This window comes from Sphingobium sp. Ant17 (assembly GCF_000588875.1).
GTDB lineage: Bacteria > Pseudomonadota > Alphaproteobacteria > Sphingomonadales > Sphingomonadaceae > Sphingobium.
In genome coordinates, this window is the sequence record NZ_JEMV01000008.1 from 1 (window position 1) to 57671 (window position 57671).

The following is a 57671-nucleotide window of genomic DNA, read 5'->3' on the forward strand; positions in this document are numbered from 1 at the left end:
GTCGACAATGGACCTGTCTCGAATACCACCCGCTCCGCATGCGGGGCGTGTTTGCGGACTATCTGCGCCAGGATCTGGGGATCCGATGCGCACTTGCCGCGCCAGATCCGTTTTCCATCCTGACGAATGGAGATCGCGGTATCTTTTAGTGAAAACGTCAAAGCCTATATACTGTTTCATGGTTGCTCTCCGTGCGATGCTTGGGCCCGGTGCCAATCGTGAGCCCGTTTTTCCATCATATCGGGGGGCAACCACCCCTGTCAGCTATATCAAAATGCTGATGCCCGGGACGAATCGCGCCGCGATTATCCCATGTTTTGTGCCGGTCACCTATCTCATTATGCCACCTTGGCTTCGAACGCGAGCGGGCTGATGCCGCCCAGATATGAATGGCGACGACGGGTGTTGTAGAAGCCATTGATGTACTGGAAGATGGCGGCTTCTGCCTGACGCCGCGTCGGCCAGCTCTGCCGCCAGATGAGTTCGGCCTTCAGGGATTTGAAGAAGGTCTCGACGGACGCATTGTCGTAGCAATTTCCCTTGCCGCTCATCGATGGACGCAGGCCATAGGCCTGCAGCTTTTTCTGATAGTCGTAAGAACAATATTGGCTGCCACGATCCGAATGAAAAAAGCAGCCTTCCGGAGGCTGGCGCAGGCGCACCGCCATATCCAGCGCTCTGATCGCCAAGTCCTTCTTCATTCTGTCGCTGACTGCCCAGCCCACGACGCGACGGCTATGCAGGTCGAGAATGACGGCAAGGTAGAGCCAGCCTTCTGACGTCCAGATATAGGTGATGTCGCCGGCCCATTTACGGTTGGGCGCATCGGCGGCAAAATCGCCGTCCAGCCAGTTCGCTGCGACCCCCAGTCGATGGTGGCTATCCGTCGTAACCTTGTGCTTGCGCGTGCGGACTGGCTTGATCCCGTTGATCTTCATCAGCCGCCCGACCCGGCGCTCGCCAACATCGAGCCCCACCTCCTTCAACTCCATCGTCATGCGAGGACGGCCGTAGCTGCCAAGGCTCAGCCTGTACTGTTCTCGGATATGGGCCAGCACTTTCATATCTGTCCGCTCCCGCCTGCTAATCGGGCGCGAGCGCCAGGAACGATAGCCGCGTTCACTGACATCCATGACACGGCAGAGCAGTTCAACGGGCCAACGATGCCGCCAGCTATGCACAAAAGCGAACTTCACGGCCTTTGGCTCGCGAAGAACTGCGTGGCCTTCCTAAGAAACAGCCACGTCTGGCTCCGGCGGTAGTTCCTGGAGTGAGAAGCCGAAGGCCTTGGCGCGGCGCTGGAGATTGCCGATCACCCGGCTTCGGTACCGTTCTTCATATTGGGTGGCGCCGGGATCATGATACGCCATGCCGTAACGCAAACTGTTGTAGAACAGGACCGCGATCTTGCGAGCTGTGGCCGTGACCGCCTTCGCCTTTCCCGCGCGCGCCGCCAGCCTCCGGTAAAACGCGCCGAGTGCGGTGTCGCTGCGACCTATTGTGGTCGCGGCCAGACGCAGGAGCGCTGCTGCACGGCTCGATGAGCGCCGCGTTTTTCGACGAGAGCAGTTTGCCACCGGATATCTTGTTGCCCGGTGCCAGGCACAGCCAGGACGTAAAATGCTTGGAGCTGGGCCATGCTGCGAGATCGGTGCCGCACTCGCCAACGAGCTTGAGCGCCAGGGATGGGCCGATTCCATGGATTTGCGTCAGGTCCACGCCCAGCACACGATAAAGCGCGGACCGGACCTCGAAGTCAGGCGTGTTCACCTGCCGTCTTTTGGTCCTGACTTTGGGGAGGCCGCGGATATCGTGCCCCTTGTCGATTTCGAGCTCCTTGAGCGCGACCTCCAGCTTGCGATCGCATTCGAGGATTTTGGTCTGGTAAAAGTCGTACAGCGCCAGCGACTGGCAGAGTGCGAAAATGTGCTCATCCCGCCAGTTTCCCGACAAGGCGGCGCAGATCTTTTCCGCAGATGAATGGCAACGAACGTCGCGCATTACCGCCAGCGTACTGGGCGCACGTTCCCCGGCCACGATGGCCTGATGATCCGCATGCCTGTAACGCCGGTGATGTCGGAAACGACGTGATGGAGTTGCACGTTCATTTCCATAAGCGCCTTCTGCATGTGCTGGATATGGGACGCAGCATATTCGATCAGGCGCTCGCGCTGTCGGAGATAGGCACGCATGGTCGCCACGCCTGCCTCGGGACGAAGCTTCCTCGCAATAGCCCATAACTGTGAAGGCGTTGCAGCCAGGCCGCATCGCTGACATCCGTCTTTCGGCCCGGGACGTTCTTGGCGTAGCGCGCGTTGACGAGAATGACGTGAAAGCCATGCTCCTCCAGCACTTCAAAGGCCGGAATCCAGTAAACGCCAGTGGATTCCATTGCCACGCTGGTGACGCCGCTGGCCTTGAACCAACGGGCCATATCATGCAGATCGCCAGTGAATGTGCCAAATGCCCGCACGGGACTATCGTCCGCCTGCGGATTGATGGCCGCCATATGCATCGTCGAACCGATATCGATGGCGGCAGCGCCAGGGTTAACCATGGACAATGCGTCCGAACCCGGGGATTTTGTTCCTGTCATTCCACGTCCTCCTTCAAAGTGGAGGGTATGGGCTATGCCAACCGTCATCTTCCTAACCGGGATCGCCGCAGCACGACGTCACCACTCTCAAGTACGCAAACGCCCACGGGCCACGTTTTTTAACGGGGTATCATACCTCCAATAAGCGAACGGCCGCGACCCTCCTGGCCAGCACCATAGCACGACCCGTTTCTACCGCGCACAAGCGGGCCGGAGCCCGGGACAGTTTTTTAGCACTTCCCTCTCCTCCCGCAGCACACGGTTCTCAAGACGAAGGCGTTCATTCTCACGCGCCAGATCTGCCTGCGGCGCTGCCACCAGGTCAGATGGCCGATACTGTGACACCCATTTGCCCAGCGTCGACTTCCCTATCCCCAAATCCGATGCAACCCTGTCGCGGGGTAACCCGCTGGTCAGTGCAATCCGCACCGCCTCCTGCTTGAACTCTTCTGTGTGCTTGATCATCTCGTCGGTCTCCTGTTGCGAGCTCTAATCGCTCAGGTGACCGGCACAAAACCGTTACAAGTCCAAGCGCGGCGCGCGCAAGACGCAAGAGCGCATGCATTCGGCCATGAGCGCCTCGACCGACGCCGAGAAAGCCGCGACTTACTGGCTCTACCGCGCCACCGGTGTCGAGCGCTTCGCCAATATGAAGAACGATCCGCGCACCCGTGCCAACCGGATCAAGACGCTGTTGGCCGAGCTTCGGGACCTGCAACGGGGTATCAATACGGCGCATGCGGCGCTGGCGATCTGGGATCGCTTCACGACCGACGAACAAATTCGCCACGCGCTCGGTAACATGGATACACGCAAGACATGGTCGAATTACGACCTCTACTACAAGGTCGACAAAGGCGAGATCACGCCGGCGGACGCCCGCCAATCGTGCATCGAGGGGGCAACCCTCGCGGTCAATGGCCCGGTCCGTCGCCGATGGATCGAGCATGTTCTGAACCGGCTGGCGTTCGAGCGTTCCATGCTCGGCGACGTCCCGCACTATGACGGCGAGCTGACCCCGGTCATCATCCAGGCGTTCGCACGCGAGCAGGGCGCCGAAGTCCCGAAATGCACCGTGCCCCATGCAGGGGTTTTCCGGCTGGAAAGCCCGGTTCTGCTTCCCGCCCACATCGCCCCGGAAGCCTCGCTCGCCTTGAGCGAGGATGGCTGGCGCGATCTCATGCAGGCCAGCGGCTACACCGTGCCCGCCAGGACGGCGCGCCGTGTCTCGGCCAAACCCGACGCCGTGCCGCTGATCAATCCGTCAGAGGAACAGGCCGAGCAGCTGCAGACGATATGGAACCTGCATATGGTCGCGGCCTGCAAGGGCAAGCACAGCGCGGCCAAGCCCAACTCGATCTATTCGACGACCCAGACCACCTATTCGGCCAATTCGAAGGGGGATTACGCCCCTTTCAAGACGATCGAGATCGCCGCCGACGGCCGCCGTGTGCGGATGGAATGGCAAAGACAGGAACGCGTGCGCTCCGGCGAGCCGGTCGCCCGCATCCGTATTTCGACGATCGGCGCCGAGTTCTACAAGCCCGACGCGCTTCTTGTCATCACCGACAAGCCGAGCAAGCCGCTGCCGATGGACCTCGACGCCCTCGAAGCAGCCGCGCGCCAGGCGGCCGGCGAGGAGGAGGCGGCGGCATGAAACCGGGCGTTTACACGCGGCCCGCCAGGCCGATGCGGATCACGGTGAAGTCGCGGCCCGGTTTCGCAAATGTTGAGATCGCGCGAGCGCCCGAGATCATCGCCGTCGATAGTGCCACCGAATGCCATGTGACGCCGCCGGATGTCGCGGCGCGCATGGTGCGCTATCTTGGCGAAGTCGGCGACTATCTGACCCTCGAGCCGAGCGCAGGGACCGGTAATCTCTCGCGGGCCCTGATCGAAAGCGGGCACAGCCGCTACGAACTTGTCCAGGTCGAGCGCCATATCAAGCTTGCGGCACAGCTCCACCGGTTCGGGACCGTGATCAACCGCTGTTTCCTCGAATATGCCGTCGACGTGCGTGGGAAGGTCCAGTTTCCCCGTGTCATCATGAACCCGCCGTTCCGCGACGTGCGCAAGCATATCGCGGCGGCTCGCGACCTGTTGGGCCCCAACGGACATGGCGAGGCACCGACGCTGGTCGCACTCGTGCCGATCACCTTTCAGACCGACGACATGGAGACGCTCGAGCACCTGCCCGATGACACGTTCGCCACCGCGAAGGTGCGGACCAAGATCATCCGCATTCGCTCCGACCCGCATCCGACGGAATCGGGACGAAAGCGGTGGTCTTTTGAACCGTCGCCGATCGCACCCAGCGCAATCTCGACCGTGGATCTTGCTGGCCCAGGCTCCGACCAGATCGCCGCCTGATCTTTTCCCCAAGCGAAAGGACTTGCATCATGCAGGACTCCAATTGCGCCTTCGCGCTCGAAACCGCGGCCTGCCTCTGGGAAGCGGTGCTGTCCCTGCGAGACCATCCTGTCACCAATCCGGCCGACATCGAACGCGCGTTGCTCATCCGTGAATCCTGCAACGCTATCGGCACCGCCGCCCTGCGCATGACCGTCATCGGCTGGACCGATGCCGTTGACGCGGCTTGGGCCAGCGTCGCCGACGGGTATCTCGGATGCTTCGACTGGGATTTCGTTCCCGACTGGATCATCCGTCATGTCGACTGGTCTGACCCGTGCCATCCCTTGTTTCGACAGGAGCCTGGCCATTCCCGCGAGCAAGCGGACGAGACCGGAGGGGAGAAAGCCGGGGATGGTTGCGACGAGGATGTCGCTGCAAATCCGGAGGCCTTCATGACCTTTCCTACCACGATCAAGACCACAGTCGGTCAGTCCCTGATCACCAAAATTGGACGTTTCTTCAATGGAAGCGTGTCCGACTGTCTGGCCGAGGCAATCCAGAACAGCAGGCGCGCCGGCGCGACCCGTATCGATATTGCCAGGATCGAGAAGAACGACCGTCCGGTGCTCCGCATACGCGACGACGGGCGCGGCATTGCCGAACCGGCCAAGTTCCTCACGCTCGGCGATTCCGGGTGGAACGAGGACATTGCCCGCTCGGAGGATCCGGCCGGCATGGGCGTGTTCAGTCTGGCGGGCCGCCACGTCACCGTGCGTTCCCACGCGGCCGAACTGGGTGCGGCCTGGCAGGTGGACGCCGCGCACCGCGGAGACGGACAGTGTTCTACTCGGCGACAGGGTGGCCGGCGAGCCGATGATCCTGATGCCAACGGACCAGCCCCATATCGAACAATGCGTTGGCCGAGCCATCGCTTCGGGCCGGCCGCTCGGCGCGACGCCGGTCCACCCGGTCGGCGATTTTACGGGTTACGGCTGGTATGATGCCTTGCCGCGCGCGCTCGGCTATTCCTTCCGGATCGAACGAGGCGAGGGCGATGTCTTCGACTATGCCGCCGACACACAGCTACCACCGAACCTCGTCTCCGGACGCGTCGATGGAATCGCGCTCGAACTTGCCGTCCAGGAAACGACTGTTTCCGATGCCCCCGCCGAAGTCATCGCGCTGCCCGCCGACCTTCTGATCGTTCCCGGCGATTGCTGGACCGATCTCGAAGAGGTCGGCATCCTGCTCAGCACCGACTGCGCGATCACGCCCGGCGAACTTGCTTCCCTGCTGGAACGCGCCTGTTTCTATCCAGATGAAGACAGTGATGCCGACAGCTATCATACCCAGCAGGCGGCGTTCGATATGCAGGCACGCTTTACCGCCAATCTGCTACTGCTCGGCGAGGACGCCGCGATCATAGAGCGGGTTCGCGAGGCAATGCGCGAGCATGTTTCCTGGCTGATTCCGAAGGACCGCGCGATCGCTGTGCGCGCGGTGAATTACCAGGTGGACGCTGCCTTCGCGGACAAGGACATGGCGCCGGCGATCACCACCGCCTGAACCGCTTGCTCCACGCCAATCTGCTCACGATCGAGCAGGGCAAAATCGACTAATATCCGCTGCGAAAGCGACCGCTCGCGAACCGTCAGCGCTGCTCAGGCGGCGGTGCCCATGACTCCTGCCATCGCCGGTCTCGCGAGCGGCCCATTCGCACTTCACGACATCGCCATCAGGGAGACACAAGATGGCCAACACTTATCTGGAAACGGCGTTCAATGTGCCGGTCACGCCCGAAGAGGCCGCGTTGCTCGAAGAATGCTTCGCCACCACCGCGGAGATATCTGCCGGGTTCGCCAGCATTCCGCAGGAGGAGCTTGAGGCCGCGAAAACCTGCTATGCATCTCGCAGCGGCCTGTTCAGGGCGACCTTCCCACCGCAGGCCGACGAAGACGATCCTTTCGCGACATTCCTTGGTCTCTGGTCCGATCCCGATTTTCCCTGTTTCGACGCAGACCTCACTGTAAGCGCCGACCCCGGCGGCGAAGGACAGGTCGCTTACATTCATGGTCACGAGGTCGATATTTCGGCACTCGCATCCCTGATCCAGAGAGTCTGCAAGTCGGCGCTGCCTTTCGGCTTCGAATGGGCGCTGGTGACCGACCAGGACAGACCGGGTGGATTCGGTGGCGGCTATTTCGTCGTCACCGAGACCGAAATCCTCGGCGGCTCGACGCATTGGCTGATGCACGAGACCCTGCAAACCTTGCGGGCGGGAGCGTGACCATGGCGGACACGATCAGCGCCAGCGTGACGCTCTATGTCGAGGTTCTCGATCCGCAGGCCATATGGGATCACGCCCACAGGGCATATGCCTTGGCGCATCTCGACCACAAGATCCATGACGAGGCACAGCCGACGCGCCTTGCCGAAGAGCTTCTTGCCGAGTTCGTATCCCTCTGCGGCACTCGCAAAGAGCCCGACATCGGCGATTGTCTCCGCATGATCTTCGACCCCGGCGAAAGCCCGCCGGGAATCCTGATCGAGGACAGCTCGGCCGAGGTGGAGGGCCGTTCATGAAATCCGTCCTCAAACGGCCCTGCAACGAATGCCCGTGGCGCCGCAACCATCCGGCCGGATGGCTTGGCGGCTATCGCCCCGAAGACTTCACGGAGCAGATCCAGTTCGATGGTCCGCCGCTGCCTTGCCACAAGACCATTCCCGGAGACGGGAGCGATGCGCGTGCCATGTGCGCGGGCGCCCTCATCTTCATGCGAAACTGCGCCAAGGGCGCGCACCATCCCGATTATGGCGACGCACTCGAGACGATCGAGCCGGATGCGGAAACCGTGTTCCAATGGTCGCAGGAGTTCCTGGACCATCACAACAACCCGCAGAAGTGGATCGAGCGCATCCGCTGCCAAGTGAAAAACCGGCGGTGACGCCGTTTCGGCCACTGATCCACCGTGACCGATCGAAGACCGCCGTGGAGGGAAGGGGGCGGGGCGTGGTCGCGACGAAGAGTTCGCTGCCCACCCGGAGGTTCTCATGCCATTTTCCACCACGATCCCTCTTGCCGACCGCCGGTCCAGGGTTGGACCTGTCGACAGACGTTCAGGATCGCTCCCCGACATTCTGGACGAACTGCTCCGCATCGCCCAGCAAGCCGACGCCTATATGAGATCCACGTCGAGACGTTCGACTATGAGGGGCGTCCGATTCCCTCCGTCTATGACAATGGCTCGGGGATCGAGAGTCCGCGAGACTTGCTCGCACTGGATGCGATCGGGTGGCGCGGATCCCTGTCGCATCCCGGAAATGGTGACAGGATAGCACTTTCAAGCGTCGCAGGACGCCATGTGATCGTTCGGTCCGGTCCCGATGAAACCGAACGCGGATGGAGCGCGACGATACCTCCCGAAGCCTGGACCGACACCGCGCCGATCACGATCGAGCCCGACGCCGGTCTTCGCGGCACCAACGTCATGGTCGAGATTCCGGTCGAAGAGCGCGTGGGGCTTGAAGAAGCAGTAGCGGCGGCCGCACGGGACCTGCCGGTGCGGGTTTACTTTCACGCCAGATGGAAGAACCGCCCCTGATCCCGACAGATCAGGCGATCGCCACGCATGCGTCGCCCAATCGGTCAGGACCGAATTCGCGGATGACAGCACGCCCGCGCGCAACGCCAGCAAACAATCCTTTCCCCACCCGGTCTGACCAAGCCGGCGCCGCGCCGGGCCGGGCAACGCTTCCAGAGCGCACCCATGATCGATGACCAATTTGATGCTCTGGTCGACGACGCCACCCATGCGGTCAACAATCTCATCCCCGACCGATGGCTGAACATGTTGGGCGGGACCGACCGGTCGAACCTGCTTGTCCAGATCAATGACGCGCTGACGCCGATCCTGCGCGACGCGTTCGATAACCTTGTGCGCCCGAGCGATATTCCGACCCGCGCGTCTACCATCGCCGCGATGATCTGCGAACTGATCGAAACCCATATCGCCAAATGCGACGAAAGCGGCGATTGCGCCGAAGACCGGCCATCGCATGTGATCTCGCAGGTTCACGGCACCAGCGCGAACATCGACAGCATCGCCAGTTGCGACATAGAAATTGGGACGCAAATCTACCTTGTGCTGGACGATGGCGCCGCGTTCCGCATCACCGTCGAAGCGGTGTCCTCATGATCGACATGAACATGGCGCTTCGAGCGCTCAAGCGAATAGCGCTCGCTTCGAGCCACCGAGAACTGGACGCCGCCAGGATCGAGGCCGCCGATATCCTTGATCAGGCCGGTTGGACCAGATCGGCACGCATCGTCATCGACACCATCGGGCTTCCCATTGTCCGCGACGATGGGGATCGCCCACCGAAATAGGGCCTGCTCCAGCACCAGCCTCGCCCGCTCGGCGGACGCCAGCGCTACCGCACCGCAAATCCACATGGAGAATATCATGGCCCCTCTGTCTCCGCTCAGGGCGCGTTTGGCAGGCTTTCCGCACGCATATGCCTGCGCGATCCAGCGCTGGACCGCCACCGGCCGCAACCAGTTCGTCATCCGAACCCGCAATCCCATCCAGCCGTTCCGCGTAACGGAGGCGCTTCCGGCCAATGACGAAGATCTGGTCCTACGCGTCGCCTGAACTCGATCTCCGATGGGGCAGCTCAGCCCGGTTCGTCGCCTACCTCCGCTTTCTTACACCGTCACCAAATCCCGGATTCCTCCAATACCTGCCGGAGATCCGACATGCGTATCAGCCATCTTCAGGCGATCGCCGACATCCTGCTCGGCGATGCCAAAACCCTTGCCCGCGGCTATCATGAGATCATGACTGGCGCCGGCGCGGACTTCGACACCGCGGAGGCACGCAGACGTTGCGCAATCGCCGTCAATGCGGTCGGCCTGGCAATCGACACCGATCGCTACCAGTCAGCCCTGAACGCGCTCGCAGCGCGACCGCGCGTCGAACCAAAATGCGATCGCTGTGGCAGCAACGAACTGATCCGCGACGCTTCGGCCGAATGGGACTGCGCAGCCCAACAATGGGTGCTCGCGGGCGTCTATGATTCCACGATCTGCCAGACCTGCGAGGCCGAAAGCGATTCCCTCTGCGACTGGAAGCCCTGCGCTCCCGACGCCGTACAGCCGCTCGCCGCCGCGCCCGCGCCGATCCGTGACCCGGAGGCCCACCAGGCCCAACACGAAAGCAATTCCCATCAGTGAAGTCGGGAACGCGGACCGGTCCCGCGTCAACACGGTCCTGTGGGTAATGCCCGCCGTCGTCGAGGATCGCACCCGCAGAAGTTCTTGTCGTGCGGAGCTGACGGCGATGCCGGCAAGCTTCCCCCGATCACCGACCGTCACGAGGCAATCCAATGAATAGTGCCGATCAATATCCGATAAAGCCGGGCATGTGGATCAGAACGGAGGAGGACGAGAGACTCCTCTTTCGACGATACTCGTCGACCGGCCATTGGGGGTTCTTTTCCGAGAGCAACCACCACACCGCGCGCGAGCACAAGCTGCCGCTCGCTGGTCTCAAACCCTGGGACAAGGAACGCCGGACATGAAAACCCATGCCATGGCGAGCGGACTTCGGATCACGCTGACGAAGAACGAATTGCAGGCCTTGCTCAACCTCGCACGATATGGCGCAGACCAACTCGACACCGCCCGACATAATCATATCCTGCCCAGAAGGCAGGAAGCCGTGGCGGCCGACGTCATTCAGGGCCTCGAATGCGGCCTTGCATCGGTCCAATGGAAGCAGGCGGAGGCCAAGGCAAGGCGAGAGCAGCCCAAGAGGGACGCCGAACGCCGCGCAGCCCGCGAGCACCATGCCCAGATCGACGGCTATTCGGTTTGGGCCATGCTCGGTGACTGGACCGACATGTCCGATGATCCCGATCGGCGCCAGTGGGCGGATATGTTCCACCCCGACACCAAACCTCGCGAGCAGGGCGAAATCCGGCGCAATGTCTGGCGGATTTTCATCAGCAAGGGCAGCGCGGCATTGGACGACCTCGTAGTTTTGTCCGGCGATTGCACGACGACCGCCGATCGGGACGAGATCGAACAGCTCGCACGCCGGATCATCGCGAACCATCAGGAATGACAGCCTTCGTGACGTCCGGCCGCCTCGGCTGACAACGGCCTACAAGGACGGGGCTCCCTCAAAAACCAACCGCTCCACGCCCACGGTGCCGGGCCGCCGAACGGATTCCCGTGGCCTCGGCCGCATCCCACAAGGATCCCAGACCATGCCCGAACTCATGGAAATCGAGACTTATCGGCTCGAAGAACTGTCCGAGCGCGCGAAGACAAACGCCCGCAGCTGGTATCGGGAAACCGGCCTTGACTATGACTGGCATGACTTCACATACGATGACTTCGAACGGGTCTGCGACATTCTCGGTGTCAGCCTCAAGACCAATATCGTGCGCCTCCATGGCGGAGGGACACGCAGGGAGCCGCGCATTTACTTCACCGGTTTCTGGAGCCAGGGCGACGGTGCCTGCTACGAGGGCTTCTACTCCTATGCGAAGAGCGCCCACCGTCGGATACGGGACCACGCGCCCCTCGACACCGAGCTTCACCGCATCGCCGATGCGCTGCGGGCCGTGCAGAGCCGCAACTTCTATCAGCTCAGCGCCGATGTCTCTCACCGCGGGCGCTACTATCACGAACACAGCATGGCGATTTCGGTCGAGCGCGACGGGATCTCCCAGGACATGACCGCCGATGCCGAGGGGGCCATCGCCGAAGCGCTCCGCGACCTCGCCTGCTGGCTCTATCGCGGTCTTCGCGCGGAGTATGAATATCTCAGTTCCGACGAAGCGGTCGACCAAAGCATCAGTGCCAATGGCTACAGATTCACCGCGTCCGGCGAACGCTTCGTGCGCATCGCATAGCCAATGCAGGCGCATCGACCGCCCACGACAGGAGATCCGACAAATGACCGGAACCGTTCGACTGTCCGCCAATGATATCCGGCAGCTGCGAAACGTCGCCGAGCAGATCGCGCAGGGAGAAAGGGTCGCGTCCCGCTACACGATCGAGATCGCCGAACGCTTTCATCTCACGACCGGCCGAACGGCCCTCAATATCCTCGCGATCAGTGACGATCCCGATTGGGCGGACACCGACCTCAACACGACACATCCCTGGTCGCGGGTCCACGAGCGTCATGAGCTTGTGAATGGCCGGGCGCTGTTCGATCTCTACGTCTATGAACGGCCCCCTTTTGGGGAGACCGGCGACCTTGTCTGCTGCGTTCAGGCGGAACTCGATACACGAGGTCTCGCTGCGATCCATGCTGACAGCGCAAAGGATATCTAGCGCCGGCTGGACTGATCGGGGGCCATGAAGCGCGCCATATCCGATCTGTTGCGCTGGGGCCGGGAAAGAGGCAGGTCAGCCGGCTACGACCTACCCCTCCCGCACTTTCGAGCTACTGGCCGAGAATATCGGCAATCGGCCGCGTCATGTCGACACGCCGCTTCATGAGGTCGGTGAGCCAGCAAAGATGCGCGGCCGCGTCGGCCAGCGGCAGTCCGCAAACTTCCTCGAATAGCTCCCGCTGATAATCGAGGTCGCGCGCGAGGATGCTTCGCAGCCGCCGGCGCGCGGGGCTGTCGCCATCCTCGATTTCTTCATTCGCTTCACGCGCCGCATCGAGAAATGCCTCGGCCAGTTCCTGCGCTTCATAATAGCCGCCATCAAGACCCTCACTCATGGCAAGGCTCGCCAGCCGGCGGCGTACCAGCAGCAGTTCGGGATCCACCGCTGCATCGTCGAGCGGCAGGTTGAAATCATATGCGGCGAGATAGTCCCGGATCATGGTTAGCTCCTTGAGCTGGCGAAGGAACATAGAATGAACAAGATTGCAACCTCTGTCCCGGTTATGCCATGAGTCAGCGCATGCCTCCTTCGATTTTCTTCACCCTTATCGCTTGCCCTTTCGATGACATTGCCGTGCTTGCGGACATCGGAGGTTCTCGGTCATGACCGACAGCAAGCCCCCGCTGCGTTTGCGCGGGATTGTCCGAATGAGTGATCGCGGGCCACTGCTGGAAGTCGCGGATGGCCTGGTCTGGCGACTCGAAACGCGTGACGATTTGCATGCTCATCGGGACCAGAATGTCCAGATCGAAGCCTGGCAACGCGGACCGAGCCTGCTGGAACTGCTCTGGATTGGTCCTGCTAGCGACTAGCATTGCGTTTTTCGGTTTAGGCTGATTTCTACCGAGGATATCTCGGGCATGTAACTCTGCTCAGTGCATGACGATATGGGGGCGATTTGTATCTATTGCCGCAATGGACCGAAAGGGCCGACAAACGCGGCCTCGATCCGCTTGGAATGCAGAACAGCGGGGTTGTGCTTTACCAGTCGCTCCTCCCCGGCATCAGCAACGTCACCCTGCGGATGCGCTATTACGGCTATTATTGCTGGGTGAGCGAGACCTATGCTCGCCGCGGCGCCACCAGCGATTTCGAGGCCTGGCGCACCTGGGTGCGGCGCGCCGAAGCGCTCTATGCCCTGGTCTCCGCGCGGGCAGGGGAAACCGGCGTGGGCGGCGTCGACTGGGCCAACCGCCGGTTGGCCGCGGAAGAACGGGTCATCGACTTTGCCGCCGCGGCCTCCACCGACGCATCGCAGGAACGCTATCTGCGCCAGTCGCTCGGCGTCTTCGGCGGCGCCTACTACACCCAGATGGCCGAATTGGGCCTCTTCACCGAGAACCGCCACGGGATACAGGTCGCCACCCGCGATCTCGGCCGGCGCGCGGCCGGCCTGTTCGCCGACGCGATCGGACCCGATCTCGCAAAGCTCCTGCGCCTGAAGATCGCAGATGCCCGCGTCAGCATCCGCGACCTCAATCGTCTCGAACCGATCGCGCCCTCCCAGATCCAGTTGGAAAGCGAGGAGCGCAGCTTCTACGAAGCCCTTCTCTTCGCACGCGAGCCGTCGCCCGCACAGGGCGCGGCAAGCCGAGCCGCCACGCTCACCCTTATCTTGGAGACCGCGCGCGCCATCGAGGAACAGCCTGGACCGGAGGATGTCCGCTGGCACCTCTTCAATCCGCCACAGGCACCTTTGCTCGAACCTCTCGAGACGCAGCGCCTCAACTGGGAAGCCTATCATTGCCAGGATCTGATGCAGGTGGCATCGGCCGCCCTGCTTGCCTGGGCAATCACGATCATCAACGCGGACGGGCAGGGCCAAACCCTCTCCGATATCCGCGCCGAGGTGGTCGCCCATTTGACCGGGCATGACGAGGACGCGTTCGCAGGGAGCTGGCGCGACCTGCGCCTGAGCCTCGATCCGGGGACCTTTCCATATCAGGCCATGTGGGATGACCTGACGAGCGCCCGCGGCGCGCCGGCCGACAAGGCTGTTCCTGCCATCACCCTGATGGCTGCCTTGCACCAGCGGCTTCGGACACGTCCCGATCTCGCCGATGCGGCAGCGCGCGGCTTGCCTGGCCGCGATCCTGCACGATCGCTCCGCACGGAACTCGACTGGCTCGAAAGCAGGGAGACGGACGGTGTCGTCGACCGGATCGCCGACTATGTGATCGTCCGCGTCGTCCGCCGGCATAGCTGGGTCGCCATGCAGAAGCTCCGCCGGCAGCGCGACTACACCTTCCTGTTCGAACTGCGCGATGGACGCCTCTTCTTCCTCGCCGGATATCAGCCGGTCGCCACCACGCCCCGCCTTGCGCCCGCCATCCAGTTTCTCGAGGACATCCATCTCCTGGACGAGGATGGGCTGACCACGCTCGGGCTCGACGCGCTGGAGACCTCCCGATGAGGTTGCCGGATCGTCTCGGCCGCCGCCTCGGCCGTCCCTTTCACAGTGCGATCGCCACGAGCTTCGCAGTGGAGTTCGCTGCTGTCGAACAAATCCTCCTGCCTCAGCTGATGGCGAGCGGCGCATCGAACCTGCTCCTCATCACCGACGCACGCATGGCGTCACTCGCCCTTTCGGACGGATCGATCCTGCCGACAGCGCTCGGGCGCGACTATGCGCTCCACAGTCCGCCAGCCGCCGACGGGATTTTCCACCCCAAGATCATCCTTCAGATCGGCCGTCACGGCGCTCGCGCCTTCGTCAGCTCCGCCAACCTGACCGCGGCGGGCCTTGCCGGAAACGCCGAAGTCTCGATCGAGATCGAGTGCAAGGATGAGGACGGTCCCGAGCGCGAGATCGTCCGATCCATCTGGCGCTATCTTAACGCGCTCGTGCCATCCGAACCGTCGCCTGCGCGAGAAGCCCTGCGCTGGGCGGGCGAGCGCGCGGCGTGGCTCGACGGTCCGCCCGGTTTGGTCCTGCAGGAGCTGGACGACGGTTCGGCGATCGCGTTCCTCCACGCCCCAGATGAAGCGGGAATCGGCGATCACTTCGTCTCGTTCGTCGGAGGCGACAAGGTTCAGTCGCTGGTGGTGATCAGCCCCTATTGGGACGACGATCTTTCCGCCCTTGCCGATCTTTCCCGGCGTCTCGCGCCCAAGCGGATCATCCTCCCGATCGACAGCACGAGTCACGAGTTTCCGACCGACGCGCCGTTCGCCAGCAAACCCCGTATCGTCGAGCTTGGCTGGCCCACCCGGCGCTTCACCCACGCCAAGATCCTCATCGCTTCCACCGCGCGTCACGACCATATCCTGTTCGGAAGCGCGAACTGCACAACCCCGGCGCTGGGGCGGGCAGGGGCCATCGGCTCCAATGCAGAGGCCTGCATCTATCGGAGGCTACAGCGCGGGGCTGCACGCGAAGCCCTCGGGCTCGATCGCTGGCTCGACGGCGATGTCATCGCGCTTGCCGATTTGCCGCCACGCACCCCATCGACACCCATTCCCCTTAAGGCAATCGAAGCGCGCCAGCCCGGCAGCTTCGATCTCGACGATGATGTTCTCATCTGGCGCCCGGCGCGCGGCGGGATGCAGGAAGGCGAAGTCCAACTCCTCGACAATGGAGCAAACCTGCTCCTGTCCATCCCGGGCGCGTCCTTCCACCATTCCGGCGACACGCGCACGGTGCCAATCGATCCGGCGCTCCAACGGACGCTGTGCTTCGCACGCTTCGTCTCTGGCGACTTCAGCTCGACCATTGCCCACGTCACACACCGGAACGCATTGCGCGGACGTCGCAGGGAAGTGGCGACCGGGGCTGTCGCTCGCGCGCTCGCGCCGTTCACCGATGGAACCGATTTCGATCTCTGGATGCACCAGGCCTTCGAAACCCTCGCCCGGGCCGACTTCGAGCAAGCGACCAATGCGCCTCGGATTGCGGCCAAACGCAGTCCGACGCGCAAAGCCGATGGCGAGGTCGAACCCCCGGTCGCGCTCAGCTATGAGGAATTCGTGCAGGCGCGGCCTGTCGGCGGGCGGTCGGGCGCCGCTGGCGCGAACAGTCTCGCCGGGACCTACAGCGACAGCATCCGCGATTTCCTCAATCTGCTCTCCGGCCGAACTCCCGCTCCCACCGCTGGCGAAGACGATGATTCCGCCTATGACGAGCTTGCGGAAGAGGGCGGTGACGCTGATCTCGATGATGGCGCCGACGGTGGCGACCTTGAGCAGCCGCGCCAGCCGGACGAGGAGCCGAATGATCCCGCCCCGATCGACGGGCGGCTCTATGAGCGCCACGTTATCGGCTATGCCGAGGGTCTCGAATGGGACGAAGAACCGCTCGGCCCGAGTGATGTCCTGCGACTGCGCTTCTGGATCCTATTCCTCCTCTATAAGGCCCGCTGTCCCGATCTCCCTCACGGCCTCGACGGTTCGAGCGCCCCGCTATCCTGGCCGCGCTTCATCGTCCGTATCCTTGTCGCCTTCTTCTGCGGCCGCACGCCGGCGATCACCCGGCTCATGATCGCGCGTGACTATAGTGGCATGCCCGTCGACTTCATGGAGTGCTGGATCACCGTCCTCTGGAGCCTCGATGCGATCGAGAATTCCTTGGCCGACCGGCCCAAGGAACGCCAGTTCCGCAAATATATCCCCGAACTGCGCCGGCGCGTGGTCGCCCTGCTCGGGCTCTCACCCGACGAGCTGGCCGGGTCGGTCGCCGCCGAGGTTCGCGAAGGGCTCGACCGTTCGATCGGACAAAGGCTCACTCTTGTCCCATAAGCCACCCAAGGAGAGCGCCACGCTCCGCAGGGCCTTGCCGCAAGATGCCCGATGGGAGACCGCAATATGCAGCACGCAGCAGAAGGCAGGACGAGCCGGATGACCACCGAACGAAGCGCGCCTGTCGAACCCCGGCCGATTGAAGATGGAAGACGCTGGTCGATCTGGATCGACGTTGAAGGCTTCAGCACGCTCTGGGAGCGTGGGCACAAAGCCGTGTTGGGCCTGAGCGCGCTCATGGATGGCATCTACAGCCTCGGAACCCGGCTCTACCGCGATGACGGCGACCGCCTCTTCGCCCACCAGTTCGGGGACGGATTCATCATCGTCGCCGACTTCCATGAGCCCCAGCTCGATCGCTGCGCCGCCATCGCCGTTGCGCTCATGCGCCACATCTCTCGTGCCGGATGTCTCGCCCGCGCTGCCATAGCCGAAGGGGAATTCGCCGACATCTCGGGGCTGTGGCCCAAGGTGATCCGGGAGGCCATCGCGCGCGACGGGTCGGACGATTGCGTGTCGCTCGGAAGTGGCCTCATGACGCTGTTGCCCGTCATGGGAACCGCGCTGATCGCCGCCAACAAGCTCGATGCGAGGAATCCCATTAAAGGATCGATCCTCACCGTCGCGACCTTGGACAGCGCACGGATCTCCCCCAGCTTTCCGAGCCGCACCGTCGATGGCCACGCCGCCTTCACGATCCTCGATTGGGTGCATGCGGAGCATTCCCATATCGACCGCATATGGTCCTGCGCCGGCGTTGGCGGATCGCCCGCGGACGCCGAGCGCGCGATCCGCAACTATATCGATACCGAAGCGCCGCCAACGCTATGGATCCGGGGAACGCTCGACTCCACCAACCTCAGCTAACGGTGCCCCATGCCTGACGAACAGACCCGCCGCATCAAGGTCGAACTGCTCATGCCGGGCGACATCATCCTCACCGCGTCCCGCGGCAAGGTGAGCAAGGCCATCCGCCTCGCCACCAAGGGGCAGGTATCTCACGCCATGATCTGCGTCCAGCACGGCTCGATCGTCGACTCAACCGATGACGGCGTGCAGGCGCACAATATCCAGCGCGAGCTTTACGGGCCGGACGATCATGTCACCGTACTCCGCCTTCGCTTGCCCCCGAGCGACCTTCAGCTTGGCATCATCATCGATTTCGCGCGCTCCGAAATCGGCACACGCTACTCCAAGAGCGAAGCGGTGCGATCGGTCCTGAGCGGTCCCAAGCCAAGGACACGGCAACTCTTCTGCTCGCGCCTTGTCGTCCGGGCGTTCGCCGGCGCGGGCATCCACCTCGTGGCCGACGCCGACTATTGCACGCCCGAGCAGATCCGGCGCAGTCCGCTTCTCGCCGAGCTTCCGGTCATGACCGAGGTGGTGTCATCAGCCGAGCTGGCGGCGTGGGCCAAGCGCCCGAACCCGATCGCCGACATGCAGGAGGTCCAGAACCGCATATTGACCGCCGCGCGGCGGCTCGATCCATCGGTCGAGAACTTCAGCGACCTCGACCAGCTTGTGCAAGACCATCCGGAATGGGACGAGGAGATCGCCCGTGTCTATCGGGAGAGCGGCTATCTCGACCTTTGGCGAGCCGACTTCGCGATCAACCCGTGGCATTACGATCTCGACCATATGGAGGAGAGCGCCGGACCTCACCCCGATCAGGGCCTCCTCGAATATTGCATCAGCACCGTTCGGGAATTCCACACCGGTGGCCTGCGCTTCGCCGTCAATCTCCTTCACTACCAGCGTGCTCTGGAGGCGAACCGCCGGAAGACCACTGCGCAACTCGTAATGCTCTACCAACAGCTCGTGGTAAACGACCAGACACGGCGCGACGTTGCTCTCGCCTGGCTGAAGCGGCACCACCCCGAGGAAGCCGCTCGCCATTTGCAGCGCATTCCGCCGCACTCGGATCTGTGGTTCTCGATCGTGGACCGCGTGGAGCCCCGGCTTGGCGCCATCTCGCGCATCTCCATCCAGCGTATGGGGTCACCGGATGTCTGTTCGGCATGCGGCGATCCGGCCGACGACTATCGCCTCGTGAACGCAGCCGAGGCAATGCCCGGGGTGCCGTCGCTCAGGCTTTGCAGCGATTGTGTGCGCATTCGACGCGGCGGTGGCGAAATCCTTGAACCGATCACATGACCGCAGCGAGGTTCGCAATGGCCGACAGTCGTGGCCGGGGTGGGCGGATGCGCGCCCGAGGCGGGCACCGGGCTCTATCTCCACTACGCTCCGACCAAGCCCCCTTGCGGGGTCTTGTCCGCTTCGCGGTAACGATCCCTTCCGCGGGTGCGCGCGGCATGTGAGGCGCTTCCCTCTCGACCGAAGGGTCCGGCCGCACGACGACCGCAATGCAGGCTTCGCCTAAGGAATCGCGCTAGTCGCGCGATGCGGATCGTGGAGCCAGCCCGACCGCATCGCCCCCTTCGCCGCCCTCGCAGGATCCGTGCGTTGCAGGACGGGTTTCGTCCGCAAGAATTGCGTCGGGACAAAGCTACGCTAGGCGAAAAGGGGCCGGCGATGTTTGTCTGTTTTCAACAGAAGCGCCGGCCCCTTTTCGCCAAGCTTCGCTAGAGCCCCTCCCGTGCTTCTTGCGGACAAGAGCCCCGCCCTGCGCCTTCGGACCTGCGAGGGCGGCTCCGGGTGCGATGACGATCGAGCCGGCCCACGCTCCCTTTCCATTCAAGCGGAACCGACCGCTGCGCGGCCGGTGCGTCTTCGTCATTTGTGGGCCGCTGACGCGGCCGTCTGTGCTCGGGCTCACCAGGCACGATGAAAATCTGTCAATAAATCAATAACATGGAAGTAATGGAGGGGAGGGAGTAGGGTTTGTATGCGGCCGGGAAAGAAAAACGGCCCGCACCCAAGAGAAAGGATGAAGTCATGAAGATCGGTAGCTTCAAATTCGACGAGCGCGCCAGCGACATTATCGGCAAGATCGCCACTCGCGAGATGCGCTTTCCCTACCTCATCATGCGCCGTGTCGAGGATCGACAGAGCGACAGCGCCCCCGTCTATGAAATCTACGAGACGAACCGCGCGGGCGACGAAATCCAGATCGGTGTCGTCTGGGAACGCAAGATGCGCTCCAATGACGAGGTGTTCCTGTCCGGCATGGTCGACGATCCGAGTTTCCGCGAGCCGCTCCCCATCGCCTTGTTCGGGGACGAAACGAACGGCTTCGATGTCCAGTGGCGGCGCGAACGCGAGCGCGAGGCGCAGGGCGGCGGCTTCGGCGGGCGCTCCAATGGCGGACAACGACAGGGCGGTTTCGGAGGCCGGTCAGGTGGCGGTTTCTCCGGCGGCAGCACCGCAGGGGCAGGCGGCGAATATACCGGAGGCGGACGCGGCCTTGACGATGAGGTGCCCTTCTAAGCGGCACTAAAGGCGGGCCGGGGGAGCGCTGGAACGCTTCCCCGGTCCTGAACCGTCACCCGACCAAAGGAGTCCATCCCATGAGCAAGCCAACGGCCTTGCGCAGCGTTAGCAGCTTTGCCGACCTGCCGGAACTCTATGCCGAACTCACCGCAACCCCCGATTTCGTGGCGTCGTTCGGCGATCCCTTGCCTCTTACCATTATCGACGCGGGCGAGGAACCCGCCGAACACACCATGCCCAACCCGCTCGCGGCGCAGGCGGAATGCGGCGGGATCATCGCCGCCATTTTCGACCTGCTGGACGATACGCGATTGGACCCGCTTGCGCCGGAACTCGCATGGGGCTTCGTCAACAGCTTTCACTTCGTCGCGAACAAGCTGGAAAGCCGGGAGGACAGGCTGGCCGATACGATCCGCGACATGGCCCGCCGTCTGGAACCGGGCGAGGTGTTCAACAAGGAATTGGAAGACACCCAGCTTGAATGCCAGTCGGTCGCCGAACAGCGCGCGGCAATGGAAGCCATGCGCGACTATGCCGCCGCCATGTTTCGCGCCTATGCCGGTCGCCCTTGGTCTCCGGCCAAAGGCTCGCGCGCATCCCATGTCACCACCGCCAGCCAGATTTCCGCGCTCGACTTCCTGCGCGCACGATCCGAGCGGCGGCGCGATCGCTACGACCCGCAAGGCCCCGTCGTCGTCGTTTCCGGCCCGCAGGACTGGCACGACTGGCGCGTCATCTGGAACAGGCTCGACCAGATCAGGGCGCGCATCCCGCACATGGTGCTTGTCACCACCGGGCAGCGCGCCGGTGTGGACGCCGCCGCCGCCGCATGGGCAGCGCAGCGCGGTGCCGTCTGTATCGCGTTCGGCCTCTATGGACGCGGCAAGGGCAAGGGCTTCAAGCGCAACCGCGACATTGCCGAGCTTATGCCGGTCGAGGCGCTGCTGTGCGAAGGTTCCGGCATCCAGTCGAGCCTCTATGACCTGCTCAACCCGGAGAAGGGCCACCGCGTGCCCACGCATGTTTTCATGAGGACCGATCAGGAACCCGATGTGCCGATCAAGCGCAAGCGCCGCGTCATAGCGGCCTGATCGGACGAACACCGAACGAGAGGGACCGGCGCGGGCCACCGCAGCCGGTCCCTTGTCGTGCTTGTCGCACGAGCGGGGGAAACCCGAACGGTTTCCCCCGCGTCGCTCCTTTTGCCGGGCGTTCCGCCCGCCAACGTCGCTCCCCTTTCCGCTAAGGCTGCACCGTCGCCTGGCTCGCTCCTCCGGCCTCCGATCCGGGCGGCGGCGTGGCGCCGGACTTCCCCCGCGCGGCGGCACCAGTCTTGACCGGCAAACCCCGTGCGGGCGGATCATCGGACGCAGCGGGAAGCGCCTTCAAGGCTGCCAGCGCGGCACCACCGCCGACCCTGATCGCTTGGCCGAGGACATCGCGAAACTCGCGCTCGCTCAGTCTCTCGACCGCTAGCTCCGTCGCGACCTTTCCATATTGCGCCCGCAATACGCGCCGCACCGTCTCGGCTTCTTGCGCGAGGTTGCGCTGGTCGGCCTCGATCTTCGCGAGCCGTTCCCGTTCCGTCATCTTGGGCATGTTTGGACTCCTTCTAGGAAGGAGGTCTGCTCGCCAGTCCCGACTATTCATCAAGGAGCTTTCGCTTGCAACGCCTTCCCGCCAACAGAGCGCAGTCGATCAAGCGCGGCTCCCCTGCCGGGAGGACCCGCGCCGATCGGGATCGACGGGCGCAGCGGGCAAGCGCGCTGCGGGCGAGGGACGCACGCCGGAGGCGGGTGTAATGCACCCCACGCACGGGTGCTGCGGGTGCGAATCGCCCGCATTTCCGCTATTTCCGGCCGGCACAGGATGGCGGCCAATTTGGCACTGATCGGCTGCCACCGGCAGCCAGGCCATGGGAACAACTGACCTAAGCGATTGATCTGCCTTGGCACTTAATGGCTGCCACCGGCAGTTTTGATAAACTGTTGAGATCACGGCGTAAATCGAGTATAACAGCCTCGCTTCACCACGTTGCTGGCGTGCCGGACAAGGAGTCCGCCGCTTGGCACGCATTACTATCCGCATAGACGATGACCTCTATGCGCGCCTTACTGTCCAGGCGCGCAATGCCGGTCTCGGGGCAGCGACCTATTGTCGCGACATCCTCGAACGCTTCGAAGGAAGCGACCCTTCGGGTTATCACGCTCGCTTCGACGAGCTTCATGCGACGGCCATCCAGGCCTTCGCCATCCTTGCCACGTCGGTAGGCGAACGATCGCCTGACATCCTCCAGAAGGGCCTGGGCGAAGCGCGCCGGCTCCTCCGCGAAAGGGGACTGCTCGATCCCGAGCAGGATCGGCCATGAGCATCTTCCGCCACGACACGCTCGGCTCCTGGACTCGGGGCGGACAGGCGATCGTCCATAACGTCCGGATGACTACCCAGGTCTTCTACCAGACCGTCCTTGCAGGGCTCGTTATCTGGATCGGCGGCACCATCTGGTATGCGCTCGAGAAGTCATCCGAATATGAGCGCTTCGTCCTTCTGAAGCTCGGCCAGGCCGCCTTCATGGGAGACGCCGTTCCAGGCAACGTCACTCCAATTCTGTTCAAGACTCCTGAGGGTAAGCAGTACTGGACCAGCCCCAAGGCACTTCTGGATTCCGGTCTCGCCAATAAGACGCTTGCCGCCTTCGAGACCTACCTGATCCACGGCGCCGCCCTTGCCGGTCTGTTCGCCCTCGCCATGCTGGCGTGGGCCTGGTTCTATTTCACCCGGACGGGAAGGGGGCTCGGCTCCAACCAGTTCCTGCGCGGGGCGCGATTCGGCACGGTGCGGCAGGTCCGCCGGGCGCTTTGGCGTCACGCCAAGGGCAGCTTCGAGATCGGCGGCGTCAATGTGCCCGACGCCTTCGAGCCCGAGCACATCCTGATCTGCGGCGCTCCCGGCACGGGGAAAACCAACATCATCGTCAAGATGCTCGACGGCATCCGGAAGCGGAAGCGCCGCGCCATCGTCTATGACACGGCCGGCACCTTCGTGGAGAAATTCTATCGTCCCGGGATCGACGTGCTGCTCAATCCGCTCGACGCCAGGGCGGACTGCTGGTCACCCTGGGTCGATGTCCCGCGGGACTATCATTACGACCAGATCGCCGAGTCCACGATACCCGACAAGGCTGGCGACCCCTTCTGGGCGAAGGCTGCGCGCGGCACGCTAGTCGCCGTCCTGCGGAGCTTGCGCGTCAGGAACGCACCCTTGTGTCGATCCTGCTCGATACGCTGCTGCGCTCCAAATTGAAGGACCTCGCCGCCTTTGCCGCCGGTACCGATGCGGCTGCATTCATCTCGACCGAGGGCGAGCGGACCAGTGCCGGAATCCAGGCCGAGCTCGCCTCCGTCATGCGGAGCTTCTCCTATCTCGACGATACCGCCGATGGGTTCTCGATCCGCGACTGGGTTGCCAACGAAAGGGACGACAGCTGGCTCTTCATCACGGTGAAGGCGGATCAGCTTCCCTCGCTCCGCCCCCTGATCACGGTGTGGCTCGACATCGCCATCAGCGCGATCATGAGTATGACGCCCGATCGCAATCGACGCCTTTATTGCGTCATCGACGAGCTACCGACCCTCCAGCGTCTGCCGTCGCTGGGGGACTTCCTCGCCCGCGCCCGGAAATATGGCGGCTGCGGTATCCTCGGCTTCCAGAGCTATCCTCAGCTCGAGGCAACCTACGGCATCCAGGATGCCGCAGCGATCACCGGGTATTGTTCGACCTGGGTAGCGCTCAGGGCAAACGACACCCCGACGGCGAAGCATGTCAGCGAGAACCTCGGCCAGGTCGAACAGGTCGAAGCCAATGAGGGCATGTCCTACGGCGTGAACGATATGCGCGACGGCGTGAACCTCTCGCGCATGCAGGTGACGCGACCACTGGTAATGCATACCGAGGTCACCAATCTGCCAAACCTGATGGGCTATCTGCGGTTTGGGCGTAACCTTCCCGTGGTCCGGTTCGAGGACGGCTATAACAAGGTCGTTTCTGTCGCCGAGGCATTCGAGGAGCGCGGGACGCCACCCATACGATTGGCCGTTACGGTTCCGCCGATGCCCCCAACTCCGGCGACGCCAGCGGAGCAGGCAAAGCGAAGACAGGTACTACAAAACGGCGCCGGCCCGAACCCAAAGCCCCCAAAGCCGAACTGCCTCTGACACCTCCGCCGGGGGAAGAGGAGGCGCCGGACGACACCTCAAGGGCCGAACCCGCGCCCCCGTCCGATCCGCACCGGGGGGAGGAGCCTGCATCCTCTACGCCGCCACTTGAATTGTTCGGCAAGCCCGCGGGATTTCGCCTGAGTCAGCACGGCCGCCATGGCGGCGCCCGCAACGCGGCGAGGCCGGCATGATCAACCCGATCCGCCTCAAGGGGAAGCCCGCCAACATCGCCAGATATTACACTGTGGGAGACTATTATACGAAAGGCACCGACGAGCATTCCGAATGGGGTGGCAAGGTTGCCGCCGAACTCGGCCTCGAAGGCAAGGTCGATCCAGCCGTTTTCAAGGAATTGCTAGCCGGCAACGTTGACGACCAGCAACTGGGGCGCCGCCGCTCAAACGGCGAAATTCAGCATCATCCCGGCTGGGACTTCGCGGTCAACGCGCCCAAGTCCGTGTCGATCATGGCGCTTGTGGCCGGCGATGACCGGATTGTCCAGGCGCATGAAGAGGCGGTCGGCGTCGCGCTCTCCTATCTCGAGGAGCACGCAACGATGCGCCACCGCGTCAACGGTGAGGTCACCGAGAAAACGACCGGGCGGCTGATCTACGCGCGCTTCACGGAGCATGCGTCGCGCGAGCTTGACCCTCATCTCCATACCCATGTCGTCGTCATGAACATCACCGACGAGCGTGACGGCTCCCTGAAGGTCAGCCTCGAAACGCGAGTGATGTTTGCCGAGCAGATGGCTGCGGGACAGATCTATCGGAACGAACTGGCGCACCTCCTCAAGGAGCTTGGCTATGAAGTCGAGTTCGATCCCCGGCGCGGCCTCTTCGAAATCAAGGGCGTCCGCAAGGATTTGATCACCGACATGTCCCAGCGCGCCGAGCAGATCGACGCGCACGCGAAGGAACATGGCCTGACCGGGCAGGCGGCGCGGCAACAGGCCTTCTACCTCACGCGCGGTCCCAAGCAGAAGGTGTCGCTGGAAGACCTGCATCAGAAATGGGATGTCCGGCTTGGTCTCCATGCCGAGGCGGTAAAAAAGACCAGGACGACCGCAGAGGAGGTCGGGGAGCGCAAGCTCGACGTCGAACCTCAAACGGCGGCGCGAGCGATGCTGTTCGGTATCCGACAATCCGAGGGCAAGGAGGCGGTCAACAACCTCGGACGGTTACTGCAGACGGCTTTAGCCTCCCATGTGGGCGAGGTTCGACTCTCCGACATCCACCCCGTCGCGGAGGAACATCAGGCGCGCGCGAAATTGTTGGAGACCCGGCATCGCACTGGTGACGAAATCCATACGCGCGGACGCACTACCCGAAAGACGGCCCGCCTGGAGCTGGCCTTGTCGGATCATCTTGCGCTTGCCCTCAATGATGCGCGGCCCCTCGCGACGGTCGAAGCCCTCCGTGACGCCGGCATCGCCCGCAATCTCAAGCCCGAGCAAAGAACGGCGCTTCTGCATGTAGGAACTACCCACCACAGGGTTGTCGCCGTGCACGGCGTTGCCGGCTCCGGCAAATCGACGATTATAGGCGCATTGCGCGAGGCGGTCGGGGAAGACGCGACCCTGATCGCACTCGCTCCCACCTCGTCGGCGGCCGCTGAGCTGGGTCAAAAGGCCAATATCGAGTCGCGCACCGTCGCAAGTCTGCTTGCCACCGGCGGAGCAAAGCTCGGCGACAGCCATGTCCTGGTGATTGACGAGGCTGGCCAGCTTGGCAACCGCCAAGCGACCCGGCTGCTCGATATCAGCCGAACCACCGGAGCCCGCCTCATCCTGCTTGGAGACACGCGGCAAACGGGAGCGATCGAGCAGGGCAAGCCCTTCTGGCTGATGATGCGCTTGGGAATGCCAACGGCGGAGCTGAAGGATCCAGTCCGTCAGCAGGACGAGAGGATCATGCAGGCCGTCCGGCTGGCCCGTCTCCAGAACTATGAGGGCTCCCTAAAGGCGCTTGAGGCCGTAACAACCGGAGAGAACACCGAGAAGCTTGCGGAGTGGCTGGTCGCCGACTGGACAAGGCTCAGTCCCGAACAGCGCGCGAAGACCAATATCCTCGTGCTCGATAACGCGAGCCGTCTGATCGTCAACACCAAGGTCCGTGAGACGCTGAAGACCGAAGGCGCCATCGCGGCCGAAGAAGCCCGGCTTTCGATCCTTTCGCCCTCGGGGATGACCGACCAGGAGAAACATTTCGCGCGTTTCTATTCCCGGGGTCAGGTCGTGGTGTTCTCCCGCGACAATGCCAACCTCGGGATCGCCCGCGACGCAGAATACAAGGTGATCGGCATCGGACGCGACGCGCGTGGGCGCCAGACAATCGTCCTGATGGATGAGAATGGCCGGACCATCCAGTGGGACCCTCGCCTGGGTCGGGCCTCCCAGATCAATGTGTTCAGGGAAGAGAATCGCGAACTTGCCGCCGGCGACCGGATCCAGTGGCGTCTGGCTAACCGGGACCTCGACCTCAAGAATGCCGAGCGCGGCACCGTGGAGCGCCTCGACGGCACGCTCGCCACGATTCGTTGGGATCGGGACGGCAGGATCCAGGAGATCGACCTGTCCCGGCACAAGAACTGGGACCATGGCTATGGCGAAACCGTTTATTCCGCGCAGTCCAAGACTTACGATCGGGTCTATGTTCTCGCTCCGGTGAACTCACCGCTGGTCACCGGCCAGAATTACTACACGGCCATCACCCGCGCGAGGTTTGGCGCGAAGCTCTGGACGGAGAACCGGAGGCGGCTGGTCGAAAAGCTGAAACAGCGCTCGGGCGAAAAAACCTCCTCGCTACAGGGCTTGGGGCGGATCGAACGGGACAGTGTGAAGGGCCGGTCGGCCCGCCACGCCGATCGCTGGGACAGACTCCGCGACGAACAACGCGCCGACCGCGAGGAGCGTAAGGACAAGCCGGCGGCGCAACGTGAATCTGCAGAGAGTGCAAAGCCCAGTGGCTTGGCTGAGCGCATCGCCGATCGCGCGTTGTCGGCTGCGTCCTTCATGGACCGGTGGGTCGTATCCCTACTCGACCGAAGTTCCCATCGAGGCGATGACCGGGACGATGGGCGCGCCGCCGCGACGGCGCCCCAGCCGGCTCCCGAACCTGCCCATGCTCCTTCCCAGGATCACGGAGGCGGTCATGATCGCTGATGGGGCCATATGGCTTGTTGTCGTCGGGGCTGTGCTCCTTTTCTGGTTCCTTCGTGGTTTCCGCATTCCGGTCAAACACAGATGGCGACGTCGACAGGCACGCATCATGTGCCGGCAATTGCAGGGCCGCGATCGATCCCAGCCTCCGGCAGTTGTTTTCGCCCGGTTGCGCCGCATGGATCCCTTGGCTTTCGAGGAACTGCTTCTGGAATGTTTTGAGCGTCGCGCGATCGAAGTGGTCCGAAACCAGCGCTACACCGGCGATGGAGGTATTGATGGGAAGGTAAGAATCTGCGGTTGGGTCTGGCTCGCCCAGGCAAAGCGCTACACAGATACGATACGGCCCGAACATGTTGATGCGTTCGCGCAGCTATGTGCCGCAAAGAGTATGCCGGGGCTTTTCATTCACACTGGACGAACCGGACCATCGACCCGAACGCTGCTTAATCGTCATCCTCATATCCAGATCATATCTGGTGACCAGCTTCTTGCCCTCATTCGCGATGAACCCGTCTTGGTCAGGGGGAAGCGCATATGAGACTCCCCATTTCGCGCCCTCGCTGGCGGCCGGGCCCCTATGCCTTGCCGGCGCTCGTAGCGGGCCTCGTCCTACTATCCGGTTCAGCTGTAGCGGACTCTCGTCCGGTCAGGTCTGCCACCGGGGAACGTGAGATCGCCCGATGTATTCAATTCGCGTCGGCGGGCAGATCATGGCTCGAAAAAACGCTCTGGGGTCTGCGTGATCAGGAGGCCGGATGGATCGGTGCTGAGGTTCCGAACAGCAACGGCAGTCACGATCTTGGGCCGCTACAAGTCAATAGCTTCTGGGTGCCAAGACTTGCTACGCTTTCTCAGCGTTCGCCCGCACAGGTACGTGCCTGGTTGATCAACGATCCGTGCTTCAACGTACAGGCTGCCCGGTGGATTTTCCTGTCGGGGTTGGCCGTCACGGGTGATTTTTGGCGGGCGGTTGGAGCCTATCACAGTCCAACGACCTGGCGACAACGACGCTACGCGCTTGCAGTAGCAGGGCATCTGCGACGTCGCTACGGGCCAAACACGTTCCGGGCAGTCGAGCCATGATCTTACCAACACTGATTTTCGACATCATGTCGGCAGGCAGGCATTTGTGAAAAAACTGAATATCGAGAGAATGGCCCAATCCGTAGAGCCATTGGCCGTCCGCATACCCCTTGCGGCCCAAATGTTGGGTATCGGCAAATCGACGCTATACGAGATGATTGCTTCGGGAGAGATTGAGACCATCAAGGTCGGTAGATCGACCCTCGTCCCAACCGATAGTCTGCGCGCATTCCTCGCACGGAGGCGAAAGTAGGTCGGCACAATCGAATCTCGGCTCCGTCCTTGACCATCCTCATCCACCAATGATCACCGTTCCGGTGACACCCATATGGCACCCATAGTGACACCCGGGTGTCAGGAGCCAAAATGGAAACCTGAACCTATCTCTAAGTGGTTGATTTCATTGAAAATATGGTGGACGCACTTGGGCTCGAACCAAGGACCCGCTGATTAAGAGTCAGCTGCTCTACCAACTGAGCTATGCGTCCACACCGGCATCGGACTGTCTAGAAGAGCCAGTGTCCGTTGGCGTGGGCGGGCAATTAGCAGCGTCAGCCGGATTCGCAAACCCTAAATTGCATTGCAGCGCAAAAAGTTGCAGCGATGTGACATTGCCCCAGCGTTGGGGTGCCTATCAGGTCCAGTTTCTATGGCCGCTGCTGCGCCTGTTGCTGCGGTCGATCGCCATGATGATGCCCACGCACAACATGACCGTCAGCATCGACGACCCGCCGTAGGACATGAAGGGTAGAGGAATGCCCACTACGGGTGCCAGACCCATCACCATCATAAGGTTGATTGCGACGTAGAAGAAAATCGTCGTGGTCAGACCCGCCGCGACGAGGCGCGCAAATTTGTCGGGCGTCCGCATCGCCACCCGCAGGCCCCAGCGGAAGAGCAGCATGAAGGCGCCGATCAGCACGATGCCGCCGACCAGCCCCCATTCCTCCGCCATGGTGGCGAAGACGAAATCGGTATGACCTTCGGGCAGATAGTCGAGATGGCTCTGCGAACCCTGAAGGAAGCCTTTGCCCCAGATGCCGCCAGACCCGATCGCGATCTTCGACTGGCTGATATGATAGCCGGCACCCAGCGGATCGCTCTCGGGGTCCATGAAGATCAGGACGCGTTTTTGCTGATAGTCGTGCAAGAAGCTGAAGGCGATCGGGACGATGGCGGCGAGTGTAAGCCCTGCACCCACGAACAGGCGCAGCGGCAGTCCGGCGAGGAACATGACGGTCACGCCGCCGGCCAGGATCATCGTAGCGGTGCCCAGATCGGGCTGGATGAGCACCATCGACCAGGGCAGGCCGATCAGCAGCAGGGCCGGCCAGATCGCGTTCCACCGGCGTATCTCACCGACTGGCAACATCGCGTAAAATTGCGCGACGGCGAGCACGATGATCGGCTTCATGAATTCAGAAGGCTGGAGCAGCATGAAGCCCAGGTTGATCCAGCGCTGGCTACCGCCCCTGACCCCGCCGATCAGTTCGACCAGGACCAGGGCGACCAACACGCCCCCATAGGCTGGAAACGCGAAACGCGAAAACATCTCGACCGGAATGCGGCTGAGCACCAGCGCCATGGCGGAGAAGACGCAGAATCGCACTGTCTGGTTGACTGCCCAAGGGAAGATATTGCCGTCCGCCGCGCTGTAGAGCACCAGCGTACCAAAAGTGGCGATAGCGAGCAGCAAGGCCATAACGCGCCAAGGAAACTGGGTCAGCGGTTGCGGCACGAGGCTCATAATGCGTCGCTCTCGTTGCTCGCAGGCGGGGCGGGGGCTGCTGCCCCATTATCGGGTTCCGCGGCATCGCTGCCATTGGCAGCGGCAGGGGGCGGGACTTCACCCTTTTCGATTGCGCGCGCGAGGCGGAAGGCTGCCATCTGACCCGCCTGCCGCTCGGTCGGCGTGCCGCCCCAGCCTTTTTCCAGCGTTTCCAGCTTCTCCGTCGCCTTTTTGGGGTCGAACAAATAGGAGAGGGTATCGCTTGCGATCATCGGGGCATCCTCGTTGCGGATCATATGGCCGCCATGTTCGATGATGCAGGCGACGGCGTAGCGCGGATTATCGAATGGCGCGAAACCCTGGAACAGGGCATGATCGCGCAGCTTGAAGGCGAGTGATGCATCGCGCCGCACGCCGCCCCTGCGCTCCGCCATCGTGATGCGCCGAACCTGTGCGGTGCCGGTCTTGCCGGCGATCAACACGTCGGGAATGGCCATTCGTGCGGCCCCCCCGGTGCCACCGCCATTCACCACCGCGCTCATGGCATCGCGGATCACCGCCAGATGCTCGTCCGAGGCGCCGACCGAGGCGGGGGCTGGGCGTTTTGCCCCATGGAGGAAGTTGGGCATCAACTGCTTACCCGTTGCCAGCCGCGCGGCCATCACCGCCATCTGGAGTGGATTGATGAGCATATAGCCTTGACCGATGGTGGCATTCACCGTGTCATAGACTTGCCATTTCTGGTTATATTTCTTCTCTTTCCACGCCGGATCCGGCACGGTGCCGTAGCTCTGGCTGGGGAAGGGCAGGTCGAAGCGTTGGCCCATGCCGCATCGCCGCGCCATTTCGGCGATACGGTCCATGCCGACGCGCTGGGCCATTTGATAGAAGTAGATGTCGCAGCTCTGGGCGATCGCGGTTCGCATATTGACCGCACCATGACCACGCCGCTTGTGGCAGTGAAACAACGTGTTGCCGACCCGGATGGCACCAGAACAGCCAATGGTCTCCTGTGGCCCGACACCGGCCTCCAGCAGTGCCAGCGCCACCATCGGTTTGACGGTCGATCCTGGGGGATAAAGCCCCTGCAACGTCTTGTTGCGCAGCGGCACATGGTCGTCCTGCGACAACATCGCCCATTCCAATTGGCTGATGCCGTCGGAAAAGCTGTTGGGATCGAAACTGGGCATCGACGCCATCGCCAGCACGTCGCCATTGGCGCAGTCGATCACCACCACCGACCCGCTCTGGGTCGCGAGACGACGGCCCGCATATTCCTGCAGACCCGCGTCGATCGTCAGCTTGATCGGATTGCCCGGCGTGTCAGGCCGTGTCGTGAGTTCGCGCACGATCTTGCCACGCGCTGTTACCTCTACCCGCTTGGCACCGGGCTTGCCGGTCAGATGCTGGTCGAATGCCTTTTCCAGTCCGTCTTTGCCGACCTTGAACCCCGGGGTGATCAGCAACGGATCACGCCGTTCCTTGTAATCCTCCGCCGTAGCCGGTCCGACATAGCCGAGCAGATGCCCGACCGTCGATCCGGCCGGATAATAGCGCGAAAAGCCTGGCTGGGCGCTACGCCCGGCAGGTCGGGCAGGCGGACGCTGACGGCGGCATATTGTTCATAGGTCAGCTTGTCGGATACCTGGACAGGACGGAATCGCGCTGATTTATCGAGTTCCTCGCGAATACGCTCGACCTCGTCCGACTCCAGGCTCAGCAATTGGGCCAAGTGGCGGATCGTGCCTTCGGCGTCGACCACCCGCTGCGGGATCAGATCGACACGAAAATCGGTGCGATTATTGGCGAGCGGACGGCCATTGCGATCGATGATCCAACCCCGACGCGGCGGAATGAGCGTCAGGTTGACCCGATTGCTTTCCGACAGCATCGCATATTTTTCATTCTCCGCGACGCTGATCCACGCCATGCGCGCCGCCAGCATGGCACCGAAGCCACCCTGGATCGCGCCCAATACCATCGTCCGTCGGGAAAAGGTGAAGGTCTGGCTGGCTTCGGTCAGGCTCTTGCGCTTGAGCAAGGGAAATTTCATGCCATCACGCGCCAGCGATCGATCCGGGCACATTGCCGGACGATGAAGGGAAATAATAATATCGTCCAGAGCATTTGCGGCGCGACCAACAACAACCTCACTTCGCCGCCACCTGTAATCCGCGCAAAAAACAGACCGGTGGCGATGCAGAAGATAATAGCGATAGCCGCAATTAGCCAGTCCTGCCGATAACTGCGCCACACCATGCGATGTTCGACGGTATCGATCACCATCAATGTAACTGTCCACAGGAACATGGCCGATCCGATCGGCTGGCCGCTGACCATGTCGTCAAACAGGCCGAGCGGCAGGCCGATCCAGGCCCGCCACAATTCCGGGCGCAGCAAGCGCCAGGACAGCAGGAGCAGCAGGCCAAAGGGCGGCATGACCGGCGACTGGGCGATCAGCGGCAAGGCGCTGGCCAGCGATCCGATCATCACGGTTATGACGGGTGTGCCGACCAATCGGAAGCGCGAGGGGTGCTTGCCAAGGCGCGACACATGGCGAAGATGACGGTCGATCATGGCATGGCCATATTGCTGGGTGCGGCGTCCTCCGTCGATAGTCCTTCGTCGGCGGGATCGGGGCGAGTCACGACATCCTCGAACGGCCGTTCGACGACCACCGCATCGACGCGCGACGGGTTGGCGAGGGGGAAGCCCCAGGCGATCTCGCCCTGGACCCGCACGACCACGGCGACCGGGATATTGGGTTGATAGATGCCACCAATGCCGGATGTGACCAGCAGGTCGCCCGGCTTGAACGGATTGCGCCCGGCGGACAGCGCGCGGATCTCGACCGATCCGTCACCGGCACCGGTGGAGATGGCCGGAACGCTGTCATTGGCGCGGCGCACCGGCACGATATTGCCGGTGTCGGTCAGCAGCAGCACTTCGGCAGTGTTGGGGGTGGTGCTATGGACGCGGCCGATCAGCCCTTCGGCCGCGCGCACTGGCATGCCAGGCCGGACGCTTTGCCAGCGGCCGGCATTGAGGCGCGCGAAGCGACGCGCGCTGGTCGATGAAGAGCTGATGAGCCGTGCGGTCAACAGGCTGCTCTGATCGGCATCGACCAGGCGCAGCAGCTTCTTGAGCCGGGCGTTTTCTTGCGCGACCGCCTTCGCCTCGATGATGCGATTGCGATCGGCCTCGACTTGGCGACGCAGCGCGACATTCTGCGAACCGGCCCGCCAATAGGCAGCCAGCACTTCGTCCACAGAACTGACGCCACTGACCATATTGCGCAGGCCCGACGAGAGCGGTCGTGTCAATTCCGCCGTGACCGCGCGCAACCCGGCAAAACCGGTGGGATCGAATATAGCGACAACGATGAGTAACAGCGCCGCAGCCGCGCCGCCGATCGCCACGACATAGCCGAAGAACAGGCTATATTGCGCCCTTCGGTTGATTCCGGGGCGTAGGCTGGGTGGCCGCGCCATCTACGCGTCCCTTTCGGTCAAGCCCTTTGAATCAGGCGGTTTGCAAGACGCCTCGGAACATCGGATCCTCCATCGCGCGGCCGGTGCCGATCGCGACGCAGGTCAGCGGATCTTCGGCAATCGTCACTGGCAGGCCGGTTTCGTCGCGCAATTCATCGTCCAGCCCCTTGAGCAGCGCGCCGCCGCCGGTCAGGACGATGCCCTGATCGACAATATCGGCCGCCAGTTCGGGGGCAGTATTTTCAAGCGCGATCCGCACGCCTTCCACGATCGTGCTGATCGGTTCAGCCAGTGCGTCGGCGATCTGACCCTGGTTGATCGAGATTTCCTTCGGCACGCCGTTCACCAGATCGCGACCCTTGATATGGATCGTCTCACCCACACCATCGGCGGGCGACTGGGCGATGCCATATTGCTTCTTGATCCGCTCTGCCGTGGCTTCGCCGATCAGCAGATTATGGTGACGGCGCACGAAGGAGACGATCGCTTCGTCCATCTTGTCGCCGCCCACGCGGACGCTGGTGGTGTAGGCGAGGCCACGCAGCGACAGCACGGCGACTTCGGTCGTGCCGCCGCCGATATCGACCACCATCGAACCGATCGGCTCGGTCACCGGCATGTCGGCGCCGATCGCGGCGGCCATCGGCTCCTCGATCAGGAACACCTGGCGCGCGCCGGCATTGCTGGCGGCGTCGCGAATGGCGCGGCGCTCGACGCTGGTCGAACCCGACGGTACGCAGATCACGATTTCAGGCGCGCGCCAGGGGCTGTGCTTGCCGCCATGAACCTTGGTGATGAAATGCTTGATCATCTGTTCGGCGACGTCGATGTCGGCGATCACACCGTCGCGTAAGGGCCGGATGGCCTCGATCGAATCCGGGGTCTTGCCCATCATAAGCTTGGCATCGACGCCCACCGCTTTCACCCGCTTGACGCCGTTCAGCGTCTCGACCGCCACCACAGATGGTTCGTTCAGCACTATGCCGCGACCGCGCACATAGACCACCGTATTGGCGGTGCCCAAATCGATGGCCATATCCTGCGAGGAGAATTTGAAGAGACGCGAGAAGATCGACATGCCTTATCCTGTATCGCCCGCCGTCCCCACGACGCGACTGGGGGACCGGTCGGAAAGCTGTTCCATCTGCCTGTATGTCCGTCGCTTCTTGCGCCTTGCAGTGCAAAAAAATCGGGATCGCGGCTCGCGGAAAGCGCTCGCTTGGGCTAGTCCCTAATCAATGTCAATACGCCGCCTACCCGAACATCTGGTCAATCGTATCGCTGCCGGTGAGGTGGTCGAAAGACCCGCCAGCGCGCTCAAGGAAATCGTCGAAAACGCTTTGGATGCGGGTGCGACTCGGCTGGCCATCCGCCTGTCGGGTGGCGGGCTGGACCGGATCGAGGTGAGCGACGATGGCTGCGGCATGGATTCGGCGGACATGGCGCTGGCGCTCGAACGCCATGCCACGTCGAAGATGCCCGACGACGATGCCATTGAAAATGTGGCCACTCTGGGTTTCCGGGGCGAGGCGCTGCCCTCGATCGCCAGCGTCGCCCGGCTGACAATCGACAGCCGGGTGGCGGGTGCGGACGGATGGAGCCGCACCGTCGATAATGGCCAATTGGTGGCCGAAGGGCCAGCGGCGCTGCCCCCCGGCACGCGCGTCACCGTGGAGCAGCTATTCGCCAAAGTGCCCGCCCGACGCAAATTCCTGCGCTCGGCCAAGGCGGAATATGCTGCCTGTCTCGACATCATCCGCCGTCTTGCCATGGCCCATCCTGCCGTCGCTTTCGCGCTGGAACATGATGGCCGCCGGACGCTGGGCGTGCAGGCGGGCGAGGCGCGGGAGGAACGGGTGGCCGCGCTGACCGACCGCGCGCTGGCGGATAATCATGTGATCGTCAGCCTGGAACGAGAAGGCGTGCGCCTGTCGGGCGTCGCCTCTATCCCCACCTACAATCGGGGCGTGGGCGATCATCAATATCTGTTCGTCAATGGGCGGCCGGTGAAGGACCGGTTGCTGATCGGCGCGCTGCGCGGGGCTTATGCCGACATGCTGGCGCGGGATCGGCATCCCGTGGTCGCCTTGTTCCTTGACGTGCCGCCACTCGACGTGGACGTCAATGTCCACCCCGCCAAAACCGAGGTGCGCTTCCGCGATCCTACGATGATCCGGGGCATGATCGTTTCCGGTTTGCGCCGTGCGCTGGATGCGGAGGGCTTTCGTGCCGTCCAGAACGCCGATCCTGCCGCATTATCCGCCTGGCGTGCCGAGCCGGTGTCGCCGACACCGATCGGCGCGATGCCGATCTTCGAGGCGGCTTCGGTCAACTATAATCCCCTGGCTTCATCCTCCTTCGGCGACCGACGGTCGAGTTTCCTGACCCCGCCACCCCAAGCCCGCGCCGAACCGGCCGCTGCCCCGGCGCCTGAAGGGCAGAGCTTCCCGCTCGGCGTTGCGCGCGGCCAGGTCGCTCGCACCTATATTGTCGCGGAGGCGGAGGATGGCCTCGTTATCGTCGATCAGCATGCCGCGCATGAGCGGCTGACGCTGGAACGGATGCGCCGGGCAATGGAAGGGCAGGGGGTTGCCAGCCAGGCGCTGTTGCTGCCCGAAGTTGTGGAACTGGAAGAACCAGCCTGCGACCGTCTGGAAGGCCGTGCGGCGGAACTGCGCGACTTCGGACTGGAACTGGAGCGCTTTGGCCCTTCGGCGATGCTGGTCCGCGCGGTCCCGGCGATGCTGGGCCAGTCGGACGTGCAGGGACTGGTCACCGACCTCGCCGATGACCTCGCCGCCTATGACAGCGCTTTGTCGCTGAAAGAACGGCTCGACCTCGTCGCCGCAACAATGGCCTGCCACGGATCGGTCCGCGCTGGCCGCGTGCTGAGCGTCGCGGAAATGAACGCGCTGCTCAGAGAGATGGAAGTGACGCCGCGATCGGGCCAGTGCAACCATGGAAGGCCGACTTGGGTGAAGCTGGGTCATGGCGATATCGAGAAGCTATTTGGCAGAAAGTGATCCGAAGAAGTCAGTCCGCAATCACACCGGCCTTGTGCGCCACATGGCGATCGGGATCATGGTCAGCACGGGCTGATCGTCCTGGTTGAGGATCGTCACCTTGCTGCGCACGATCCCCATTTCCGGGCGGCTTTGCGAGGCTTTCTTGTCGATCACTTCGCTTGTCCCGCGCAGCGTGTCGTCGGGGCGTAGCGGGCGGAGCCAGCGCAGTTCATCGACGCCGATCGCGCCGAGGCTCGCCGCCTGTCGCCCCGGATTCTTCTGCATCTCGGTCACGAACATCTTCATGAACAGCGCGGTGGTGTGCCACCCGCTGGCCGACAAGGTGGCGAAATGGGTGGTCGCCGCTGCCTCGTCGGACAGGTGGAAAGGCTGGGCGTCGAACTCGGTGGCGAAGGCGATCGTTTCCTCGCGGCTGACCGTCAGCGGCCCGAAGGCGAAGCTGTCGCCGATTTCAATGTCCTCGAAATAGAGAATGTCATCCATCGCCACGCCTATCCTTTTGCAACGGATGCGCTTCTACCACGCCTTACGTTTACGTCAATGTCAGCTGATCTGGAGCGAGGGTTGCCCGCGCGGGACGGTCATGGTCGCGCGCGTGCTGATCGCGCCGCCCGGCGTCGACACCTGATCCATCACGCGCGCCTGCGTCGTCCAGGCATCCGGGGTCACTTCGCAGACCAGATAGCCGCGCTGATCATTGATGAATTTGAGCTCCGCGTTATTCTTCAGCATGATGTCGCTGCCGGTGCGCAGGTTCGACCCGTCGCCACCCGACGAGATGGAGGTGGACACGAACTCGACCGCCACGGTCTTATCGCCATTGTCCAGCAGTCCCGCAAAATTCTGATGCTCGTCGCCGGTCAGCACCACGACATTGTCGAGCCCGCGCATCTTTGCGAGCAGCCGGTTGCGCTGCGCCGTATAGGCGGCCCAGGTGTCGATATTGTAGATTTTCTGGGTCTCGTCAGCATAGCGGCGGCGGTCGAGCGACATCATCATGATCTGCTGCGCCACGCAATTCCACTTCGTCTGGCCGCGCGTCATGTTGCGGACCAGCCAGCTTTCTTCCTCGGCGGAAATGACCATCGCCTTGCTATCGTCGATGCCGGGGCAATAGGGTTTGAACCCATCGTCGCACGGCTGATCGGTGCGGAAGGAGCGGGTGTCGAGAAAGTCGATAGACAGCAGATCGCCGAACCGCGCTTCGCGATAGGCGTTGGTGATGAGGCCGTTGCGCGGCATCATCGCCGCGCGCACCGGCATAAATTCATACCAGGCCTGCAACCCGGCCTGGCGGCGTAGGCGGAAGATTTCGGGCGAGGCGGTGCCCTTGCCGGCGATATCCTGAACCCAATTATTCTCGATCTCATGATCGTCGAACGTCGGGAACCATGTGTGCTTGGCGCGTGCTGCCTGCAGGTCGTAATCGCTTAGATATTGGGCATAACGCAGCCGATAATCGACAATGTCGATGCAATCCTGGCCGATATGCTGGCGCACCTGCGCCTCCGGCAGCCCATCCTTGTCATAGTTCGGTCCGCGCTTCTTATATTCGTAGATGAAGTCGCCATAATGATAGACGAAATTCAGGTCATCCTCGCGCGCCAGATGGCGGAAGGCGGTGAACAGGCCGTCCTCATAATTCTGACACCCGGCCACGCCGAATTTCAACGCCTTGGGACTGGCTGAGGCGAGCGGCAACGTCCGTGCCCGGCCGCGCGGGGACTGGTCGCCTGCCAGGGCGAAGCGATACCAATAGGGCCGGTCAGGCTGCAATCCTGCCACCTCGACATGAACGCTATGGGCGAGTTCGGGCCGTGCGGTCGCTTCGCCAGACGCCACGATGGTCTTGAAGCGATCGTCGCTGGCCACTTCCCACTTCACCGGCAGCGGCACCGTCGGCATCCCGCCATGCGGCTCGAACGGGCGGGGCGCCAGCTTGGTCCAGATGACAAAGCCATCGGCCGCCGGGTCGCCCGAGGTCACTCCCAGCGAAAACGGATAGCCCGCATACCAGCTTTGCGCCTTCAGCAAAGCGGGCGCGCCGATGGCGGGTGCAGTGGCGGCGGCGGTCAATATCTGGCGGCGGGTCAGCATGGCAAATGTCCTGAAGGGATGTCAGTGTGCGAGGATGGGGGCAAGCGCGGCCGGATCACCGTCACCGGGCACCGGCGCGATGCCGATCAGGCGCGCGAGCAGGGGATAGACATCGACATTGGCGAAATCGCGCTTCGGCTTGTTGCCTGCCGCGAAGGCCGGGCCGTGCGCGATGAACAATGCGCGCATTTCCGGTGCCTGATCGTCCCAGCCATGGCTGCCGCCGGTTATGGCGTAGGTCGGCGTGGTCGGCTGAATCTCCCACCCGGTTTCGCCCAGGCAGAAATAGGGCGGGATGCGCCGATGGGTGCCATAATGGAAACGGGCGGGCATGGCTTCCTTGCGCCAGCATTGCATATGGGCGTGGGGCTTGAGCAGAGCGGCTTCCAGCGCCTTTTCGCGTCCCGGCTGTGCCGCCAGCGTGGCATAAGGACCGGATTCGACAACGCGATAATCGGCCGGATCAGCGATCTTGTCCAATATCACCACCCGGTCGCTGGCGCTGGCGGCCATGCCGTGATCGGACAGGATGACGAGATCGGCGGGCTGCCCCATAGTCTTCAGACCGTCGATCAGGTCACGAATATGGCCGTCCACCTCTGTTGCCGCGCGCGCGGTTTCCGGTGCATCCGGTCCATAAATATGACCGGCCGTATCAACGATGTCGAAATAGAGGGTGACGAAGCGCGGGCGGATGGCGGCCGGGCGGCGAAGGACGTCCAGCACCATGTTGACGCGCTGGGTGCCACTGACCTGCTGATTGAACTGCGCCCAGTCGCTCGGCCGGGTGCCACCGTCGAGCGTATAGGGCCATTGCTGCATCCGCGTGCTACCCCAGGCTACGTTCGAGCCGGGCCAGAACATGGTCGCCGTCCGCACTCCGGCCTTTTCCGCCGTCACCCAGATTGGCTCCGCCTCATTCCACCAATAGGGATCATCGCTCGCCATGGTGAAGCGTTCATCGGGGCGGGTAACGTCCTCCATGCTGTTGGCGACGATGCCATTATTGTCGGGCCGCTTGCCGGTCACGACGGTCCAGTGATTGGGGAAGGTCTTGGTAGGAAAGGAGGGGCGCATGGGCGCTTCGACGCCGCCTGCTGCCAGGCTGATAGAACAGGCGTCACGCCCCGTTCCAGATAATCCGGGCGAAAACCATCGATCGACACCAATATGGTGATCGGCGCGCGCACTTCAGCCTGCGCAGCGACGGGCGGACGTTGTTCGACCGAAGCGCAGGCTCCCAGCGCCCCGGACAGGGTGAGGCAAAGGGCAACGGCTATCGAACGGGGGATCATGGCGACTCTATGATTAGGGGCTTTTGAAGCATGGCGCTTAGCAGGGATGCTATGACGGTAAAGTGACACTAAGCGGCAGGTGGGGCAATCCACGACCGCAGGGCGGCCCAGCGCTCGGCCTTTTGCGCGCGCGATAGGCTGGCATAGGCGCCGCTGGACGAGGGGAGGTCGATCAGCGTCAGGCCCGGCCGGTCGCCCAACTGCCGCCGCCCTTGCGTGGCTGCGGTCTTGCCGTTGAAGCCGATCGCCGCAAGCGACGGCAGCCGGGCGACGAACGCCCCCAGATCGCGGACTTCCGGAGCGCGAATGGCCCCGTCCAGGCTTCCCTCACGCTGCGCGCTTTCGATCACATCCCATAGGCCGACGCTCCGCGCTCGCAATCGCTTGAGCCGCATGGCATAGGGTTGGCCGCGCAAATCCTCGTCCAGCACATCGCCCATCAGCATCCAGAAGGCGTTGCCGCGATGGGCATAATATTCCCCCTGCCGGATCGATGCATCGCCGGGCAGGCTGCCCAGAATCAACAGCCGGGTGTCCGCATCGACGCTGGGCGGGAAGGCGGCCTTGCGCTGCGCAGGCGATTGGCCGGGGCGCAGCACCAAAGGTCAGACGTTGAAGCGGAACAGCATGATGTCGCCATCCTGCGTGACATAGTCCTTGCCTTCCGACCGCCATTTGCCCGCTTCCTTGGCCCCGGCTTCGCCCTTAAACTGGACATAATCGTCAAAGGCCATGGTTTCGGCGCGGATGAAGCCCTTTTCGAAATCGGTATGGATCGCGCCCGCCGCCTGCGGGGCCTTCGATCCGCGCGCCACGGTCCAGGCGCGCGCTTCCTTCGGGCCAACGGTGAAGAAGGTGATGAGGCCGAGCAGTTCATAGCCCGCCCGGATGATGCGCGCGAGACCCGCTTCGGCGAGGCCCAGAGCTTCGAGATATTCGGCCCGTTCCTCGACCGGCATGGTGACGAGTTCGGCTTCGATGGCGGCGGACACGATCACGGCCTTGGCATTTTCTGCCGCCGCTTTTTCGAACACGCGCGCCGAATGGGCGTTGCCGCTCGACGCGCTGTCTTCCTCGACATTGCAGACATAGAGAACGGGCTTGGCGGTCAGCAATTGCGCCTGCGCGAACAGCCGCGCTTCTTCTTCGTCGCGTGGCACCGTCAGGCGTGCGGGCTTGCCATCGCGCAGCAGGTCTAGCGCCTGACCCAGAACGGCAGCGGCCGCCTTGGCTTCCTTGTCGCCCTGCGCACCCTTTTTCAACAGGTTGGGGACGCGCTTTTCCAGGCTTTCGAGGTCGGCCAGCATCAATTCCGTCTCGACCGTCTCGGCATCGGCGATCGGATCGACTTTGTTTTCGACATGGGTGATGTCGTCGTCCTCGAAGCAGCGCAGCACATGGACGATCGCGTCGGTCTCGCGGATATTCGCCAGGAACTGGTTGCCCAGCCCTTCGCCCTTGGACGCGCCACGCACCAGACCCGCAATGTCTACGAACGCCAGCTGCGTTTCGATGATCTTGGCCGATCCGCCGATCTTCGCGATCGTCTCCAAGCGTGGGTCAGGCACCGCGACACGCCCCTCGTTCGGCTCGATCGTGCAGAAGGGATAATTCGCCGCCTGCGCCGCCTGCGTCTCGGTCAGTGCATTGAACAGGGTGGACTTGCCCACATTGGGAAGGCCGACGATACCACAACGAAAACCCATTTGACTGCCTTTGAAGATCGGAAGGATTGCGCGCGCGATAGCGCCTTGTGCGCCCCTTGGCCAGTGGCCCGCAAAGCGGTAGGACAAAAGGGCCAATTGCAATGCGCTTCGCACGCGCCACATGGAGCGTCATGACAGACATGCAAAGCCAGGCCCATTGGGTTGACGAGACCGGCCGCCAATGGCCCAAGCGCCCGGCGCATGAGACGGGCGCATTCGGCCGTTGTCCTCGTTGTGGCGAGGGACATATCTTCAACGGCTTCCTGACCATGCGCGAGCATTGCGAAGTCTGTGGCCTTAACTACAGCTTTGCGGACCCTGCCGACGGCCCGGCCGTGTTCGTGCAATTATTCGCCTGCGTGCCCGGCGTCATCTTCATCATCATGCTCGAAATCATGGCGCGGCCGGGCGTGTGGGTGCATCTGGCCGTTGGCGTGCCGGTGCTGATCCTGACCACCATTTTACCTATGCGCCCGATCAAGGGCTGGCTGGTCGCCGCCCAGTTCACGATGAAGGCGCAGGAAGCGGGTACGGCGGGCTTGTGGGCCAAATTGCACGACGGCCAGGGGACCAAGCCCTAACGCTATCATTCAGCCAATCCAGTAGGGCACGATCTGCCGATTGTCCGGGTCGACATGGATCGGCCGATCGGCGGGCGGAAAGGCGCGCTGGTCGCAGCTTTGGCGCGAACAGAGGCGACAGGTGATGCCGATCGGCGTCGCTGCGCCCTCGACGTCCAGTTGCAGGCCATCGGCATAGACGAAGTTCGCCGCATGGGCCGTCTCGCACCCCAGCACCACGGCAAAGCGGCGCGGCGTCCGGCTATAGCTGCCCGATGGCTTTACCAGCCCCTTGGCCATGGAGACGTACCGCACGCCATCGGGCGTTTCGCCCAGTTGCACGTTGATCCGGTCAGGAATCGCCACTGCCTCATGCACGTTCCACAAGGGGCAGGCCCCGCCAAACCGCGCGAATTGCAAGCGGGTGGCGCTGTGCCGTTTGGTGATGTTGCCCGCCATGTCGACCCGGCAGAAAAAGAAAGGGATGCCGCGCAGCCCCGGCCGCTGGAGCGTCGAAAGCCGATGGCAGGCCTGCTCGAAGCTGACGCCGAAGGTGCGGGCGAGCCGGTCTATATCGTGGCGCATCGTGCGGGCAGCCTCGCGGAAAGCGGCATAGGGCATGAGCAGCGCGCCCGCCGCATAATTGCCAAGGCCTATGGCCAGCAGCCGGTCTGCCCCAGTCACGGGCAATCCTGCCTTGCTCACAACATCGGCGATCACGGCCTGACCCTCCAGCATCATGAGCTGGTGTGCCAGCATGAATTTGCGGCTCTCGGTCGGCAGCGCCGCATTGACGAACAGCCGCTTGGTGCTGCTGGTATAGGATCGCAGCGCGCTGTCGGGCGTATCCGCGATCAGCGTTTCGATGCCATGCCGCCGTGCCAGTGCTTCAACCAGCATGCCTTCGTCCAGAGCTCCCTTCTCCAGAATATGCCCGGCGGTGAAGCTGGCGGCCATATCCTCTGCCAGGCAATCGATGCTGTGGACATAATTGCCCGCTTCATGAAACCAGTCGCGCGCCGCTTCCCACGGCAGCCTCGCCTGCACCGTGCTGTCGTTGGCGATCGCTTCTTCGATCATGTTGATGCGCTCGTTGGCCCGCAGATGCGCGTTATAGAGGTCGAGATAGCGCGCCGCAAACTCCGGGAATTGAAGATGCAATTTCTCGATCCGCTCCGGCTCCAGCGCGACGCCGGGCAGTTCGGGATGGCTGAGCGCGAAGGTGAAGGCGCCCAGCATCTGCTCATCCTCCCGCGCGTCGAAACTGGCCCAGTCGGTCGGAAAGGCATTGGCCAGCGCCGCCTTGACCTTGGCCGTCAGCGGCCGGTCGTCATTTTCCATCTGGGATAGGTAAGACACGGAGATGCCCAGCGCTTGCGCCATCGTTGCCTGATCCATGCGATGGTCGAGGCGCAACTGGCGCAGCCGTGGTCCTGCAAAGATACGATTGCCGCGTGCCATATTGGAGTTCCCTATGCCCACCCTGCACCGTTCGCCCTGAGTAGGGACTTAGCGAAGTCGAAGGCCCGTATCGAAGGGATCGCACTGCACTGGCTGTCCTTCGATACGCCGCTTCGACAAGCTCAGCGGCTACTCGGGACGAACGGAGGTTTTGATATGCCCATTCCTAATTTGCGAAGTCGTGATTTGCAAATTAGCAAATTTACATTTGCGAAAAATCGCAAAGCTTGGGACAGAGCCGCTATAAGCCGTCCGCGCACTGACCGGAGAGATATGCCTATGTCGAAGCTCGCCATTATCGAACAGCTTGAAGCCAAGCGCGAAGGCGCGCGCATGGGCGGGGGGCAGCGACGCATCGATGCCCAGCATGGCAAAGGCAAGCTGACCGCGCGCGAGCGGATCGAGGTGTTGCTGGACGAGGATAGTTTTGAAGAGCTCGACATGTATGTCGAGCATAATTGCGTCGATTTCGGCATGGATGAAGCGCATATCCCCGGCGATGGCGTGGTCACCGGATCGGGCACGATCAACGGTCGGCTGGTGTTCGTGTTCAGTCAGGACTTCACCGTCTATGGCGGCGCGGTGTCCGAACGGCACGCGATGAAAATCTGCAAGATCATGGACATGGCGCTGAAGGTCGGCGCTCCTGTCATCGGCCTGAACGATAGCGGCGGTGCGCGGATTCAGGAGGGCGTGGCGTCGCTCGCCGGTTATGCCGAGATTTTCCAGCGCAATGTGCTGGCGTCGGGTGTGGTGCCGCAGATCAGCGTGATCATGGGGCCGTGCGCGGGCGGCGCGGTCTATTCGCCTGCCATGACCGACTTCATCTTCATGGTGAAGGATAGCAGTTTCATGTTCGTGACCGGCCCGGACGTGGTCAAGACGGTGACGAACGAGGTCGTGACCCAGGAAGAACTGGGCGGCGCGGTGACGCATACGACCAAGTCGGGCGTCGCGGACGTGGCGTTCGAGAATGATATCGAGGCGCTGCTGGCAGTGCGTGATTTCGTGGACTTCCTGCCCGCGTCGAACAAGGAGCCGGCGCCGGAGCGGCCGAGCGCGGACCCGTGGGACCGGATCGAGCCGAGCCTCGACACGCTGATCCCGGCCAACGCGAACCAGCCCTATGATATGCACGAACTCATCCGCAAGATCGTGGACGAAGGCGATTTCTTCGAGGTGCAACCATCGCACGCAGGTAACATCCTCTGCGGTTTTGGCCGGGTCGAGGGGCGGACGATTGGCATCGTCGCCAACCAGCCCTTCGTGCTGGCGGGCGTGCTGGACATCAACTCGTCCAAGAAAGCCGGGCGCTTCGTGCGTTTCTGCGATGCGTTCGAGATACCGATCGTGACGTTGGTTGACGTGCCGGGCTTCCTGCCGGGGACCGCGCAGGAGCATAACGGCATCATCAAACATGGCGCGAAACTGCTGTTCGCCTATGCCGAAGCGACCGTGCCCAAGATCACCATCATCACCCGCAAGGCCTATGGCGGCGCCTATGACGTGATGGCGTCCAAGCATCTGCGCGGCGATTTGAACTACGCCTGGCCGACGGCGGAGATCGCGGTGATGGGAGCCAAGGGGGCGGTGGAAATCATCTTCCGCGGGCGTACGGCGGACGAGATTGCCGAACGGACAGCGGAATATGAAGCGCGCTTCGCTAACCCGTTTGTGGCCGCGTCAAAGGGCTTCATCGACGAGGTGATCCAGCCGCATTCGACGCGCAAGCGGATCGCGCTGGGCCTGCGGAAACTGCGCAACAAGGCGCTGGAGAATCCGTGGAAGAAGCATGACAATATTCCGCTTTAACTAAGGCCCGTCATCCCCGCGAAGGCGGGGAGCCATCTCCGGGCATCGCGCCTTAGGATGGTGTGGGAGATGGGTTCCCGCTTTCACGGGAATGACGAAGTTTAGGAACGCATGATGAAACTCGGTCGTCTCAACCATATCGGCGTCGCTACGCCCAGCTCGAAAAGAGCATCGCTTATTATCGCGATGTCATGGGCGCGACGAATATCCACGCGCCGTTCGACCTGCCTGCGCAGGGCGTGAAGGTGTGTTTTGTCGATACACCGGGCGAGAATGGCACGGTGGGGACGCAGATCGAGTTGATCGAGCCGTTCGATGAAAGCTCGCCGATCACCGCCTTCATCGCCAAGAACCCGGCCGGGGGGCAGCATCATATGTGCTATGAAGTGGCCGATATTCACGAAGCGAAGACGTGGTTTGAAGGCTTGGGGAAGCGGGTGCTGGGCGAGCCGCGGATTGGCGCGCATGGGACGTTGATCTTCTTCGTGCATCCCAAGGATATGAACGGGGTGCTGACCGAGATTATGGAGACGCCGAAGGGCGGGCACTAGGCATGAAAACCTCCCCCCGGCGGGGGGAGGCAGCGAGACTTGGGGCTGCGCAGCAGATCCTTAGTGGCAGCGGAGAGGGGGTACGACGCCCGATGGGTCGAACACCCTCTCCAACTTCGGCTAGTCAGACAAGCTGACAAGCCTTCGTATCCTCCCCCTTAAGGGGGAGGGAGCAGGGTAGATTGAACGATGACCGACAAGCCGACGCTGGACGACTGGGCCGCCGCTGCCGCCAAGGAAGTGAAGGGCAAGGATTTGACCTGGGCGACCCCGGAAGGGATTGCGGTCAAGCCGCTCTACACGGCGCAGGACGTGACCGTCGATCCGGGCTTGCCGGGCTTTGCGCCGTTCACGCGGGGCGTGCGGGCGTCCATGTATGCCGGGCGGCCCTGGACTATTCGTCAATATGCGGGCTTCTCCACCGCCGAAGAATCCAACGCCTTCTACCGCCGTAACCTCGCCGCCGGGCAGAAGGGGCTGTCGGTCGCATTCGATCTCGCCACCCATCGCGGCTATGACAGCGACCATCCGCGCGTAACCGGCGATGTCGGCAAGGCAGGGGTCGCGATCGACACGATCGAGGATATGAAGATCCTGTTCGACGGCATTCCGCTCGACCAGATGTCGGTCAGCATGACGATGAACGGGGCGGTGATCCCGATCCTTGCCTTCTTCATCGTTGCGGGCGAGGAGCAGGGCGTCGACCGCAAATTGCTCGACGGGACCATCCAGAACGACATCCTTAAGGAGTTCATGGTCCGCAACACCTATATCTACCCGCCCGAACCCTCGATGCGGATCATCAGCGACATTTTCGGTTACACCTCGCGCGAGATGCCTAAGTTCAACAGCATCTCCATTTCCGGCTATCATATGCAGGAAGCCGGTGCGACGCAGGTACAGGAACTGGCCTTCACCATCGCTGATGGCATGGAATATGTGAAATATGGCGTCGCTTCAGGGCTGGACATCGACAAGTTCGCCGGACGCCTGAGCTTCTTCTTCGCCATCGGCATGAATTTCTTCATGGAGATCGCCAAGCTGCGTGCGGCGCGGGTGCTGTGGCACCGGGCGATGACCGAGCTGGGTGCCAAGGATGAGCGCTCCAAGATGCTGCGCACGCATTGCCAGACCAGCGGCGTGTCGCTGACCGAGCAAGACCCCTATAACAATGTCATGCGCACCACGATCGAGGCGATGGCCGCGATGCTGGGCGGCACGCAATCGCTGCATACCAATGCGCTGGACGAAGCCATCGCGCTACCCACCGATTTCTCCGCCCGCATCGCGCGCAATACGCAGATCGTGATCCAGGAAGAAACGGGGATGACCAAGGTGGTCGATCCGCTGGGTGGCTCCTATTATGTCGAGGCGCTGACGCAGCAACTGGTCGATGAAGCCTGGGCGATCATCGAAAAGGTGCAGGCTGATGGCGGCATGGCAAAGGCCGTTGCGGCAGGCTGGCCCAAGGCGATGATCGAGACGGCGGCGGCAGCGCGGCAGGCGCGGGTCGATCGCGGCGATGACGTCATTGTCGGCGTTAATAAATACCGTTTGGCGACCGAGGATTTCCTCGAAACGCTCGACATCGACAATGCCAAGGTGCGCGAAGGCCAGATCGCTCGCATCAACCGGGTGAAGGCGGAGCGCGACAGCGCAAAATGCGAAGCCGCCTTGCAAGCGTTGCGCGACGGTGCGGCGAAGCCTCCAGTCTCGACAATAATCTTCTCGCCCTTGCCGTAGAAGCGGCCCGCGCCCGCGCGACACTGGGCGAAATTTCCTCCGCCATGGAGGAAAGTTTCGATCGCTACGGCACCCAGCCGACGCCGGTAAAGGGCGTCTACAGCGCGCCTTATGCGGGTGACAGCCGCTGGCAACAGGTTCTTGACGGCGTGCAGGCCGTCGAGCGGCGCCTCGGTCGCAAACCCAAACTCCTCGTCGCCAAGATGGGGCAGGATGGGCACGACCGGGGCGCAACGTGATCGCGTCGGCATTTGGCGACATGGGCTTCGACGTGGTGTCGGGACCGCTGTTCCAGACGCCCGAAGAAACCGTGGTGCTGGCGCTGGAAAGCGACGTCGATGTGGTGGGCGCGTCGTCGCTGGCGGCGGGTCACAAGACGCTGATCCCCGACCTCATCGCCAAACTGCGCGAAGCGGGCCGCAACGACATCAAGGTCATTGCAGGCGGGGTCATCCCGCCGCAGGATTACGACTTCCTCCGTGACGCGGGCGTTCAGGGCATTTATGGACCCGGCTCCAATGTCGTGGAATGCGCCGCCGACGTGCTGCGCCTCCTCGGCCACAACATGCCCCCGGTGGAGGATGCCGCATAATGATGACTTTAAATCCGTTCGTCCTGAGCCTGTCGAAGGACCAGCCTGAGCTTGTCGAAGGCTACATGCTTCGCTCCGCTCAGCGGACGGCTTCGACTTCGCTCAGCCTGAACGGAGTTGGGCAATGAACGCCGTGACAACCGCCCGCACCGACTGGACCCGCGCCGAAATAGCGGCGCTGTTTGACCTGCCGTTCGCCGACCTGATGTTCGAAGCGCAGTCGATCCATCGCGCTAATTTCCCGCGCAACGAAGTGCAACTTTCCACTCTGTTGTCGATCAAGACCGGCGGCTGCCCGGAGGATTGCGGCTATTGCAACCAGTCGGCTTCGGCGGAAAGCGGTCTCAAGGCCGAAAAGCTGATGAGCGTGCAGGCGGTGATGCAAGCCGCGGCGCAGGCCAAGGACGCGGGCAGCTCGCGCTTTTGCATGGGCGCGGCGTGGCGCAATCCCAAGGAGCGGGACATGCCCGCTATCGTCCAGATGGTGCAGGGCGTGCGCCAGATGGGCATGGAAACCTGCATGACGCTGGGGATGCTCAGCGAAAGCCAGGCCAAGGTTCTGGCCGATGCGGGCCTCGATTATTACAACCATAATATCGACACCTCGCCCGAACATTATGAGAAGGTGATCACCACCCGGACCTTTGATGACCGGCTCGAAACGCTGGAGAATGTCCGCAATTCGGGGATCAATGTCTGCTCCGGCGGGATCGTCGGCATGGGTGAGACGCGGGAGGATCGCGTCGGCTTCCTGCACGCGCTGGCCGTGCTGCCGACCCATCCGCAGAGCGTGCCGATCAACGCGCTGGTGCCAGTCAAGGGTACGGTGCTGGGCAATATGCTGGCCGACACACCGCTCGCCAAGATCGACGAGATCGAGTTCGTGCGCACCGTTGCGGTGGCGCGGATCGTGATGCCGGAGAGCATGGTGCGGCTAAGCGCTGGGCGCGAAAGCATGTCGGATGCTTGCCAGGCTTTGTGTTTCATGGCGGGCGCGAACAGCATCTTCACCGGCGACAAGCTGCTGACGACGGCGAATGCGGGCGACAATGCCGATGCGGCGCTGTTCGCGAAGCTGGGCGTGGTGCCGATGCAGGCCGAGGTGAATGTCGCGATGGAGGCTGTGGCAGCGGAATGATTTGCGCGCCCACCTCCGTCACCCCGGACTTGATTCGGGGTCCCGCTGTTCTTCTGGCGTTGCGCAAGAAGAAAGCGGGATGCCGGATCAAGTCCGGCATGACGGTTGAATGTAAGGAGGCGGTCAATTGACGGCTTGGCTGATGATCGTTCTGTTGATGATCGTGTTTACCGGCCTTGGTTGGATAATGTTGCAGTCGGGCATGTTCATGCACGGCGATTAAGAAATATACCCGTTCGCCCTGAGCTTTTCAAAGGGCTGCTTGTCTTTTCGAGACGAAGAACGGGTCTTCGACAGGCTCAGCCCGAACGCTGATAGGATAGGACTGGGACAGGGAATAATATGGCAATCACCAAAATCCTGATCGCGAACCGTGGCGAAATTGCGTGTCGTGTTATGCGCACGGCCAAGAAGATGGGTATCAAGACCGTCGCGGTCTATTCCGATGCTGATGCGCGCGCGCTGCATGTGCTGATGGCGGACGAGGCGGTGCATATCGGCCCGTCCCCCGCCGCCCAATCCTATCTGATCGCCGACAAGATCATCGCAGCGTGCAAGCAGACCGGCGCAGACGCGGTCCACCCCGGCTACGGCTTCCTCTCCGAACGCGAGAGCTTCCGTAAGGCGCTGGACGCGGAAGGCATCATCTTCGTCGGCCCGCCCGCCAATGCCATCGCCGCGATGGGCGACAAGATCGAGTCCAAGAAGCTCGCGCTGGAAGCGGGCGTCAATGTCGTACCGGGCTTCGTCGGCGTCATTGACGACACAGACCATGCCGTCAAAATCTCGAACGAGATCGGCTATCCGGTGATGATGAAGGCATCGGCGGGCGGCGGCGGCAAGGGGATGCGCCTCGCTTATAATGAACAGGATGTCCGCGAAGGCTTTGAAGCGACCAAGCGCGAAGGCCTGGCCAGCTTCGGCGACGATCGCGTCTTCATCGAGAAGTTCATCGAAAGCCCGCGCCATATCGAAATCCAGATATTGGGCGATCAGCACGGCAATATCGTTTACCTCAATGAACGCGAATGTTCGATCCAACGCCGCCACCAGAAGGTGGTCGAGGAAGCGCCGTCGCCCTTCGTCACGCCCAAGATGCGCAAGGCGATGGGCGAGCAGTGTGTCGCGCTCGCCCGCGCGGTCGGCTATTTCAGCGCCGGGACCGTCGAACTGATCGTCAGCGGTGCGGACACGACCGGGGAGGGCTTCTACTTCCTCGAAATGAACACCCGGTTGCAGGTCGAACATCCCGTGACCGAGGAAATCACCGGCATCGATCTGGTCGAACAGATGATCCGCGTCGCCAATGGCGAGGCGCTGACCTTCACCCAGGATGACGTCAAGATTAACGGCTGGGCGATCGAGAACCGCGTCTATGCCGAAGACCCCTATCGCGGCTTCCTGCCATCGACCGGTCGGCTCGTTCGCTATAATCCGCCTGAAACCGGCACCGACGAAAGCGGCGCACTGATCCGCGTCGATGACGGCGTGGTCGAAGGCGGCGAAGTCTCGATGTTCTACGACCCGATGATCGCCAAGCTGATCACCTGGGCACCCACCCGTCTGGAAGCCATCGACAAGCAGATCGAAGCACTCGACAAATTCGAGATCGAGGGGCCGGGCCATAATATCGATTTCGTCTCCGCCCTGATGCAGCATGAGCGCTTCCGCTCCGGCAATATCACGACAGGCTTCATCGCGGAGGAATATCCCGACGGATTCCAGGGCGCGCCTGCATCGCCCGAATTGCTGCAGCGGCTCGCCGCGATCGGTGCCTTTGCCGCCATGGCCCAGGCCGACCGCGCCCGCCGCATAGACGGCCAGTTGGGCAAGCGCTTGCCGCCGCCGACAGGGTGGCAGGTCAAGATCGGCGACAGCGTCCATGATGTGGAAATCGACGGCGATGATGTCACCGTCGATGGGGAGGCGCTCGACATGGCGCTGGAATATACGCCCGGCGATCGTCTGATCGAAGCGGAGTTCGGCGACGAGGAGCTGGCGGTGAAGATCGCCCCGACCCGCGCTGGCTTCGTCCTGACAGCGCATGGCGCGAGTCACAAGCTGCGTATCCTGCCCGCCCATGCTGCACCCTATGCTGCGCACATGATCGAGAAGATCCCGCCAGACTTGTCGCGCTACCTGATCTGCCCGATGCCCGGCCTGCTGGTCGCGCTGCATGTGGGGGCGGGCGACAAGGTCGAGGCCGGTCAGCCGCTCGCCGTGATCGAAGCGATGAAGATGGAAAATATTCTGCGCGCGCAAAAGGCGGGCACGGTGAAAAGCGTTTCCGCTGCCCAAGGCGACAGCCTGGCGGTCGATGCGGTCATATTGGAGATGGAATAGCGCGCGGCCCCATGTCCTGGGGCTGTCGCTAAATCACATCTAGTAAAAAAAAGGGGCCGCCGCTCCGAGGGGAGCGGCGGCCCCTTTTTCAAACTTATACCAACCTGCATTGATCACGACCCACGTGCCCATTTGCGGCGTCCAATTGTCATGATGCGCCAGGGCTGATCGATCAGCCTGTTCCAGGCTTCGCAGCAAAGGTCGACGATGTTGTCGTGGGACGTGAAGATGCGGTTGGATAGCCAGTTATCGCGCATGAACTGCCAGATATTTTCGACCGGGTTGAGTTCAGGACATTTTGGCGGCASCGGAACGATGCTGATATTATCGGGTACTTCCAGCTTCCCGGTCATGTGCCATCCGGCTGATCCATCAGCAGCACGCCGTGGGCACCTGGTTCGATAGCGAGCGATATCTCCGCCAGGTGCAGCGACATGGTCTGGGTATTACAGAAGGGCAGGACCAAGCCAGCGCCCTTGCCAAGCTCAGGGCAGATAACGCCGGGCCGAAGGCGGGCGTAGCCCAACATGTAGGCTGATTTGGTCCTCTGATCCTTGGGCGCTGAAGGCCGGGTGCCGCGCCTGGCCCAGCGGCGGGTGATCTTGTTTTTCTGGCCGATACGGGCCTCGTCCTGGAACCATACCTCTATGGGCGTGTCGCGCGAGAGGGCGGCTTTAATCTTTGCCAGCTCGGCTGCAAAGCCCCCTTTTTGAAGTCCTCCATCGCATATTCGTTCTGGGCATGGTGACGTGGGCGTGCCGTCAATTTGACATAGCCCAGCTTTTTCAATTCTCGCCCTACGGTCGTTTCCGTCAGAGACACCCCAAATTCGTCATGAAGCCACCGCGCCAGGTCGATCAGCCGCCAACGCACAACTCCATGGATCGCTGGTATCGGTCCACTTTCAACGACCTCCGCGAGCGCTTGGCGCTGGATATCATTCAGCAAGGGCGGCTTGCCTGGGGCCTTGCCGTCAAGGAGRCCSGCTGGACCTCGGGCGTTGAACCGCAYCACCCAATCCCGCACGATCTGCAGGGTCACTCCGCCGATGCGCGCGGCATCGCTGCGGTTCGCGCCATCATAGATTTCCGCCAAAGCTAGCAGTCGGCGTCCCTGGTTCGCGCTCTTTGTCGTCCGCGCCAGTCGCCTCAAGCCCGCTGCATCAAAGTCGTCTCGCAATCCAATCGCTGCACCCATGACAATGCCCTCCAACCCGAAGACATAGATTCATAGTTTCGCCGCTTTGGGAATCCCCCACGTGAGTCAGCATCACGGACGGATGGTATTACGCCGCATCAGCGCTCGATGCACATCGCCACGCCCATGCCGCCACCGATGCACAGGGTCGCGAGACCCTTTTTCGCATCGCGCTTGGCCATTTCGTAAAGCAACGTCGTCAGCACCCGCGCGCCCGAAGCGCCGATCGGATGGCCGATGGCGATCGCGCCGCCATTGACGTTGACTTTCTCCGCATCCCAACCCAGTTCCTGGCCGACCGACAGCGCCTGCGCCGCAAAAGCCTCATTGGCTTCGATCAGGTCGAGATCGGCGACGGACCAGCCTGCCTTCTCCAGCGCCTTGCGGCTGGCCGGGGCCGGGCCGATGCCCATGATCGAGGGATCGACGCCGCAGGTCGCAAAACCGGCGATCCGGCCCAGGATGGTCGCGTCGCGCTTGGCGGCGGCATCAGCGGTCATCAGCACCAGCGCAGCAGCGCCATCATTGAGGCCGCTCGCATTGCCTGCGGTCACGCTGCCGTCCTTCTTGAAGGCCGGGCGCAGCGCCTGCATGCCTTCGATCGTTGCTCCCGCGCGGATATATTCGTCGGCATCGACGATCGTGTCGCCCTTGCGACCCTTGATCGTGATCGGCACGATTTCGTCGGCAAAGCGACCCGAAGCGCGCGCGGCTTCCGCCTTGTTCTGGCTGGCGACGGCGAAGGCGTCCTGCGCTTCCCGGCTGATCTGATATTTCTCCGCCAGGTTTTCGGCAGTGATGCCCATATGATAATTGTTGAAGGCATCGGTCAGGCCGTCGTGAATCATGGTGTCGATTAGGCTGACATTACCCATCTTGCTGCCGCCACGCAGATATTGCGCATGCGGGGCTAGCGACATGCTTTCCTGTCCACCCGCGACCATGATGTTCGCGTCGCCCGCGCGGATCGCCTGCGCCGCCAGCGCCACCGCGCGCAGGCCGGAACCGCACAACTGGTTGATGCCGATGGCGGTCCGCTCGACCGGGATGCCCGCATTGACGGCGGCCTGACGCGCCGGGTTCTGGCCCTGGCCTGCGCTCAGCACTTGGCCCAGGATAACTTCGTCCACTTCCTCCGGCGCGACACCGGCCTGCGCCAGGGCGGCGAGGATCGCCTGGCGACCCAGTTCATGCGCGGGAGTCGATCCGAAAGCGCCCATGAAGCTGCCGACGGCGGTGCGCTTCGCGGCTGTAATCACGATGTCTGACAAAGGCTGATCCTCTAATGACAGGGGTTGTTTTCGCCCGCGCCCATAGCATCATCCGCCATGGCTGGAAAGCCAATCGGACAGCGGATCCCACAGCAATGGGCGTGCCCGGCCGCCCACAACCATGCCGACATGGCCCAGTGCGAGGCTGCGTTGTTCGGCCAGATTAGGGGCGGCGGCGGCGGGCACGATGCGGTCGGTGGTCGAGCGGATCGAGAGGCTGGGGCAGGGCAGGGCTTTGGGATTGATCATCTGACCGCCTACCGACCATCGCCCTTCGCCGGTCGCATTGCCGGCATAAAGATCATCGAACAGGTCGCGGGCCGCCGCGAAAGTAAGCGGCGCGCCTTCATTGGCCCAATCCTCGACCGCCAGGAACGCGCGCGCCGCGTCCGACCCTTCCGCCATATCCGCGAAGGCCGCATATTTCTGAATGGTGCGCTTGGGATCCATCGCCCAGAAACCCGATTGCAGCACTTCCATCGGTACATAGCCCAAGCGCTCGCACATCGCTTTGGCATTCCGCCACAAAATGCCGATCTCTTGCCGGTCAGCATCTGCGAAGCCATCGAAAGCCCATGGCGAAGCGATCGCGACCACGGCCGTTACCTCCCGCAGCATTGCCGCAGCAATCGCCAACGTGCCGCCGAGGCAATAGCCGACCAGAATGGGCGGGCGCGGCAGGCTGGCGAGCAACGGTAGCAAACGTTCCGTCACATGCCCGTCCAGTCCCATCGCCGCATCGCCGCGCGTTGGCGCGCCCCAATCGACTAGATAGGCGTCATGCCCTGCTGCACAGATATGGCGCAGCATCGACCGGCTTTCCGACAGGTCCAGCACTTGGGGCGGATTGATCAGCGAGGGGATGAACACCACGGGCGCACGCCCATTTTCAACTCCATAGCGCAGCAATCGAGCGCTTCCCACGGCCGCCACGCAGTCGGGCGCGGGCGGGGTTGGAGGGCGCTGCGCCTCCTGATAGCGGCGCAGGCCTGTGAACGCGCGGCGGCGCAGTTCAGGATCACCCTCTGTCTCGCGCCATAAAATATTGAGAAAAAGGGGTAATGGCCGCGGGCCATGTTGCGGTGCGACATGGCCTTGTGCTACTGCGGTATAAGGTTCTGAGGGAGAGGTTTTCATGTCCAAATCTAAGGTGGTCAACGAATCCGATCCGGTGATTATCAAGAAGTACGCCAACCGGCGGCTCTATAATACCGAAACTTCCAGCTATATCACGCTCGACCTATTGTCGCAGATGACCCGCGAAGGGCGCGAGTTCACGGTGGTCGATGCCAAGTCGGGCGAGGACATCACCCATAATGTCCTGACCCAGATCATCATGGAAGAAGAGCAGCGTGGCACCAACATGCTGCCGGTCAACTTCCTGCGCCAGCTTATTTCCATGTATGGCGATTCCATGCAGTCGATGGTGCCGCAATATCTGGAATCCTCGATGGATGCCTTCCGCAAGAACCAGCAGCAATTTCAGGAAGCTATGAAGGGTGCCTTTGGCGGCGGCCCGCTGGCTGAGATCGCCAAGCGCAATCTGCAGATGTTTGAAGCGGCCGCCACTGCCTTTGGCAATGGCGTGCCGGGCATTCCGGGCGTTCCCGGTGCGACGCTCGCACCGACCGCGACCGACGGCAGCAAAGATGACGAGATTGCTGCGCTCAAGGCGCAACTGGCGGCGTTAAACGCGAAGATCGACAAGTTGAGCTGAACGAGAGGGTTGGACGGGACCATGGCGAAGGCGGATCGGTTGGAGCGGCTCGACGTTCGCCGCGAGGAACTGGAACTTGCCTATCGCGAGGCACTGATCGCCGCGCTTCAGACGACCGCCAGCGGCAAATGGGGCCTGTTCGATCATCAGAAGGACAAGGCGGCGCGGGCCAAGACGGCACCGATCGTGGCCGACCTTTGCGACACCGCCGACGAGATAGGCGATCTGCGCGCCACATTGGGGTTAGAGCCGTTCGCCCTACACCAGGATTTCATGGCTGCGCGTGGACCTGTATCGTCGGACGCCGTCGGCGAACCCAAACAGGCACGCGCCTGGCTTGATCGGCTGGGCGTCGCCGCCTGACTCTATCGCCATGCTCAGGGGTCGACAGGCGTAGCGCGCTTGCCCTATGGCGCGCCATTCCTTTCCGTTTCTAGCCTAAGGCCCGACCCCGTGAAGCACGCCCTTTCCGTCACCCGCGAACAGGATTTTTCCGCTTGGTATCAGGCCGTCATCACCGAGGCCGACCTGGCCGAGGAAAGCGGCGTGCGCGGCTGCATGGTCATCCGGCCATGGGGCTATGGCATCTGGGAACGCATCCAGAAATTGCTGGACGAACGGATCAAGGCGACGGGCCACGAAAATTGCTATTTTCCGCTGTTCATTCCGCTCTCCTATTTCGAGAAGGAAGCCGAGCATGTGGACGGCTTCGCCAAGGAAATGGCGGTCGTCACGCATCACCGGCTGATCCAGAAGGACGGCAAGCTGGTGCCCGATCCCGATGCAAAGCTGGAAGAGCCGCTGGTCGTGCGCCCTACGTCGGAAACGGTGATCGGTGCGGCGTTCAGCCGCTGGGTCCAGTCGTGGCGCGATTTGCCCGTGCTTATCAACCAGTGGGCCAATGTCGTGCGCTGGGAAATGCGCACCCGCATGTTCCTGCGCACCACCGAGTTTCTCTGGCAGGAGGGGCATACGGCGCACGCCAGCGTGGATGAG

General features: G+C 62.6%; 49 protein-coding genes, 1 tRNA gene and 9 pseudogenes (1 of these 59 running past the window's edge). 36 read left to right on the top strand and 23 right to left on the bottom strand.

The window, feature by feature from the left end:
• The 5 genes and pseudogenes from BF95_RS28750 to BF95_RS05330 form a co-directional block, all read right to left on the bottom strand.
• A pseudogene (locus BF95_RS28750) lies at positions 1–180 on the bottom strand (IS110 family transposase); the annotation flags it as partial.
• A gap of 158 nt (positions 181–338) precedes the next feature.
• Positions 339–1229, bottom strand: a pseudogene (locus tag BF95_RS05320) (IS3 family transposase); the annotation flags it as partial.
• A 127-nt stretch (positions 1230–1356) separates the two neighbouring features.
• Complete coding sequence (locus BF95_RS28755) at positions 1357–2037, bottom strand: transposase (protein ID WP_235209573.1); 681 nt, start codon at positions 2035–2037, stop codon at positions 1357–1359.
• Between the two features lie 121 nt (positions 2038–2158).
• A complete protein-coding gene (locus BF95_RS28760; protein ID WP_081764046.1) occupies positions 2159–2644 on the bottom strand; it encodes an IS110 family transposase in 486 nt (161 codons plus the stop codon).
• Positions 2645–2824: 180 nt separating this feature from the next.
• Positions 2825–3061, bottom strand: a pseudogene (locus BF95_RS05330) (transposase); the annotation flags it as partial.
• 106 nt (positions 3062–3167) lie between these two features.
• Between BF95_RS05330 and BF95_RS05335 the strand changes: the two are divergent.
• The 9 genes from BF95_RS05335 to BF95_RS05375 all read left to right on the top strand — a co-directional run bounded on the left by BF95_RS05335 (position 3168) and on the right by BF95_RS05375 (position 9144).
• Positions 3168–4253, top strand: coding sequence for a DUF3560 domain-containing protein (locus BF95_RS05335; RefSeq protein WP_235209574.1), 1086 nt, complete (start codon positions 3168–3170; stop codon positions 4251–4253).
• A gap of 32 nt (positions 4254–4285) precedes the next feature.
• A complete protein-coding gene (locus BF95_RS05340; protein WP_200866885.1) occupies positions 4286–4966 on the top strand; it encodes a methyltransferase type 11 in 681 nt (226 codons plus the stop codon).
• 29 nt (positions 4967–4995) lie between these two features.
• The gene (locus tag BF95_RS28765; protein WP_235209575.1) at positions 4996–5949 is read left to right on the top strand and encodes an ATP-binding protein; all 954 of its coding nucleotides are present in this window, start codon (positions 4996–4998) and stop codon (positions 5947–5949) included.
• Between the two features lie 4 nt (positions 5950–5953).
• Positions 5954–6514 (top strand): hypothetical protein, encoded by a 561-nt coding sequence (locus BF95_RS28770; RefSeq protein ID WP_043149859.1) that lies wholly within the window; start codon positions 5954–5956, stop codon positions 6512–6514.
• A gap of 184 nt (positions 6515–6698) precedes the next feature.
• Positions 6699–7235 (top strand): hypothetical protein, encoded by a 537-nt coding sequence (locus BF95_RS25500; protein WP_051519863.1) that lies wholly within the window; start codon positions 6699–6701, stop codon positions 7233–7235.
• A gap of 2 nt (positions 7236–7237) precedes the next feature.
• Complete coding sequence (locus BF95_RS05360) at positions 7238–7531, top strand: hypothetical protein (protein ID WP_043149860.1); 294 nt, start codon at positions 7238–7240, stop codon at positions 7529–7531.
• Positions 7528–7893, top strand: coding sequence for a hypothetical protein (locus tag BF95_RS05365; protein WP_043149861.1), 366 nt, complete (start codon positions 7528–7530; stop codon positions 7891–7893). The genes BF95_RS05360 and BF95_RS05365 overlap by 4 nt, the downstream gene beginning before the upstream one ends.
• A gap of 417 nt (positions 7894–8310) precedes the next feature.
• Positions 8311–8550 carry a hypothetical protein gene (locus BF95_RS05370; RefSeq protein ID WP_148564782.1) on the top strand — a complete coding sequence of 80 codons (240 nt, stop codon included), beginning with the start codon at positions 8311–8313 and terminating at the stop codon, positions 8548–8550.
• Positions 8551–8715: 165 nt separating this feature from the next.
• Complete coding sequence (locus tag BF95_RS05375) at positions 8716–9144, top strand: hypothetical protein (protein ID WP_043149863.1); 429 nt, start codon at positions 8716–8718, stop codon at positions 9142–9144.
• Here the strand turns inward: BF95_RS05375 and BF95_RS27850 are convergent.
• Positions 9084–9413, bottom strand: a complete 330-nt coding sequence (locus tag BF95_RS27850) for a hypothetical protein (protein ID WP_161774226.1) — start codon at positions 9411–9413, stop codon at positions 9084–9086. The two genes, BF95_RS05375 and BF95_RS27850, sit on opposite strands and share 61 nt — an antisense overlap.
• Here BF95_RS27850 and BF95_RS05385 point away from each other — a divergent pair.
• From BF95_RS05385 to BF95_RS05410, 5 genes are all read left to right on the top strand, one after another.
• On the top strand, positions 9412–9600 hold the full coding sequence (locus BF95_RS05385) for a hypothetical protein (protein WP_043149990.1): 189 nt from the start codon (positions 9412–9414) through the stop codon (positions 9598–9600). The genes BF95_RS27850 and BF95_RS05385 overlap by 2 nt on opposite strands.
• A gap of 104 nt (positions 9601–9704) precedes the next feature.
• Positions 9705–10181 carry a hypothetical protein gene (locus BF95_RS05390; protein ID WP_043149865.1) on the top strand — a complete coding sequence of 159 codons (477 nt, stop codon included), beginning with the start codon at positions 9705–9707 and terminating at the stop codon, positions 10179–10181.
• A 343-nt stretch (positions 10182–10524) separates the two neighbouring features.
• Positions 10525–11073, top strand: a complete 549-nt coding sequence (locus tag BF95_RS05400; protein WP_152542580.1) for a hypothetical protein — start codon at positions 10525–10527, stop codon at positions 11071–11073.
• Between the two features lie 145 nt (positions 11074–11218).
• Entirely contained in the window at positions 11219–11869 is a 651-nt protein-coding gene (locus BF95_RS05405; RefSeq protein WP_043149870.1) for a hypothetical protein, read from the top strand.
• Between the two features lie 43 nt (positions 11870–11912).
• The gene (locus BF95_RS05410; protein WP_043149872.1) at positions 11913–12296 is read left to right on the top strand and encodes a hypothetical protein; all 384 of its coding nucleotides are present in this window, start codon (positions 11913–11915) and stop codon (positions 12294–12296) included.
• A gap of 112 nt (positions 12297–12408) precedes the next feature.
• Here the strand turns inward: BF95_RS05410 and BF95_RS05415 are convergent, their stop codons facing one another.
• Positions 12409–12798, bottom strand: a complete 390-nt coding sequence (locus BF95_RS05415) for a hypothetical protein (protein ID WP_043149992.1) — start codon at positions 12796–12798, stop codon at positions 12409–12411.
• Between the two features lie 163 nt (positions 12799–12961).
• Here BF95_RS05415 and BF95_RS05420 point away from each other — a divergent pair, with 163 nt between their 5' ends.
• The 7 genes from BF95_RS05420 (at position 12962) to BF95_RS05450 (ending at position 21574) form a co-directional block, all read left to right on the top strand.
• On the top strand, positions 12962–13171 hold the full coding sequence (locus tag BF95_RS05420) for a DUF5818 domain-containing protein (protein WP_043149874.1): 210 nt from the start codon (positions 12962–12964) through the stop codon (positions 13169–13171).
• 86 nt (positions 13172–13257) lie between these two features.
• Positions 13258–14772, top strand: a complete 1515-nt coding sequence (locus BF95_RS05425; protein ID WP_152542582.1) for a hypothetical protein — start codon at positions 13258–13260, stop codon at positions 14770–14772.
• Entirely contained in the window at positions 14769–17093 is a 2325-nt protein-coding gene (locus BF95_RS05430; RefSeq protein WP_152542584.1) for a hypothetical protein, read from the top strand. The genes BF95_RS05425 and BF95_RS05430 overlap by 4 nt, the downstream gene beginning before the upstream one ends.
• A 99-nt stretch (positions 17094–17192) precedes the next feature.
• Complete coding sequence (locus tag BF95_RS05435; protein ID WP_043149877.1) at positions 17193–17960, top strand: hypothetical protein; 768 nt, start codon at positions 17193–17195, stop codon at positions 17958–17960.
• Positions 17961–17969: 9 nt separating this feature from the next.
• Complete coding sequence (locus tag BF95_RS05440; protein ID WP_043149878.1) at positions 17970–19247, top strand: YiiX/YebB-like N1pC/P60 family cysteine hydrolase; 1278 nt, start codon at positions 17970–17972, stop codon at positions 19245–19247.
• A 741-nt stretch (positions 19248–19988) separates the two neighbouring features.
• On the top strand, positions 19989–20480 hold the full coding sequence (locus BF95_RS05445) for a DUF736 domain-containing protein (protein WP_043149995.1): 492 nt from the start codon (positions 19989–19991) through the stop codon (positions 20478–20480).
• Between the two features lie 80 nt (positions 20481–20560).
• Positions 20561–21574, top strand: a complete 1014-nt coding sequence (locus BF95_RS05450) for a DUF2493 domain-containing protein (protein ID WP_043149879.1) — start codon at positions 20561–20563, stop codon at positions 21572–21574.
• Between the two features lie 151 nt (positions 21575–21725).
• Here BF95_RS05450 and BF95_RS05455 read toward each other — a convergent pair whose 3' ends face one another.
• Positions 21726–22082 carry a hypothetical protein gene (locus tag BF95_RS05455; RefSeq protein ID WP_043149880.1) on the bottom strand — a complete coding sequence of 119 codons (357 nt, stop codon included), beginning with the start codon at positions 22080–22082 and terminating at the stop codon, positions 21726–21728.
• 466 nt (positions 22083–22548) lie between these two features.
• On the opposite strand from BF95_RS05455, the gene BF95_RS05460 reads away from it, so the two are divergent.
• The 5 genes and pseudogenes from BF95_RS05460 (at position 22549) to BF95_RS28780 (ending at position 29199) form a co-directional block, all read left to right on the top strand.
• Positions 22549–22851: a hypothetical protein gene (locus BF95_RS05460; RefSeq protein ID WP_043149881.1), complete on the top strand. Its 303-nt coding sequence runs from the start codon at positions 22549–22551 to the stop codon at positions 22849–22851.
• A pseudogene (locus tag BF95_RS05465) lies at positions 22848–24891 on the top strand (type IV secretion system DNA-binding domain-containing protein). Before BF95_RS05460 ends, BF95_RS05465 begins: the two are co-directional and overlap by 4 nt.
• Complete coding sequence (gene mobF, locus BF95_RS05470) at positions 24888–27863, top strand: MobF family relaxase (RefSeq protein WP_043149882.1); 2976 nt, start codon at positions 24888–24890, stop codon at positions 27861–27863. Before BF95_RS05465 ends, mobF begins: the two are co-directional and overlap by 4 nt.
• Positions 27853–28401: a restriction endonuclease gene (locus BF95_RS05475; RefSeq protein ID WP_043149883.1), complete on the top strand. Its 549-nt coding sequence runs from the start codon at positions 27853–27855 to the stop codon at positions 28399–28401. The genes mobF and BF95_RS05475 overlap by 11 nt, the downstream gene beginning before the upstream one ends.
• A gap of 666 nt (positions 28402–29067) precedes the next feature.
• The gene (locus BF95_RS28780; RefSeq protein ID WP_268747147.1) at positions 29068–29199 is read left to right on the top strand and encodes a helix-turn-helix domain-containing protein; all 132 of its coding nucleotides are present in this window, start codon (positions 29068–29070) and stop codon (positions 29197–29199) included.
• A gap of 159 nt (positions 29200–29358) precedes the next feature.
• Here BF95_RS28780 and BF95_RS05485 read toward each other — a convergent pair.
• The 6 genes and pseudogenes from BF95_RS05485 to BF95_RS05510 all read right to left on the bottom strand — a co-directional run bounded on the left by BF95_RS05485 (position 29359) and on the right by BF95_RS05510 (position 35244).
• Positions 29359–29434 (bottom strand) — tRNA-Lys (locus BF95_RS05485).
• 146 nt (positions 29435–29580) lie between these two features.
• Positions 29581–30693 (bottom strand): rod shape-determining protein RodA, encoded by a 1113-nt coding sequence (gene rodA / locus BF95_RS05490; RefSeq protein WP_043149886.1) that lies wholly within the window; start codon positions 30691–30693, stop codon positions 29581–29583.
• Positions 30690–32728: pseudogene (gene mrdA, locus BF95_RS05495) on the bottom strand (penicillin-binding protein 2). Before mrdA ends, rodA begins: the two are co-directional and overlap by 4 nt.
• Complete coding sequence (gene mreD, locus BF95_RS05500; RefSeq protein ID WP_043149887.1) at positions 32725–33252, bottom strand: rod shape-determining protein MreD; 528 nt, start codon at positions 33250–33252, stop codon at positions 32725–32727. The pseudogene mrdA and the gene mreD overlap by 4 nt, the downstream one beginning before the upstream one ends.
• The gene (gene mreC, locus BF95_RS05505; RefSeq protein ID WP_043149889.1) at positions 33249–34166 is read right to left on the bottom strand and encodes a rod shape-determining protein MreC; all 918 of its coding nucleotides are present in this window, start codon (positions 34164–34166) and stop codon (positions 33249–33251) included. Before mreC ends, mreD begins: the two co-directional genes overlap by 4 nt.
• 31 nt (positions 34167–34197) lie before the next feature.
• On the bottom strand, positions 34198–35244 hold the full coding sequence (locus tag BF95_RS05510) for a rod shape-determining protein (RefSeq protein ID WP_043149890.1): 1047 nt from the start codon (positions 35242–35244) through the stop codon (positions 34198–34200).
• 160 nt (positions 35245–35404) lie between these two features.
• Here BF95_RS05510 and mutL point away from each other — a divergent pair, with 160 nt between their 5' ends.
• The gene (gene mutL, locus BF95_RS05515; RefSeq protein WP_043149892.1) at positions 35405–37189 is read left to right on the top strand and encodes a DNA mismatch repair endonuclease MutL; all 1785 of its coding nucleotides are present in this window, start codon (positions 35405–35407) and stop codon (positions 37187–37189) included.
• 21 nt (positions 37190–37210) lie between these two features.
• Here mutL and BF95_RS05520 read toward each other — a convergent pair whose 3' ends face one another.
• The 5 genes and pseudogenes from BF95_RS05520 to ychF all read right to left on the bottom strand — a co-directional run bounded on the left by BF95_RS05520 (position 37211) and on the right by ychF (position 42290).
• Positions 37211–37675 carry a MaoC family dehydratase gene (locus tag BF95_RS05520; protein ID WP_043149893.1) on the bottom strand — a complete coding sequence of 155 codons (465 nt, stop codon included), beginning with the start codon at positions 37673–37675 and terminating at the stop codon, positions 37211–37213.
• 60 nt (positions 37676–37735) lie between these two features.
• Entirely contained in the window at positions 37736–39289 is a 1554-nt protein-coding gene (locus BF95_RS05525; protein ID WP_043149894.1) for an alkaline phosphatase D family protein, read from the bottom strand.
• Between the two features lie 21 nt (positions 39290–39310).
• Positions 39311–40584, bottom strand: a pseudogene (locus tag BF95_RS05530) (alkaline phosphatase family protein).
• A 68-nt stretch (positions 40585–40652) separates the two neighbouring features.
• A complete protein-coding gene (locus BF95_RS05535) occupies positions 40653–41183 on the bottom strand; it encodes a DNA-deoxyinosine glycosylase (RefSeq protein ID WP_043149998.1) in 531 nt (176 codons plus the stop codon).
• A gap of 6 nt (positions 41184–41189) precedes the next feature.
• The gene (gene ychF, locus BF95_RS05540) at positions 41190–42290 is read right to left on the bottom strand and encodes a redox-regulated ATPase YchF (protein ID WP_043150000.1); all 1101 of its coding nucleotides are present in this window, start codon (positions 42288–42290) and stop codon (positions 41190–41192) included.
• A gap of 140 nt (positions 42291–42430) precedes the next feature.
• Here ychF and BF95_RS05545 point away from each other — a divergent pair, with 140 nt between their 5' ends.
• On the top strand, positions 42431–42871 hold the full coding sequence (locus tag BF95_RS05545) for a DUF983 domain-containing protein (RefSeq protein ID WP_043150002.1): 441 nt from the start codon (positions 42431–42433) through the stop codon (positions 42869–42871).
• Positions 42872–42880: 9 nt separating this feature from the next.
• On the opposite strand, the gene BF95_RS05550 is transcribed toward BF95_RS05545, so the two are convergent.
• Positions 42881–44311 (bottom strand): helix-turn-helix domain-containing protein, encoded by a 1431-nt coding sequence (locus BF95_RS05550; RefSeq protein WP_043149896.1) that lies wholly within the window; start codon positions 44309–44311, stop codon positions 42881–42883.
• A gap of 279 nt (positions 44312–44590) precedes the next feature.
• Here BF95_RS05550 and BF95_RS05555 point away from each other — a divergent pair, with 279 nt between their 5' ends.
• The 5 genes and pseudogenes from BF95_RS05555 to BF95_RS05575 all read left to right on the top strand — a co-directional run bounded on the left by BF95_RS05555 (position 44591) and on the right by BF95_RS05575 (position 52490).
• Positions 44591–46123, top strand: a complete 1533-nt coding sequence (locus tag BF95_RS05555) for an acyl-CoA carboxylase subunit beta (protein ID WP_043149897.1) — start codon at positions 44591–44593, stop codon at positions 46121–46123.
• A gap of 114 nt (positions 46124–46237) precedes the next feature.
• Positions 46238–46674 (top strand): annotated as a pseudogene (mce, locus tag BF95_RS05560) (methylmalonyl-CoA epimerase).
• A 189-nt stretch (positions 46675–46863) separates the two neighbouring features.
• A pseudogene (gene scpA / locus BF95_RS05565) lies at positions 46864–49009 on the top strand (methylmalonyl-CoA mutase).
• A 124-nt stretch (positions 49010–49133) separates the two neighbouring features.
• On the top strand, positions 49134–50147 hold the full coding sequence (gene bioB / locus BF95_RS05570; protein ID WP_043149900.1) for a biotin synthase BioB: 1014 nt from the start codon (positions 49134–49136) through the stop codon (positions 50145–50147).
• A gap of 342 nt (positions 50148–50489) precedes the next feature.
• On the top strand, positions 50490–52490 hold the full coding sequence (locus tag BF95_RS05575) for an acetyl-CoA carboxylase biotin carboxylase subunit (protein ID WP_043149903.1): 2001 nt from the start codon (positions 50490–50492) through the stop codon (positions 52488–52490).
• Positions 52491–52603: 113 nt separating this feature from the next.
• Here BF95_RS05575 and BF95_RS26140 read toward each other — a convergent pair.
• From BF95_RS26140 to BF95_RS05595, 3 genes and pseudogenes are all read right to left on the bottom strand, one after another.
• Positions 52604–53687, bottom strand: a pseudogene (locus BF95_RS26140) (IS630 family transposase).
• Between the two features lie 98 nt (positions 53688–53785).
• Positions 53786–54958, bottom strand: a complete 1173-nt coding sequence (locus BF95_RS05590; protein ID WP_043149907.1) for an acetyl-CoA C-acetyltransferase — start codon at positions 54956–54958, stop codon at positions 53786–53788.
• 48 nt (positions 54959–55006) lie between these two features.
• Entirely contained in the window at positions 55007–56095 is a 1089-nt protein-coding gene (locus tag BF95_RS05595) for an alpha/beta fold hydrolase (protein WP_235209577.1), read from the bottom strand.
• On the opposite strand from BF95_RS05595, the gene phaR reads away from it, so the two are divergent.
• From phaR to proS, 3 genes are all read left to right on the top strand, one after another.
• Positions 56094–56675 (top strand): polyhydroxyalkanoate synthesis repressor PhaR, encoded by a 582-nt coding sequence (gene phaR, locus BF95_RS05600; RefSeq protein ID WP_043149909.1) that lies wholly within the window; start codon positions 56094–56096, stop codon positions 56673–56675. The genes BF95_RS05595 and phaR overlap by 2 nt on opposite strands.
• Before the next feature lie 21 nt (positions 56676–56696).
• On the top strand, positions 56697–57038 hold the full coding sequence (locus BF95_RS05605) for a hypothetical protein (RefSeq protein WP_043149910.1): 342 nt from the start codon (positions 56697–56699) through the stop codon (positions 57036–57038).
• Positions 57039–57128: 90 nt separating this feature from the next.
• Positions 57129–57671: the beginning of a proline--tRNA ligase gene (gene proS, locus BF95_RS05610; protein WP_043149912.1), read on the top strand. It continues 984 nt past the right edge of the window; 543 of the gene's 1527 nt are visible here — the first part of the coding sequence; its start codon is at positions 57129–57131; the stop codon falls past the right edge of the window.

What these genes read in the sequence shown, in the direction of transcription:
- BF95_RS28760 (WP_081764046.1), bottom strand. Translation starts at nt 2,644, where the DNA reads ATGACGGTTGGCATAGCCCATACCCTCCACTTTGAAGGAGGACGTGGA.
- BF95_RS05335 (WP_235209574.1), top strand. Translation starts at nt 3,168, where the DNA reads ATGAGCGCCTCGACCGACGCCGAGAAAGCCGCGACTTACTGGCTCTAC.
- BF95_RS05340 (WP_200866885.1), top strand. Translation starts at nt 4,286, where the DNA reads ATGCGGATCACGGTGAAGTCGCGGCCCGGTTTCGCAAATGTTGAGATC.
- BF95_RS28765 (WP_235209575.1), top strand. Translation starts at nt 4,996, where the DNA reads ATGCAGGACTCCAATTGCGCCTTCGCGCTCGAAACCGCGGCCTGCCTC.
- BF95_RS25500 (WP_051519863.1), top strand. Translation starts at nt 6,699, where the DNA reads ATGGCCAACACTTATCTGGAAACGGCGTTCAATGTGCCGGTCACGCCC.
- BF95_RS05360 (WP_043149860.1), top strand. Translation starts at nt 7,238, where the DNA reads ATGGCGGACACGATCAGCGCCAGCGTGACGCTCTATGTCGAGGTTCTC.
- BF95_RS05365 (WP_043149861.1), top strand. Translation starts at nt 7,528, where the DNA reads ATGAAATCCGTCCTCAAACGGCCCTGCAACGAATGCCCGTGGCGCCGC.
- BF95_RS05375 (WP_043149863.1), top strand. Translation starts at nt 8,716, where the DNA reads ATGATCGATGACCAATTTGATGCTCTGGTCGACGACGCCACCCATGCG.
- BF95_RS05385 (WP_043149990.1), top strand. Translation starts at nt 9,412, where the DNA reads ATGGCCCCTCTGTCTCCGCTCAGGGCGCGTTTGGCAGGCTTTCCGCAC.
- BF95_RS27850 (WP_161774226.1), bottom strand. Translation starts at nt 9,413, where the DNA reads ATGATATTCTCCATGTGGATTTGCGGTGCGGTAGCGCTGGCGTCCGCC.
- BF95_RS05390 (WP_043149865.1), top strand. Translation starts at nt 9,705, where the DNA reads ATGCGTATCAGCCATCTTCAGGCGATCGCCGACATCCTGCTCGGCGAT.
- BF95_RS05400 (WP_152542580.1), top strand. Translation starts at nt 10,525, where the DNA reads ATGAAAACCCATGCCATGGCGAGCGGACTTCGGATCACGCTGACGAAG.
- BF95_RS05405 (WP_043149870.1), top strand. Translation starts at nt 11,219, where the DNA reads ATGCCCGAACTCATGGAAATCGAGACTTATCGGCTCGAAGAACTGTCC.
- BF95_RS05410 (WP_043149872.1), top strand. Translation starts at nt 11,913, where the DNA reads ATGACCGGAACCGTTCGACTGTCCGCCAATGATATCCGGCAGCTGCGA.
- BF95_RS05415 (WP_043149992.1), bottom strand. Translation starts at nt 12,798, where the DNA reads ATGATCCGGGACTATCTCGCCGCATATGATTTCAACCTGCCGCTCGAC.
- BF95_RS05420 (WP_043149874.1), top strand. Translation starts at nt 12,962, where the DNA reads ATGACCGACAGCAAGCCCCCGCTGCGTTTGCGCGGGATTGTCCGAATG.
- BF95_RS05430 (WP_152542584.1), top strand. Translation starts at nt 14,769, where the DNA reads ATGAGGTTGCCGGATCGTCTCGGCCGCCGCCTCGGCCGTCCCTTTCAC.
- BF95_RS05435 (WP_043149877.1), top strand. Translation starts at nt 17,193, where the DNA reads ATGACCACCGAACGAAGCGCGCCTGTCGAACCCCGGCCGATTGAAGAT.
- BF95_RS05440 (WP_043149878.1), top strand. Translation starts at nt 17,970, where the DNA reads ATGCCTGACGAACAGACCCGCCGCATCAAGGTCGAACTGCTCATGCCG.
- BF95_RS05445 (WP_043149995.1), top strand. Translation starts at nt 19,989, where the DNA reads ATGAAGATCGGTAGCTTCAAATTCGACGAGCGCGCCAGCGACATTATC.
- BF95_RS05450 (WP_043149879.1), top strand. Translation starts at nt 20,561, where the DNA reads ATGAGCAAGCCAACGGCCTTGCGCAGCGTTAGCAGCTTTGCCGACCTG.
- BF95_RS05455 (WP_043149880.1), bottom strand. Translation starts at nt 22,082, where the DNA reads ATGCCCAAGATGACGGAACGGGAACGGCTCGCGAAGATCGAGGCCGAC.
- mobF (WP_043149882.1), top strand. Translation starts at nt 24,888, where the DNA reads ATGATCAACCCGATCCGCCTCAAGGGGAAGCCCGCCAACATCGCCAGA.
- BF95_RS05475 (WP_043149883.1), top strand. Translation starts at nt 27,853, where the DNA reads ATGATCGCTGATGGGGCCATATGGCTTGTTGTCGTCGGGGCTGTGCTC.
- BF95_RS28780 (WP_268747147.1), top strand. Translation starts at nt 29,068, where the DNA reads ATGTTGGGTATCGGCAAATCGACGCTATACGAGATGATTGCTTCGGGA.
- rodA (WP_043149886.1), bottom strand. Translation starts at nt 30,693, where the DNA reads ATGAGCCTCGTGCCGCAACCGCTGACCCAGTTTCCTTGGCGCGTTATG.
- mreD (WP_043149887.1), bottom strand. Translation starts at nt 33,252, where the DNA reads ATGATCGACCGTCATCTTCGCCATGTGTCGCGCCTTGGCAAGCACCCC.
- mreC (WP_043149889.1), bottom strand. Translation starts at nt 34,166, where the DNA reads ATGGCGCGGCCACCCAGCCTACGCCCCGGAATCAACCGAAGGGCGCAA.
- BF95_RS05510 (WP_043149890.1), bottom strand. Translation starts at nt 35,244, where the DNA reads ATGTCGATCTTCTCGCGTCTCTTCAAATTCTCCTCGCAGGATATGGCC.
- mutL (WP_043149892.1), top strand. Translation starts at nt 35,405, where the DNA reads ATGTCAATACGCCGCCTACCCGAACATCTGGTCAATCGTATCGCTGCC.
- BF95_RS05520 (WP_043149893.1), bottom strand. Translation starts at nt 37,675, where the DNA reads ATGGATGACATTCTCTATTTCGAGGACATTGAAATCGGCGACAGCTTC.
- BF95_RS05525 (WP_043149894.1), bottom strand. Translation starts at nt 39,289, where the DNA reads ATGCTGACCCGCCGCCAGATATTGACCGCCGCCGCCACTGCACCCGCC.
- ychF (WP_043150000.1), bottom strand. Translation starts at nt 42,290, where the DNA reads ATGGGTTTTCGTTGTGGTATCGTCGGCCTTCCCAATGTGGGCAAGTCC.
- BF95_RS05545 (WP_043150002.1), top strand. Translation starts at nt 42,431, where the DNA reads ATGCAAAGCCAGGCCCATTGGGTTGACGAGACCGGCCGCCAATGGCCC.
- BF95_RS05550 (WP_043149896.1), bottom strand. Translation starts at nt 44,311, where the DNA reads ATGGCACGCGGCAATCGTATCTTTGCAGGACCACGGCTGCGCCAGTTG.
- BF95_RS05555 (WP_043149897.1), top strand. Translation starts at nt 44,591, where the DNA reads ATGTCGAAGCTCGCCATTATCGAACAGCTTGAAGCCAAGCGCGAAGGC.
- bioB (WP_043149900.1), top strand. Translation starts at nt 49,134, where the DNA reads ATGAACGCCGTGACAACCGCCCGCACCGACTGGACCCGCGCCGAAATA.
- BF95_RS05575 (WP_043149903.1), top strand. Translation starts at nt 50,490, where the DNA reads ATGGCAATCACCAAAATCCTGATCGCGAACCGTGGCGAAATTGCGTGT.
- phaR (WP_043149909.1), top strand. Translation starts at nt 56,094, where the DNA reads ATGTCCAAATCTAAGGTGGTCAACGAATCCGATCCGGTGATTATCAAG.
- BF95_RS05595 (WP_235209577.1), bottom strand. Translation starts at nt 56,095, where the DNA reads ATGAAAACCTCTCCCTCAGAACCTTATACCGCAGTAGCACAAGGCCAT.
- BF95_RS05605 (WP_043149910.1), top strand. Translation starts at nt 56,697, where the DNA reads ATGGCGAAGGCGGATCGGTTGGAGCGGCTCGACGTTCGCCGCGAGGAA.